At 48.5% G+C, this 57,122-nt stretch carries 59 protein-coding genes (1 of these 59 running past the window's edge); 27 read left to right on the top strand and 32 right to left on the bottom strand.

Annotated features, from left to right (window positions below; genetic code table 11):
- From fpr to tpiA, 3 genes are all read left to right on the top strand, one after another.
- Positions 1-413: the 3' portion of a ferredoxin--NADP(+) reductase gene (gene fpr / locus JK216_RS12895; protein WP_212708001.1), read on the top strand. The gene continues 334 nt to the left of window position 1, outside the view; only the last 413 of its 747 coding nucleotides appear in the window; its start codon lies beyond the left edge, outside the window; it ends in the stop codon at positions 411-413.
- 49 nt (positions 414-462) lie between these two features.
- Complete coding sequence (locus tag JK216_RS12890; protein WP_212708002.1) at positions 463-1,047, top strand: DUF1454 family protein; 585 nt, start codon at positions 463-465, stop codon at positions 1,045-1,047.
- A 120-nt stretch (positions 1,048-1,167) separates the two neighbouring features.
- Positions 1,168-1,938 carry a triose-phosphate isomerase gene (tpiA, locus tag JK216_RS12885; RefSeq protein ID WP_212711780.1) on the top strand — a complete coding sequence of 257 codons (771 nt, stop codon included), beginning with the start codon at positions 1,168-1,170 and terminating at the stop codon, positions 1,936-1,938.
- A gap of 25 nt (positions 1,939-1,963) precedes the next feature.
- Here the strand turns inward: tpiA and JK216_RS12880 are convergent, their stop codons facing one another.
- The 9 genes from JK216_RS12880 to fimA all read right to left on the bottom strand — a co-directional run bounded on the left by JK216_RS12880 (position 1,964) and on the right by fimA (position 11,741).
- Positions 1,964-2,770 carry a CDP-diacylglycerol diphosphatase gene (locus tag JK216_RS12880; protein ID WP_343877932.1) on the bottom strand — a complete coding sequence of 269 codons (807 nt, stop codon included), beginning with the start codon at positions 2,768-2,770 and terminating at the stop codon, positions 1,964-1,966.
- Between the two features lie 35 nt (positions 2,771-2,805).
- Entirely contained in the window at positions 2,806-3,795 is a 990-nt protein-coding gene (locus JK216_RS12875) for a sulfate ABC transporter substrate-binding protein (protein WP_212708003.1), read from the bottom strand.
- Between the two features lie 146 nt (positions 3,796-3,941).
- The gene (gene pfkA / locus JK216_RS12870) at positions 3,942-4,904 is read right to left on the bottom strand and encodes a 6-phosphofructokinase (protein WP_212708004.1); all 963 of its coding nucleotides are present in this window, start codon (positions 4,902-4,904) and stop codon (positions 3,942-3,944) included.
- Positions 4,905-5,102: 198 nt separating this feature from the next.
- Positions 5,103-6,005 (bottom strand): CDF family cation-efflux transporter FieF, encoded by a 903-nt coding sequence (gene fieF, locus JK216_RS12865; protein WP_212711763.1) that lies wholly within the window; start codon positions 6,003-6,005, stop codon positions 5,103-5,105.
- 138 nt (positions 6,006-6,143) lie between these two features.
- The gene (locus tag JK216_RS12860; RefSeq protein WP_212708006.1) at positions 6,144-6,677 is read right to left on the bottom strand and encodes a fimbrial protein; all 534 of its coding nucleotides are present in this window, start codon (positions 6,675-6,677) and stop codon (positions 6,144-6,146) included.
- A 9-nt stretch (positions 6,678-6,686) separates the two neighbouring features.
- The gene (locus JK216_RS12855; RefSeq protein WP_212711764.1) at positions 6,687-7,568 is read right to left on the bottom strand and encodes a fimbrial protein; all 882 of its coding nucleotides are present in this window, start codon (positions 7,566-7,568) and stop codon (positions 6,687-6,689) included.
- 15 nt (positions 7,569-7,583) lie between these two features.
- Positions 7,584-10,190 carry a fimbrial biogenesis usher protein gene (locus JK216_RS12850; RefSeq protein ID WP_212710606.1) on the bottom strand — a complete coding sequence of 869 codons (2,607 nt, stop codon included), beginning with the start codon at positions 10,188-10,190 and terminating at the stop codon, positions 7,584-7,586.
- Positions 10,191-10,224: 34 nt separating this feature from the next.
- A complete protein-coding gene (locus tag JK216_RS12845) occupies positions 10,225-10,875 on the bottom strand; it encodes a fimbria/pilus periplasmic chaperone (protein WP_249213123.1) in 651 nt (216 codons plus the stop codon).
- Positions 10,876-11,162: 287 nt separating this feature from the next.
- Positions 11,163-11,741 (bottom strand): type 1 fimbrial major subunit FimA, encoded by a 579-nt coding sequence (gene fimA, locus JK216_RS12840; RefSeq protein ID WP_212708010.1) that lies wholly within the window; start codon positions 11,739-11,741, stop codon positions 11,163-11,165.
- 429 nt (positions 11,742-12,170) lie between these two features.
- Here fimA and JK216_RS12835 point away from each other — a divergent pair, with 429 nt between their 5' ends.
- Positions 12,171-13,085 (top strand): winged helix-turn-helix domain-containing protein, encoded by a 915-nt coding sequence (locus JK216_RS12835; protein ID WP_212711765.1) that lies wholly within the window; start codon positions 12,171-12,173, stop codon positions 13,083-13,085.
- A gap of 9 nt (positions 13,086-13,094) precedes the next feature.
- Positions 13,095-13,568, top strand: a complete 474-nt coding sequence (locus JK216_RS12830) for a hypothetical protein (protein WP_212708012.1) — start codon at positions 13,095-13,097, stop codon at positions 13,566-13,568.
- A 298-nt stretch (positions 13,569-13,866) separates the two neighbouring features.
- Here JK216_RS12830 and cpxP read toward each other — a convergent pair whose 3' ends face one another.
- On the bottom strand, positions 13,867-14,325 hold the full coding sequence (gene cpxP, locus JK216_RS12825) for a cell-envelope stress modulator CpxP (RefSeq protein WP_212708013.1): 459 nt from the start codon (positions 14,323-14,325) through the stop codon (positions 13,867-13,869).
- A gap of 150 nt (positions 14,326-14,475) precedes the next feature.
- On the opposite strand from cpxP, the gene cpxR reads away from it, so the two are divergent.
- From cpxR to trmL, 3 genes are read left to right on the top strand one after another with little or no spacing between them, the layout of a single operon-like run.
- Complete coding sequence (cpxR, locus tag JK216_RS12820) at positions 14,476-15,171, top strand: envelope stress response regulator transcription factor CpxR (protein ID WP_212708014.1); 696 nt, start codon at positions 14,476-14,478, stop codon at positions 15,169-15,171.
- Positions 15,168-16,544, top strand: a complete 1,377-nt coding sequence (gene cpxA / locus JK216_RS12815) for an envelope stress sensor histidine kinase CpxA (RefSeq protein ID WP_212711766.1) — start codon at positions 15,168-15,170, stop codon at positions 16,542-16,544. The genes cpxR and cpxA overlap by 4 nt, the downstream gene beginning before the upstream one ends.
- 36 nt (positions 16,545-16,580) lie before the next feature.
- Positions 16,581-17,051 carry a tRNA (uridine(34)/cytosine(34)/5-carboxymethylaminomethyluridine(34)-2'-O)-methyltransferase TrmL gene (trmL, locus tag JK216_RS12810; protein ID WP_212710609.1) on the top strand — a complete coding sequence of 157 codons (471 nt, stop codon included), beginning with the start codon at positions 16,581-16,583 and terminating at the stop codon, positions 17,049-17,051.
- Positions 17,052-17,088: 37 nt separating this feature from the next.
- On the opposite strand, the gene cysE is transcribed toward trmL, so the two are convergent.
- The 5 genes from cysE to JK216_RS12785 all read right to left on the bottom strand — a co-directional run bounded on the left by cysE (position 17,089) and on the right by JK216_RS12785 (position 20,213).
- Complete coding sequence (gene cysE, locus JK216_RS12805) at positions 17,089-17,910, bottom strand: serine O-acetyltransferase (RefSeq protein WP_212710610.1); 822 nt, start codon at positions 17,908-17,910, stop codon at positions 17,089-17,091.
- Between the two features lie 77 nt (positions 17,911-17,987).
- On the bottom strand, positions 17,988-19,007 hold the full coding sequence (gene gpsA / locus JK216_RS12800; RefSeq protein ID WP_212708018.1) for an NAD(P)H-dependent glycerol-3-phosphate dehydrogenase: 1,020 nt from the start codon (positions 19,005-19,007) through the stop codon (positions 17,988-17,990).
- Positions 19,007-19,465, bottom strand: coding sequence for a protein-export chaperone SecB (gene secB, locus JK216_RS12795; protein WP_212708019.1), 459 nt, complete (start codon positions 19,463-19,465; stop codon positions 19,007-19,009). The genes gpsA and secB overlap by 1 nt, the downstream gene beginning before the upstream one ends.
- Before the next feature lie 42 nt (positions 19,466-19,507).
- Positions 19,508-19,762: a glutaredoxin 3 gene (gene grxC / locus JK216_RS12790; protein WP_212708020.1), complete on the bottom strand. Its 255-nt coding sequence runs from the start codon at positions 19,760-19,762 to the stop codon at positions 19,508-19,510.
- A 19-nt stretch (positions 19,763-19,781) separates the two neighbouring features.
- Entirely contained in the window at positions 19,782-20,213 is a 432-nt protein-coding gene (locus JK216_RS12785; protein WP_212708021.1) for a rhodanese-like domain-containing protein, read from the bottom strand.
- 263 nt (positions 20,214-20,476) lie between these two features.
- Here JK216_RS12785 and envC point away from each other — a divergent pair, with 263 nt between their 5' ends.
- From envC to JK216_RS12755, 6 genes are all read left to right on the top strand, one after another.
- Complete coding sequence (gene envC, locus JK216_RS12780) at positions 20,477-21,766, top strand: murein hydrolase activator EnvC (RefSeq protein WP_212711781.1); 1,290 nt, start codon at positions 20,477-20,479, stop codon at positions 21,764-21,766.
- Entirely contained in the window at positions 21,766-22,683 is a 918-nt protein-coding gene (locus JK216_RS12775) for a divergent polysaccharide deacetylase family protein (protein WP_349290165.1), read from the top strand. The genes envC and JK216_RS12775 overlap by 1 nt, the downstream gene beginning before the upstream one ends.
- A gap of 243 nt (positions 22,684-22,926) precedes the next feature.
- Positions 22,927-23,859 carry an ADP-glyceromanno-heptose 6-epimerase gene (gene rfaD, locus JK216_RS12770; RefSeq protein WP_212708023.1) on the top strand — a complete coding sequence of 311 codons (933 nt, stop codon included), beginning with the start codon at positions 22,927-22,929 and terminating at the stop codon, positions 23,857-23,859.
- Between the two features lie 14 nt (positions 23,860-23,873).
- Entirely contained in the window at positions 23,874-24,935 is a 1,062-nt protein-coding gene (gene rfaF, locus JK216_RS12765; protein WP_212708024.1) for an ADP-heptose--LPS heptosyltransferase RfaF, read from the top strand.
- A complete protein-coding gene (gene rfaC, locus JK216_RS12760; protein WP_212708025.1) occupies positions 24,923-25,900 on the top strand; it encodes a lipopolysaccharide heptosyltransferase RfaC in 978 nt (325 codons plus the stop codon). The genes rfaF and rfaC overlap by 13 nt, the downstream gene beginning before the upstream one ends.
- 67 nt (positions 25,901-25,967) lie before the next feature.
- Positions 25,968-27,089 carry a glycosyltransferase family 9 protein gene (locus JK216_RS12755; protein ID WP_212711768.1) on the top strand — a complete coding sequence of 374 codons (1,122 nt, stop codon included), beginning with the start codon at positions 25,968-25,970 and terminating at the stop codon, positions 27,087-27,089.
- Here the strand turns inward: JK216_RS12755 and JK216_RS12750 are convergent.
- Both JK216_RS12750 and JK216_RS12745 read right to left on the bottom strand, forming a co-directional pair.
- Positions 27,031-28,308, bottom strand: a complete 1,278-nt coding sequence (locus JK216_RS12750) for an O-antigen ligase family protein (RefSeq protein WP_212711769.1) — start codon at positions 28,306-28,308, stop codon at positions 27,031-27,033. The two genes, JK216_RS12755 and JK216_RS12750, sit on opposite strands and share 59 nt — an antisense overlap.
- 180 nt (positions 28,309-28,488) lie before the next feature.
- Complete coding sequence (locus JK216_RS12745; RefSeq protein WP_212711770.1) at positions 28,489-29,478, bottom strand: polysaccharide deacetylase family protein; 990 nt, start codon at positions 29,476-29,478, stop codon at positions 28,489-28,491.
- Positions 29,479-29,642: 164 nt separating this feature from the next.
- On the opposite strand from JK216_RS12745, the gene JK216_RS12740 reads away from it, so the two are divergent.
- Positions 29,643-30,728 (top strand): glycosyltransferase, encoded by a 1,086-nt coding sequence (locus tag JK216_RS12740; RefSeq protein ID WP_212708055.1) that lies wholly within the window; start codon positions 29,643-29,645, stop codon positions 30,726-30,728.
- Between the two features lie 4 nt (positions 30,729-30,732).
- On the opposite strand, the gene JK216_RS12735 is transcribed toward JK216_RS12740, so the two are convergent.
- The gene (locus JK216_RS12735; protein ID WP_212711771.1) at positions 30,733-31,845 is read right to left on the bottom strand and encodes a glycosyltransferase family 9 protein; all 1,113 of its coding nucleotides are present in this window, start codon (positions 31,843-31,845) and stop codon (positions 30,733-30,735) included.
- A 570-nt stretch (positions 31,846-32,415) separates the two neighbouring features.
- Between JK216_RS12735 and rfaQ the strand changes: the two genes are divergently transcribed.
- The 5 genes from rfaQ (at position 32,416) to coaD (ending at position 37,295) form a co-directional block, all read left to right on the top strand.
- Complete coding sequence (rfaQ, locus tag JK216_RS12730) at positions 32,416-33,489, top strand: putative lipopolysaccharide heptosyltransferase III (RefSeq protein WP_212711772.1); 1,074 nt, start codon at positions 32,416-32,418, stop codon at positions 33,487-33,489.
- Complete coding sequence (locus JK216_RS12725; RefSeq protein ID WP_212708031.1) at positions 33,486-34,619, top strand: glycosyltransferase family 4 protein; 1,134 nt, start codon at positions 33,486-33,488, stop codon at positions 34,617-34,619. The genes rfaQ and JK216_RS12725 overlap by 4 nt, the downstream gene beginning before the upstream one ends.
- Positions 34,620-34,754: 135 nt before the next feature.
- Positions 34,755-36,032, top strand: coding sequence for a lipid IV(A) 3-deoxy-D-manno-octulosonic acid transferase (waaA, locus tag JK216_RS12720; protein WP_212711773.1), 1,278 nt, complete (start codon positions 34,755-34,757; stop codon positions 36,030-36,032).
- Positions 36,032-36,811 (top strand): glycosyltransferase family 2 protein, encoded by a 780-nt coding sequence (locus tag JK216_RS12715; protein ID WP_212708033.1) that lies wholly within the window; start codon positions 36,032-36,034, stop codon positions 36,809-36,811. The genes waaA and JK216_RS12715 overlap by 1 nt, the downstream gene beginning before the upstream one ends.
- Before the next feature lies 1 nt (position 36,812).
- The gene (gene coaD / locus JK216_RS12710) at positions 36,813-37,295 is read left to right on the top strand and encodes a pantetheine-phosphate adenylyltransferase (protein WP_212708034.1); all 483 of its coding nucleotides are present in this window, start codon (positions 36,813-36,815) and stop codon (positions 37,293-37,295) included.
- 14 nt (positions 37,296-37,309) lie between these two features.
- Here coaD and mutM read toward each other — a convergent pair whose 3' ends face one another.
- From mutM to radC, 4 genes are all read right to left on the bottom strand, one after another.
- Complete coding sequence (gene mutM, locus JK216_RS12705) at positions 37,310-38,119, bottom strand: bifunctional DNA-formamidopyrimidine glycosylase/DNA-(apurinic or apyrimidinic site) lyase (protein WP_212708035.1); 810 nt, start codon at positions 38,117-38,119, stop codon at positions 37,310-37,312.
- 86 nt (positions 38,120-38,205) lie between these two features.
- Positions 38,206-38,373 (bottom strand): 50S ribosomal protein L33, encoded by a 168-nt coding sequence (rpmG, locus tag JK216_RS12700; protein ID WP_002436700.1) that lies wholly within the window; start codon positions 38,371-38,373, stop codon positions 38,206-38,208.
- A gap of 11 nt (positions 38,374-38,384) precedes the next feature.
- Complete coding sequence (rpmB, locus tag JK216_RS12695) at positions 38,385-38,621, bottom strand: 50S ribosomal protein L28 (RefSeq protein ID WP_212708036.1); 237 nt, start codon at positions 38,619-38,621, stop codon at positions 38,385-38,387.
- 258 nt (positions 38,622-38,879) lie between these two features.
- Entirely contained in the window at positions 38,880-39,536 is a 657-nt protein-coding gene (gene radC, locus JK216_RS12690; RefSeq protein ID WP_212708056.1) for a DNA repair protein RadC, read from the bottom strand.
- A 271-nt stretch (positions 39,537-39,807) separates the two neighbouring features.
- Here radC and coaBC point away from each other — a divergent pair, with 271 nt between their 5' ends.
- The 3 genes from coaBC to slmA all read left to right on the top strand — a co-directional run bounded on the left by coaBC (position 39,808) and on the right by slmA (position 42,240).
- Positions 39,808-41,028 (top strand): bifunctional phosphopantothenoylcysteine decarboxylase/phosphopantothenate--cysteine ligase CoaBC, encoded by a 1,221-nt coding sequence (coaBC, locus tag JK216_RS12685; RefSeq protein WP_212711774.1) that lies wholly within the window; start codon positions 39,808-39,810, stop codon positions 41,026-41,028.
- Positions 41,006-41,464 (top strand): dUTP diphosphatase, encoded by a 459-nt coding sequence (dut, locus tag JK216_RS12680; protein WP_212711775.1) that lies wholly within the window; start codon positions 41,006-41,008, stop codon positions 41,462-41,464. Before coaBC ends, dut begins: the two co-directional genes overlap by 23 nt.
- Positions 41,465-41,643: 179 nt before the next feature.
- A complete protein-coding gene (slmA, locus tag JK216_RS12675; protein WP_212708039.1) occupies positions 41,644-42,240 on the top strand; it encodes a nucleoid occlusion factor SlmA in 597 nt (198 codons plus the stop codon).
- A 35-nt stretch (positions 42,241-42,275) separates the two neighbouring features.
- On the opposite strand, the gene pyrE is transcribed toward slmA, so the two are convergent.
- From pyrE to JK216_RS12650, 5 genes are all read right to left on the bottom strand, one after another.
- Complete coding sequence (gene pyrE / locus JK216_RS12670) at positions 42,276-42,917, bottom strand: orotate phosphoribosyltransferase (RefSeq protein WP_212711776.1); 642 nt, start codon at positions 42,915-42,917, stop codon at positions 42,276-42,278.
- 49 nt (positions 42,918-42,966) lie between these two features.
- Positions 42,967-43,683: a ribonuclease PH gene (rph, locus tag JK216_RS12665; RefSeq protein ID WP_212708041.1), complete on the bottom strand. Its 717-nt coding sequence runs from the start codon at positions 43,681-43,683 to the stop codon at positions 42,967-42,969.
- A gap of 74 nt (positions 43,684-43,757) precedes the next feature.
- On the bottom strand, positions 43,758-44,897 hold the full coding sequence (locus JK216_RS12660; protein WP_349290164.1) for an ABC transporter permease: 1,140 nt from the start codon (positions 44,895-44,897) through the stop codon (positions 43,758-43,760).
- Entirely contained in the window at positions 44,890-45,801 is a 912-nt protein-coding gene (locus JK216_RS12655; RefSeq protein WP_212708042.1) for an ABC transporter ATP-binding protein, read from the bottom strand. Before JK216_RS12655 ends, JK216_RS12660 begins: the two co-directional genes overlap by 8 nt.
- On the bottom strand, positions 45,794-46,762 hold the full coding sequence (locus JK216_RS12650) for an efflux RND transporter periplasmic adaptor subunit (RefSeq protein ID WP_212711777.1): 969 nt from the start codon (positions 46,760-46,762) through the stop codon (positions 45,794-45,796). Before JK216_RS12650 ends, JK216_RS12655 begins: the two co-directional genes overlap by 8 nt.
- Positions 46,763-47,804: 1,042 nt before the next feature.
- Here JK216_RS12650 and JK216_RS12645 point away from each other — a divergent pair.
- Complete coding sequence (locus JK216_RS12645; protein ID WP_212711778.1) at positions 47,805-48,992, top strand: nucleoside transporter C-terminal domain-containing protein; 1,188 nt, start codon at positions 47,805-47,807, stop codon at positions 48,990-48,992.
- A gap of 37 nt (positions 48,993-49,029) precedes the next feature.
- Here the strand turns inward: JK216_RS12645 and JK216_RS12640 are convergent, their stop codons facing one another.
- A complete protein-coding gene (locus JK216_RS12640; RefSeq protein WP_212708045.1) occupies positions 49,030-49,488 on the bottom strand; it encodes a DUF3574 domain-containing protein in 459 nt (152 codons plus the stop codon).
- Positions 49,489-49,643: 155 nt separating this feature from the next.
- Between JK216_RS12640 and JK216_RS12635 the strand changes: the two genes are divergently transcribed.
- Positions 49,644-50,507, top strand: a complete 864-nt coding sequence (locus tag JK216_RS12635) for a YicC/YloC family endoribonuclease (protein WP_212708046.1) — start codon at positions 49,644-49,646, stop codon at positions 50,505-50,507.
- An 84-nt stretch (positions 50,508-50,591) separates the two neighbouring features.
- On the opposite strand, the gene polA is transcribed toward JK216_RS12635, so the two are convergent.
- From polA to JK216_RS12615, 4 genes are all read right to left on the bottom strand, one after another.
- A complete protein-coding gene (polA, locus tag JK216_RS12630) occupies positions 50,592-53,372 on the bottom strand; it encodes a DNA polymerase I (protein WP_212708047.1) in 2,781 nt (926 codons plus the stop codon).
- 360 nt (positions 53,373-53,732) lie between these two features.
- The gene (dsbA, locus tag JK216_RS12625; protein WP_212708058.1) at positions 53,733-54,359 is read right to left on the bottom strand and encodes a thiol:disulfide interchange protein DsbA; all 627 of its coding nucleotides are present in this window, start codon (positions 54,357-54,359) and stop codon (positions 53,733-53,735) included.
- 27 nt (positions 54,360-54,386) lie between these two features.
- Complete coding sequence (locus JK216_RS12620; protein WP_212711779.1) at positions 54,387-55,373, bottom strand: serine/threonine protein kinase; 987 nt, start codon at positions 55,371-55,373, stop codon at positions 54,387-54,389.
- Between the two features lie 55 nt (positions 55,374-55,428).
- The gene (locus JK216_RS12615) at positions 55,429-55,698 is read right to left on the bottom strand and encodes a DUF1040 family protein (RefSeq protein ID WP_212708049.1); all 270 of its coding nucleotides are present in this window, start codon (positions 55,696-55,698) and stop codon (positions 55,429-55,431) included.
- A gap of 73 nt (positions 55,699-55,771) precedes the next feature.
- On the opposite strand from JK216_RS12615, the gene mobA reads away from it, so the two are divergent.
- Entirely contained in the window at positions 55,772-56,344 is a 573-nt protein-coding gene (gene mobA / locus JK216_RS12610) for a molybdenum cofactor guanylyltransferase MobA (protein ID WP_212710614.1), read from the top strand.
- Positions 56,341-56,850: a molybdopterin-guanine dinucleotide biosynthesis protein MobB gene (gene mobB / locus JK216_RS12605; protein WP_212708051.1), complete on the top strand. Its 510-nt coding sequence runs from the start codon at positions 56,341-56,343 to the stop codon at positions 56,848-56,850. Before mobA ends, mobB begins: the two co-directional genes overlap by 4 nt.
- Positions 56,851-57,122: the final 272 nt, after the last annotated feature.

The raw sequence follows: 57,122 nt of genomic DNA, 5'->3' as shown, positions 1-57,122 counted from the left end.
TGTCGACAGGCACCGCGATCGGTCCTTATTTATCGATATTACAACAGGGTACAGGACTGGAGCGTTTCGATAATATCGTGCTGGTTCACGCAGCCCGCTATGCCGCAGATTTAAGTTACCTGCCGCTGATGCAGCAGTTACAACAGCAATTTAATGGGAAACTGCGTATCCAGACCATCGTCAGCCGCGAAGAAAATACTGGCAGCCTGACAGGGAGGATCCCGGCGCTGATTGAGAATGGTGAGCTGGAACAGGCAACCGGACTGACGATATCTGCTGATAACAGTCATATAATGTTATGTGGCAATCCGCAGATGGTCAGGGACACTCAACAGGTATTAAAATCGACACGTCATATGACTAAACACCTGCGCCGTAAACCGGGCCATATCACCAGTGAGCATTACTGGTAATACTGGCCAGACATCAATAAACGCTGGAAATCTATTCAGAGATAGCAGGATGAAAAACAGGATATATCGCTGGTTATACTACTGTATGTCTTTACTGGCAGGACAGGCCGTCTGTGCCACTCCGCCGCCAGTAGCACCGAAGACAGCCCCTTATGTACAACCCGGCGCTCCGGTATTTAGCGATACTATCCCGTTATTTCGCGAAAAATTTAATCTTGCTAATCCGCAGTTGCCTCTTGCCGAATACCGGACCGTCGACACGGGTCAGATACAGAATGTTGTGGTACTGGCAGCCAGCAGAATAAACCGCTCAGTGTATTCTTCTGCCGCACTCGAACCCGGTACCGGAAAAATCAAGACCTTGCAAATCACCTGGGTTCCCCACAGACAGGCGGACGAAAAAGCCTCGCGGGATCTGGCGTTACATTATATGGCGGCGCTGATCCGTTTCTTTTCCCCCCAACTTTCTGAACAAGACAGCACCAAAAAACTGGAATCATTACTCCGGGCCGCAAAAGGGAAAACCACGTATTTTGATGCCGAAGGCGCACTGCGCTATGTGGTTGCAGAACGGGAAGATAAAGGTTTAACTCTGGCAGTAGAACCTGTCAGGCTGATGCTCGATAACTCATGATTTGCTTATGTTTCATGACGAAAAACAAAGCAGTAAGTGCTTTTGAGACTTATAATGTTTCACAGACACTATTGCCTGCCGGCAGTAGTATTCAATGAATCGCGTAACGCGGAGGATATGATGCGACATCCATTAGTTATGGGCAACTGGAAGCTGAATGGTAGTAAACATATGACTGGCGAACTGATTGCTGGTCTGCGTAAAGCATTATCTGGTATTGAAGGTTGTGGTGTGGCAATTGCCCCGCCGGTGATTTATCTCGATCAGGCCAGACATGCAATCTCCGGAAGTCATATTGCTCTCGGCGCGCAAAACGTTGATATCAATCTTTCAGGCGCTTTCACCGGTGAAGTCTCTGCCGATATGCTCAAAGATATCGGTGCAAAATATATTATTATCGGCCACTCAGAGCGTCGTACCTATCATAAAGAAAGTGACGAGCTTATCGCTAAGAAATTTGCAGTATTAAAGCAGGCAGGGCTGACTCCGGTGCTTTGTATCGGTGAAACCGACGCCGAAAATGAAGCCGGTAAAACAGAAGAGGTTTGTGCCCGCCAGATAGATGCTGTGCTTAATACCCTGGGCGCTGAAGCCTTCAGAGATACGGTGATTGCCTATGAACCCGTCTGGGCAATTGGTACCGGAAAATCAGCAACCCCGGCGCAGGCGCAGGCAGTGCATAAATTTATCCGCCAGCATATCGCCAAAAAAGATGCGGCAATCGCCGGGCAAGTCATCATTCAGTACGGCGGATCGGTGAATGATAAGAATGCGGCAGAATTATTTACTCAGCCAGATATCGATGGTGCGCTGGTAGGCGGAGCATCTCTGAAAGCGGATGCTTTTGCTGCTATCGTCAATGCCGCAGCCGCCGCTAAAAAAGCAGGATAATTTCTCATTGCTGAATAACGGCGCATCATGCGCCGTTATTTTTCTTCAGTATTTCACACTGATGATCCTGTAATTCCTCGGCAGAGCCTGTATTCCCTGTCAATAATTGTTTTCTGAGAGCCAGTAATACCAGCTGACCATCGGGTAATTCTGTCAGAGCAAGACCATAATCTCCCATGTGTTCAGCCGCGCCCGGAATTTCCTGTGCGACCCGTATAAATACACTCTGTTGATCCAGTTCCTCTGGTGTCAGCGTCCGGATTAAGTAAGGATGTGACCTCAGGGTATATTGCTGCCAGTGTGATGATAAATCAGGCGTTAATCCTGCCATCTGTCGGGCAATATCCGGACGAAGGCAGGACATATGTATATGTAATTGATTTTGTGTCCGGCCCGAGGCTGAATTGATGGTCATCGCCAGATCGCTGTCTTGCACCGGTGACTGATTTTTTTCTGACAGCAGATGCCGTTCATGCCATGCAAGAGAGAAGAAATTAGCAGTTTGGCTATCAAGCAACCGGGGGCTTTCGATACCTGATATTTTTGCCACTGGCATTAACAGATACTGTAGCGGACCCACCCTGTCTTTAAATAAAACATATCCCGCGGCCAGGTCGACTTTTTCACAGGGTGCCGGACGATGATTCTTTTCCATCTCCGGCACACACTGCTGGCTGACAAACTTCCACAGAACGTCAGAATGATCATGAAGCCGCGGTGCCAGCAAGAAGACCACCAGCAGGATAATAACGCACACCACTGCCAGCCAAAGTTTTACTTTACCTGCAGATACCATAAATCCTTCCATCCCCCTGTTTAACCAGACCTTCATGTTACTTTAATCAGGGGGAAAGTCATCCGGGATAATTATGGTTTCATTATCTGATCGTAGGTGCCACCGTCGCTGAAGTGTGTTTTCTGTGCCGCCGTCCAGCCACCGAATTTATTATCAATAGTAAATAATTTAACCGGTTTAAATTCATTAGCAAATTCCTTAGCTACCGCCGGATCACGCGGGCGATAATAATTTTCCGCCGCGATCTTCTGTCCTTCCGGTGAATACAAATACTTCAGGTAATCTTCAGCGACCTGACGGGTGCCACGCTCATCCACAACTTTATCGACAACGGCGACGGTAGGTTCAGCAAGGATGGACTCACTCGGTGTGATAATTTCAAATTGCTGATCTTTGAGTTTGTTTTTTGCCAGATAAGCTTCATTTTCCCAGGCAATCAGTACATCACCGATACCACGTTCGGCAAAAGTATTGGTCGCGCCACGGGCTCCGGAATCCTGCACAGTAACGTTTTTAAATAACGCTTTGACGAAATCCTGAGCTTTTTGCGGAGAACCGTCGTTATGGTCAAGGGCATAACCCCAGGCAGCAAGATAGTTCCAGCGGGCCCCGCCGGATGTTTTAGGGTTAGGGGTGATCACGGAAACACCTGGCTTGATCAGATCATTCCAGTCATGAATATTTTTGGGGTTTCCTTTACGTACCAGGAACACGATCGTAGAGGTATAGGGGGCAGAATTATCCGGTAATTTCTTGATCCAGCCCGGATTAATCCGTCCGCTGTTAGCAATAGCATCGACATCCGACTCCAGTGCCAGCGTGACCACATCTGCCCGGATGCCGTTAATCACGGAAGTCGCCTGTTTGCCGGAACCACCATGTGACTGACGAATAATCACATTATCACCGGTTTCCTGCTTGTAATGCGCACTAAAGGCTTTGTTATATTGTTCGTAAAATTCTCTGGTCGGATCATAAGAGACATTCAGTAATTGAATATCTTTCGCCAGCGTACTGCCGGATACCATCAGCAAAGCTAATCCAACATGCCACTTTTTCATATTATGCCCCCTGTGTTATAGAGCAACAGGTTGGCATAATCATCAAAATAACTTAAAGAACTAAAAGGTCGTTTTTATATCACAAATGAATAAACGAGAGATCGGGGGAGAGCTGCCGGCAGAACTTCCTCCGGCAGGCAAAGCGGTTAATACAGCCTTTTCGCGGTATCAAGCATGTCACGACGGAACGGACGCTTCATATTTTCTATGGCATCAATAATATCGTGGTGAACCATTTTTTCGTTCTGTACACCGACACAGCGTCCGCCATATCCCTGTAATAACAGATCAATAGCATAGGTCCCCATACGGGATGCGAGTATACGGTCATAAGCACAAGGTGCTCCGCCGCGCTGAATATGTCCCAGCACTGTCGCACGGGTTTCACGGCCGGTCTCTTTTTCGATATACCGTGCCAGTTCGCTGGCATCACAGATAAGTTCAGTAATAGCGACAATCGCGTGTTTCTTACCTTTCGCAATGCCGGCTTTAATTTCCTCGACCAGCTCTTCGCGGGTATAAGGGATTTCCGGTACCACAAAAAACTCACAACCTCCGGCAATAGCTGCCGACAAGGTCAGGTCACCACAGTGCCGGCCCATCACTTCAACAATAGAAATACGCTGGTGAGAAGATGAGGTATCACGTAATCTGTCGATAGCTTCTACCACCGTTTCCAGAGCAGTATGATAACCGATAGTATAATCGGTACCGGCAACATCGTTATCAATGGTTCCCGGCAACCCTATACAGGGAAATCCCATTTCTGTCAGCCGCTTAGCGCCCATATAAGAACCATCACCGCCGATAACCACCAGCGCATCCAGTCCGCGTTTTTTCATATTTTCGATAGCAATTTGCCGGGTAGCCTCTTCACGAAACTCCGGAAAACGGGCAGACCCCAGAAAAGTACCACCGCGGTTAATCATGTCTGAAACACTGTAACGATCCAGACTGACCATCCGGTCTTCATACAGCCCGAGGTAGCCATCATAGATCCCAAAAACTTCCAGTCCCTGGCCTAATCCTGTCCGGACCACACCACGGATAGCCGCATTCATACCAGGGGAGTCTCCGCCGCTGGTTAATACACCGATTTTTTTGATCATGACAACCTCTGGATAGTTTGAAGCTAAGGGTTAATCTTTTCAGTCAACGCGGTCACTGTGTACCGGCGCCTGCAAATAAGAGCTGATCTTGCTTAATAGTATACCAAACGTAGCTGACAGGATTGATTTAGGTCACTCAATACCCGTTGTTGCGCAATCATAACTGTTACAGAAAAAATTTAACATTTGATCTGTAAACTAAAAAATAAATTTTCCCCTTTTCTCCTCTGGGACAGAAGACGAAGGGTCCTGATGGATAATGACATCCGCGGCCGGAAAACAGGCTTTCAGTGCCTCTTCCAGCTGATCGGCCCGCTGATGTGCCATCACTAATGGCAGGTCATCTTTCATCTCTAAATGCAATTGTATAAATTTCGTCGGCCCTGACTGACGGGTTCGCAGATCATGTGCGCCGCAGACCCCCTGCCACTGAGAAACGATGCTGATTATCTGCTGAATTTCCTCATCCGGCAATGCTCTGTCCAGTAAGGCCTGGACGGCTTCATAGCCCATACGTACCGCAGAAATAAGGATGTAAATACCAATCCCGAAAGCGAATAACGCATCCGCTGCCGTAAATCCATACCAGCTGAGCAGCAGTGCAATCAGGATAGCACCATTCATTAATACGTCGGACTGATAGTGAAGCATATCGGCGCGGATCGCCTGACTATGTGTTTTTCTGACGACCCGGCGCTGAAACGTCACCAGTATCAGTGTCGAAACTAAAGCAATCAGCGTGACAATCACTCCGACCAGCGGTGCCCGAAAATTTCCGGGGGTAATAAAATGCTGAATACTGGTCAGGAAAAGAAACAAGGCTGATCCACTGATAAACATACTCTGGGCTAAGGCCGCCAGGGATTCAGCTTTACCATGGCCAAAGGTATGGTCATCATCTGCCGGTTGCAGAGAATAACGGACGACCAGCAGATTCGTCAGTGAAGCCCCGATATCAACTAATGAATCTACCAGCGCAGCCAGCACACTCACAGAACCGGTATACCACCAGGCTATCGTTTTCATGATCAGTAACAGCGAGGCCAGCACGGTAGCCGCAATCGCGGCACGAGTGACCAGCCTGGCATAAGAGGTGTCCATAAGGCTTCCTGAGTTTCTTAACCATCCGCAGAGAATAGCCTAAAGCACTTATTGTGGCGATCAGCGGGCGGGTGAGCAGCAGGAAAGAGAGTTACTCAGGGCAAAGGTATCGATTGCCCTGAGTGGTCAATCACTGGATTAATTATAACTTATAGTAAAGACTGAACTGGCATTGGCCTGCCCGGCTGTAACCTGACTGGCGGTACTGATATAACGGGCATAAAAATGAAAGGTCGCATTACCGCTGGCATCCGCTGTCACAGTCCGTGACGCGTCAGATAACCCCAGACGGCTCATATCATCATTCAGGAGCTCGATGGCAACATTTTTGGCCGTGTCATTCCCTGAATCAATCGCCAGCAGATTACTGCTGCCGTCAGCAATATTTCCGGTAAAAATAATACTGATAGCGACAGCAGGGCAGCCTTCCAGCTGAATTGAGAATGGCTTTTCTGGCGAGACTTTCCCCGCGCTACCATTGAGTGTGGGTGTAGCCCAGCTACCAAGCTCAACAAAAAAGTTCTGACTTCCCGCCGAAGCGGTGCAGGTTTGTTCTGTCACATTACCCCGCAGTACCAAATCGGCACCGGTCGCGAAACAATGACCGGACAAAAAAAGAGAAAGCAATGAGCCGACGGCTATCGCCGGTAAAGATCGTCGTAATGTTTTCATCGCGACATCCTAGTTCCACGAGATATTGAGCAGAGCATGACTGCTGAAGGTGCCGGCAACTGGCTTATTACCGGTGACATTCACCGGGATCGCCTTAATCGGGATACTCGCCTGACCAGTACTGTCCAGTGTGAGTTCATATCCTCCCGATAATGCATTCGGTGTCAGTGGCTGAACGGCAGGATCATTTGCCCCGGCACTGACTAAAAAACCGACATCTTTATTGGAAGAAACCAGCATATTTCCTGAAGCAGAATCCGTGGTCATACGCAGATACGCCAGTCCTGTTGTTGCCGGCGTACAGCTGATATTCAGGGTGCGCTGCTGGACTGTGACGCCTGACGGTTTTCCGCCGGCACCGGCACTGTAAAGGGCTGCCGAGGAAATATCACCAAAATCCATCACACTGTTATTCAGGCTCAGGTCGCAACTTCCGGGCACCGGCGCCGGAGGAACATAACCTCCTGAGCAGACACCGGGAAAGCGGTCGTAGCCTTCAGATGACGATGTCTTCTGATACTGGAACAGGCAGGCTTTAATATTATCACCGAATTGTACCAGCGAACTCGTTCCGGGAACGGTAGTACCGTTCAGACCATTAATAAATGATGCGGCCCTGTCTGACGTATACGATGAAGCTGCACTCTGATCTAAAATCACAAAGTCGACCGGCAGAATGGCTTTCGTCCCCTGCATTCCAATGGCAACACCACACTTTGAAGTCTTACCATAACAGAGCAGTTCCTTAAATGTGACCACAGCAGAGGCATTATTTATAATGATGCCGTTTGGCCCCATAGACCAGGAAAAAGCATCCAGCCTGATTTCACTCATTGCTCCCTGCATCCAAAACAGAGGTAATAAAAAAATTATCCATTTATATCTGAACATAACTTTCTCCTGAATTTATTGGGCACAATTAAAATGACGGCGGATAATCCTTTTCGCCGTATCCTGAGCAGAGAGGGCATATTTAACTGTACAACTTTCATTCTTCGCTGCTCCCCATTTAATAGTTAATTTCCCCTGCTCATTCAGACCATTTAAATAAACCTGGCCGTTATCACTAATAATTCCGGAAGCATCACCTTCGGACTCAGTCACCATAGATCCGAACGGCACCGGAGAACCATTCGGCCGGACAATATTAAACAGAGCCTGATAACCGCGGGTGGCAATAAAGTCAGCCCTGACGATAGCGCCTTGTGTCGGTATAACATTCCGGACGTTATCCTGAATATCGGTATGGTCATCCAGTGAATTAGTATCCAGTGCAATACGGTTATTCCGGTAAGCCGTGGCATATGGCAGATAGGTATAGCCACGCCAGTCGGTTTTTACACCGGTCTGATTCTGTACTTTCACATTATCGGCCCCGGCAGCTTTAATCAGAACATTGGTGGTGCCTAAAGGCTGGCCGAAAGTAATTCCGTTACGGTGAACAATGACCCCGCCGGAGAGTCCGTAATTCAGGCTATGGTATGTACTACTGTAGTTATACCCCAGGTTTGATGTACCGTAGGTTCCCCGGTAACTGGCATTCAGCGCACCTGACGCACCGTTTCGTCCGCTGTGTCCCTGGCTGATACCATAACTCAGATTCCGGTCGGCCAGAGCAGTACCGCTTAACCCGGTATTCCAGACTGTGCCGCCTTCAGTACTATGGTTAGCACTGAACGTAGCGAACATACTGTCAATCGGCCGGGCTTTATACGAGTTCCCTGCACTGAACAGTGATAACGGTACCGAGAGATTGAATGACAGCATCCGTTCACTGGTGTTCATATCCCGAACCTGGTTATAAGACCAGGCGACCGTATAAGAAATACCTCTCCAGCCAGAGGTATATCCGGCCTGATAATAACGGTCTTTAGACCCTGTGTTCCAATAGGTCTGTTCCGAGCCGGTAACATACAAAGACCCATAATCACCCAGCCGCTGAGTAATATTTAACTGAAGATTCCCTTTTCGGGTATTCCTGAGGTTGTAGTACCCGGAAAGCACATTTGTTTTCCCATCCGGATTATCAATCATTGAAGAATAATCGTAACCTGACATATATTTATAGGCCGAATCACTCAGAGTATAAAAACCCCGTGTGGAATACCGGTAACCTAATAACTGGACTGTGGTCCCGAAAGTCTCCAGAGATTTGGCATATAAAAAACGCAGTGACTGACCACTTTTTTTACTGCCATCGCTCAGCGTGGTATCTGACTGGGTAAAGTCAAATGACGTCGCTCCCCATTCACCGATATTAATACCCAGACCCAGTGCATAGGATTTATAATGATTACTCATCTGGCTTCCGCCATACAGAGTATACCCGTCAGATAATCCATAGAGCAGCGTTGCCTGGCTATAGAAAGGATTATCCTGATCATTAATTCCGCTACGGAAACGGCCAATGACTACATCATATTTCGCCCGGCCTTCTCGTTGTAATACCGGAACCGTCGAATATGGCTGTACATATTTTTGTATTGACCCGTCTTTTTCTTCTACCGTGACCTCAAGGTTACCGTTGGTCATCTGCGGGTTAATATCCGTCAGCTCAAAAGGCCCCGGGGGGACATACGTCTGATAAACAATATACCCGTTCTGTCTGACAACAACCCTGGCGTTCGTCTTCGCTACTCCGCGCACTGTCGGTGCATAGCCTTGCATTGAGTCAGGGTACATGCTGTCTGATGAATAGAGCCTGATACCGCGGAATGAATTACTGTCAAAAACGTCATTCCCCGAAGTACTGTCACCAGCCACAAACTGCCCTTTGAGAGGGATTACATCCCGTTCAAGGTAAGTGTTGATATTGTTCCATTGGGAAGTACTCCCACTGGATGATGTGTTACGGCTCCATGAACCATTATTTCTCAGGCGCCATGCTCCGAGGTTAGCCCCGCTGGTCAGGCTAAGAAAATAGGAGTCCCCGTAAGAGCTGTGATCACCGCTAAAATTATAATTAAACAGCAGGGCATTGATCCCTTCATCCCATTCATCGGGAGGGATATAACCTCGTTCTGTCCCTTTAAGAAAAGCCTGAGGAACATTAACATTCAGTCTGAGTTTTTTAACATCAAACTCCGTTGATGCCGAAGGTATAACATTGGTAATAAAAAGACATTGCTTCCCTGCATTATCTTTTTTCAGTGCTTCTTCATTAAAAAGTACACCGAACTTTACTAACCATGCTTCATTCAGACAAGGCAGTAAACCTTTCTTTTCTTTTTCATTATCAGTCTTCGACTTATCCGCATAGACAAAATTAATATCGCGGGTAGCGACAAAATTATCATTCAGATAAACATCAACAGTATAGGTTCCCGGAGGTACAGAAGACCCGGAGTCAATAAATCGGGTAATATCAGCAACTGCACTGGCATCATCACCCAGGAATTGCGTATTAAAGTAAGCTTCCGCATGACTGAATAATGGTGTTGCCAGTAACATGGCTGTAATGATATTTAACCCAGGCGTTTTTATCTTCGTCTGTTTGCTTTTTATTCTTTTCATTATCAATGCTCTGGATATCAGTCATCGGATACTATTATTTTCCGGGTGTTACTGTTGTCACTGGAGACACAGCACCAAAATCACTAATTGCACTAAATCTCAGCTCACCGGTCACTCCGCCCGGAATTTTCACTACTGTTTTATCCATCGGAGAGGCCATAATGGCATCGAGTTTTTTTCCACCAAGAGAGACATTAACCATGTTAACGAAGTAAGGTGTCGGATTACTGATAATCATCTGGTTACCCTGCAGGGTATAACTTATTTTTCCCGGAGCCTGAGAAGAAGCCATAGTGAGTGTCGATGGACGAACAAACAGTTTTATCCTGGTCAGGATAGCCAGCTGTAATACATTCTTCCCGTCAACACTGTCTTTACTGACTTCAGGGATTGCTTTCACATTCAGCCAGTAAACAGATTCTCTGTCTTTCGGCAGACTATCATTAACATTTATTATTCTTATTGTATTTTCACTTTTTGTATCAATCACGAATAGTGGCGGCGTGATAATAAAATCAGATGTTTTTTTCTCATTTTTATCCTCAACCCATGACTGGACCAGATAGCGGCTTTTTTGATCGCTATTCAAAATAGCCAATGAAGTCTGCTTATCTGATTGATCATAAATCACCCGCGTGGCACCTAATGAGACCCCGCCAGCAGCCAGAGAGGCAGCGGGTAACATTGCGCTAAACAGTAGTGCACCAAAAATTCCTTTTAATATACTCCTTACCCCATGGTTTTTAACATTAATATTCATTACTTATTTCCTTTATGGGAGGTTATGAAAAATATTTAAGACACTGGTATTCCCGGGGATGTTTTAAGATCACCGGATCCCGGGAACCTACAGTGGTTAATATTATCCGGGCAGAATAGCGCGACTCTCTATTGCCCGGACAATCGTCTGACGAGACTTCAGTTATCAGCGACTAACTGCACAGTTTTACTGATATGAAGTACGGTTCAGAATTAGTTATACTGCATGGTAAATACAGCATCTGCGTTTGCCTGGCCTGGTGTTGGCGTAGCAGAAGTCGCTTTATAACGTGCAGCAAAGTTCAGGGTGTTAGTACCATCGATTAAGCTATGGCCTTTACTGAAGGTTGACCCGTCCGGTGTCATCACTGAGGAATCCTCATCCAGAATCTGAATACCGACACCCGTCGCAGTTGCATCGTTACTGCTGGAGTTGATGGCCAGTAAGGTGGCATCAGTTCCGGTAGTCTGTCCGGAGAAAGCAACACGGGCAGTTTTAGCCACTGTTGTATCACAGTCATTCAGGACAATTTTAAACGGAATAGTTGCGCTGGTATCACCGATACTCTGGAATGATGCCGTACGGTATTGTCCCAGGTTTACAATCTGATCTGCTGATTCAGTGCTGACAGCACAGGCTGCGTTCACCAGACTTCCGTTAAAGTGAACCACACCACCTTGTACTGTTGTTGTGGTATCTGCCGGAGTCGGGTCGTCTTCGGCATGAACACCTGCAGCGGCCAGAAGAGAAGCTGAAGTCAGCATTGCTAAGATAATTTTATTTAATTTCATTATATAAGTTCCTGGTGCTCTTTAATAAAAGAGAATTAATATTCATTTGCAGTCATCACAAGATAAACTGAATTAACACTAAGATAACAATTACCCTGCTGATTGCTTTATACCTGACATCAAAGCTCTATCCATTTAACCCACTAAATATTCAGACGCGCTGAATCATTAGATGATGAAACATTTTCCAATTAACTAAGTAAAATTAAACTAAGTAGTAATGCTTATCTTCTGATGTCGGAGCAAATAATAAATTAGGATTTTTTCATAATATAATCAAATCTTATCACTTTTTAATAAATGATATAAAACCAATACTAAACAATGAGTTACAATTTAAATTGAGATGTGAAATGCCATCAATTGATGGAATAGGAATTTTACGTTAGACTTAATCCTCGAAAAAAAAATTACGCAATGGCAGCACACATGAAAAAACATGCTCGTTATTATTTCATTGCTAACAAAATAATTTACGATAGTAGTCTTCACACTGTCAGCAATCCGGAAAAGACAATAAGTAATCGTCTGCTGACTTCTGCATCGGCCTGTTTAATCTGCCTGCTTCAGGAAAAAGGAAAAATTGTCAGCAGAAAAACACTGATGCACACCGGATGGGAAAAACATGGTTTCATTGTTACAACCAACACTCTGAATCAAAATGTACTGCTGATTAGAAAAGCTCTTTCTCAGATCACCGACCAACAGGTTCTGAAAACAGTGTTCAGACAGGGCATCACAATACCCGACGAATTCAGCGTAATCTCGTTTGATACCCCTGAGTCTCTGGAAGAATATATCAATAATTATTATAAGACAGGCCAGCAAGAGATAACCTCCGAGCGATTACCTGCTGATGATGATTCGGTTCAGTCTCCTCCGGAAATCAATATAACAGCAGAGACTCAGTCACCGGCCAGTGAGCCGATTGAAAGTGAATATAGTGAAGTAAATGAAAAAAGTTCAGATAAAAAAAGATCAATAAAAAGATATTTTTTGATTAACATCATTTTAATCCCTTTAATATTAATTGTGGTTTTTTTCGGGGCGATGCTGAAAATGGTGGATTACTATAAAAACTTAAGTTCTGGTGATTATCAGCCACTGGTCGACTATCGAAAAGTAGCGACAGTAAACGGCCTTTCTGTATATCTTAACAGTGATAAGTGCCCGGCGGATTATGCGTTGCCTTTCCTGGAACAGCACGCCCATGACTTCGATAACATTCCGGCAAGGAACATCTATTTTAGTTGTGAGAGAAATATAAAACGATCTTCGGTGCTGCTTTGCGATAACGATGCCAGAGATCCGACCGCTGACTGCTCTTCCTTTTACTATTTATAAGAAGGCATAATGAATACTAAAATATTGTCAATTGGCGTGGCTATCCTGTTAATCACATTATCAGGTACTTTTTATATTATAAGAACCAATAATGCCGGCGACCGTACGATTAACTGTACCGGACAGATTACAGTTTCGAAACAGAGCAGTAAGCTGACCATGAATGTACTCTTCCTGATTGATGACCGTGTGAGTACCGTTTATCTGCGTGGTATCCTGAATAAAGATGGCAAAACATATGTGCTGAACCGCAGCATCTATGCCCGTATAACCTCAAAAAACAACCACTATCGCTTTATTACGGAAAAAATTTCTAATGCCCAGGAGCTTCCGGAAAGTGCCGGGCCTCTTGCTGACGTCCTGCCCAAATACCTGCAATCGGTTAACTCACCACAGGACTTTTTCATTTACAGACTTAATCCGTCCCGATATGTCTTCACTAATGGCTATATTCCGTCGCTCTATTGCAAAAAGCTTACCTGATATAAATACCACAGACTGTACCCCACCCGTGCCCGTTTCAGGTGATACCACGATCGGTGCAGGTAGGGCTGCAGTTAATCAGGCATAACAGATAATAATGGCAGTCACAGACTATTATGCGATTATTCACTGACCATCGAATATCCGCGGCAGAGAGAGCAGACCGGACGTACAAGAAAATGAAGACAAAAAAAACCCCCTCATTACTGAGGGGGGAAGACAGGGATGGTGTCTATGGCAAGGAAAAAAGGGATACTACATACTGTTGGTACTGCTTTACGGTAATCAGCATCGCTGCTTACGGTAACTGGCTTACGCTACGTATATTGTTCATACGTAACTCAAAATTCTTCTGTAACTCTGCCTGCTGTTCCGCAGTCAGCAGGTTATACATCTGATGGCGTACTCTTGCCATCGCTACCTGCTCGTTTATCTCGGCCATCTTCTCAGCCTGCGCACGGACTGCAGGTTCATTAAAATCTCTGGCTGTTTCAAGTTTGTGCATCAGTTCAATATCAGAAACAGTAATTCCTGACCTGGCCTGCCGCGCCTGATACATCAGATCGCGCATTTGCTGACGCTGTTGTTCCGATAATTCGATACCATCAAACATATGATTTTGCGAATTGTGCGCCATACTCTCTGAGGTCACTGGTAATTGCTGTTCCATTTTATCTTTCATCATTCCGTCACATTTTGCAGTAGCCTGACCAGCAAAGACCAGTGACGAAAGTGCGACGATGATAAGATGGCGCATCCTTGACTCCGGGAGTGTTTAGCGTTTATCGATTCAACGGGAACCAGTGTAATCCCGTAGCTGCAAACATCCGTCAGGGGGTGTAAAACTACGTAAAGTGACAACCGGATAACCATGGAACACGGTATTTTTCCTGCGGAGGAAAACATAATGAATAAAATATTGCTGGTTGATGATGATCGGGAACTGACATCTTTATTGAAAGAATTGCTGGAGATGGAAGGCTTTGAGATCATCGTGGCAGATGATGGTGAACAGGCATTATCTTTACTGGATAGTTCCGTTGACCTGCTGCTGCTAGATGTCATGATGCCGAAGAAAAATGGTATCGACACACTGAAAGAGTTACGTCAGCAGCATCAGACACCGGTTATTATGCTGACAGCCCGCGGCAGTGAGCTCGACAGAGTGCTCGGCCTGGAACTGGGTGCCGATGACTACCTGCCAAAACCGTTTAATGATCGCGAACTGGTTGCCAGAATACGTGCCATTTTGCGTCGTTCTAACTGGAGCGAGCAACAACATACAGAGACAAGCTCTTCTTCACTACAGGTCGACCATCTTAAACTTAATCCCGGGCGTCAGGAAGCCAGCTTTGATAATCAAGTCCTGGACCTGACCGGTACCGAGTTTACGCTTTTGTACCTGCTGGCACAGCACCTGGGACAGGTCGTCTCCAGAGAACATCTCAGTCAGGAAGTATTGGGGAAACGACTCACTCCTTTTGACCGGGCCATTGATATGCATATCTCAAATTTGCGCCGTAAGCTGCCTGAACGGCATGATGGTCACCCCTGGTTTAAAACCCTGCGAGGCAGAGGCTACCTGATGGTTTCAGCCTCATGATAAGCAGTTTAACCACCCGCATCTTTGCTATTTTCTGGCTTACGCTGGCCTTAGTATTGATGCTGGTATTAATGGTACCAAAGCTCGACTCCCGGCAGATGACATCATTACTGGAAAGTGAACAGCGCCAGGGCGTAATGATCGAACAGCATGTGGAGGCCGAGCTGGCGCAGGACCCACCCAATGACCTGATGTGGTGGCGCAGATTATATCGGGCTATCGATAAATGGGCCCCTCCCGGCCAGCATTTACTGCTGGTAACTTCAGAGGGAAGAGTCATTGGCGCACGCCATAATGAAATGCAGATTATCCGTAACTTTATCGGACAATCTGATAATGCCGATCATCCGCAAAAGAAAACCTATGGCCGAATCGAAATGATTGGCCCGTTCGCGGTTGCTGACGGTGAAGACAACTACCAGCTGTATATGGTCCGTCCGGCCACCAGCTCACAGCTGGACTTTATTAATCTGTTATTTGACCGGCCTTTATTACTGCTGATTGTGACTATGCTGATTAGCTCTCCCTTATTATTATGGCTGGCATGGAGTCTGGCAAAACCAGCCCGTAAGCTGAAGCAAGCTGCTGATGAAGTCGCCGCAGGTAACTTAAGGCAGCATCCGGAGCTTGAGTCAGGACCACAGGAATTTCTGGCCGCCGGGGCAAGTTTTAACCAAATGGTCAGTGCGCTGGAACGGATGATGACAGCCCAGCAACGGCTACTGTCAGATATCAGTCATGAGCTGCGCACCCCCCTCACTCGCTTACAACTGGCAACGGCCTTACTGCGCAGGCGTTCGGGCGAAAGTAAAGAGCTCGGCAGAATAGAGATGGAAGCCCAGCGACTGGACGGTATGATCAATGACTTATTAGTACTGTCACGGACTCAGCATAATAACGCCCTGGTCAGTGAAGCGATGAAAGCGAACCACCTGTGGAATGGTGTGCTGGAAGATGCCAAATTTGAAGCCGAACAGATGGGAAAAAAAATGGAGGTTCCTTATCCGCCCGGTCCCTGGCCTTTATACGGTAACCCCCATGCACTGGAAAGCGCGCTGGAAAATATTATCCGTAATGCACTGCGTTATTCCCATACCCACATCATCGTCAGTTTCTCTGTAGACCGGGAAGGTATCACTATTCATGTGGATGATGATGGTCCGGGCGTGAGTCCGGAAGACCGGGAACAAATTTTCCGGCCGTTTTATCGTACTGATGAAGCGCGCGACAGGGAATCCGGCGGAACCGGACTCGGGCTGGCGATTGTTGATACGGCATTACAGCAGCATCATGGCCGGGTGAAAGCCGATGACAGCCCGCTGGGTGGCTTACGCCTGACTATCTGGCTTCCGTTATACTCTGCACGTCAATAATTTGATATTCTGCGGCTCTCGTCAGCGGGAGCCCTTATGATTAATATCGTTTTGTTTGAACCAGAAATTCCACCGAATACGGGTAATATTATTCGGCTATGTGCCAACACCGGATTCGCTTTACACCTGATTGAGCCCCTTGGGTTTACCTGGGATGATAAGCGCCTGCGGCGGGCAGGACTCGACTATCATGAGTTCACAGCAATTCGCCGCCATGCCAGCTATCAGGCATTTATCGATAGTGAACAACCTGCACGCCTGTTTGCGCTCACCACAAAAGGCACACCGGCACACAGTGCTGTTTCATGGCAGGCGGGTGATTACCTGATGTTCGGACCGGAAAGTCGTGGTCTGCCGGCAGAAATACTCGACAGCTTACCCGCCATGCAGAAAATACGTATTCCTATGGTGCCTCAGAGCCGCAGTATGAACCTGTCCAACTCAGTCGCGGTAGTCATCTATGAGGCGTGGCGCCAGCTGGATTACGCCGGAGCCTTAGTAAAATAGAACAATCACGGGGGAATCTTCTCCCCCGGTATTTTACTCAGATCCCGTCGCCAAATTCGAATCCGGCCACCGTACCATTAAAATGCTGGTCCATATCCATTGCCGGTTTCTCACTGGCCGGACGACCAACAATACGCGCAGGTACACCGGCGACAGTCGTATGCGGAGGAACGGGTTGTAACACAACCGATCCCGCGCCTATTTTCGCGCCACGGCCAACTTCAATGTTACCTAAAACTTTCGCGCCGGCACCAATCATCACACCTTCACGGATCTTCGGATGACGATCACCGCAGGTTTTACCGGTTCCCCCAAGAGTCACCGATTGCAGAATCGAAACATCATTTTCGATCACTGCAGTTTCCCCGACCACGATCCCGGTTGCATGGTCGAGCATAATCCCGCAGCCAATAGTCGCCGCCGGATGAATATCAACCCCGAATGAAACTGAAATCTCATTCTGCAGATATACCGCCAGAGAACGACGGCCTTCTCTCCACAACCAGTTACCAATACGATAGGCCTGTAAGGCATGAAAACCTTTCAGGTACAGCAGAGGAATTGAATACTTGTCCACTGCAGGATCCCGCTGACTGACCGCGGCAATATCGCGGGCAGCCGACAGGATCATCGACGGGTCTTTACGGTATGCTTCTTCAACGATTTCACGGATAGCAATTGCCGGCATAATCGGGTTGGCCAGTTTGTTGGCCAGCATATAGCTCAGCGCACTGCCGAGATCGTCATGTTTCAGTAATGTCGCGTGAAAAAAACTGGCCAGCATGGGTTCACCTTCCGCCAGACTCCTGGCTTCTGAAATAATACTTTCCCAGATTTGCGCTAACTCTTCAGACGACATGACTGCACTCCCGATAAAAAAGCGCCCCGTAAGGCGCTTATATAAGCTTAATGGCTGGCAACATAAAACACCTCTGTTCAGAGGGCTTCTTTTTCATCTTTTCTTTCACGGCCAAGCAGAGACAAGGCAGCATCCCTGGCCGGTTTTCCACAATAAAGGACCTGGAAGATTTGTTCTGTGATTGGCATTTCAACACCAGCCCTGGCCGCCAGTGCCCTCACTTCTTTCGTATTACGGTAGCCTTCGACGACTTGTCCGATACTTGCTTCAGCCGCACTGACGCTATTCCCCTTGCCCAGCAACATACCAAAGCGCCGGTTGCGGGACTGATTATCGGTACAGGTCAGCACGAGATCACCCAGTCCTGCCATTCCCATAAAAGTCGAGGGATCCGCACCCAGCGCAGCACCCAGTCGGCTCATTTCGGCAAGCCCGCGGGTTATCAGTGCGGTTCTGGCATTAGCACCGAAGCCAATACCATCAGAGATCCCGGCACCAATCGCAATGACATTTTTCACCGCGCCACCTAACTGAACTCCGGTCAGGTCATGATTGCTGTAAACCCGAAAGCTTTTTCCGCAATGCAACTTTTGCTGTAAATCCTTAGAAAACTGCGGATCAGTCGACGCCAGGGCAATCGCCGTCGGCATACCTGACGCCAGCTCTTTGGCAAATGTCGGCCCGGAAATAACCGCCAGCGGGATAGAAGGACCAAGGATTTCTCTGGCAACATCCTGCAATAAACGGCCGGTCTCCCGCTCCAGCCCTTTCGTTGCCCAGACCAGACGTGAATCAGACTCCAGACAAGGCTGTATTTGTGCCAGAACGTCACCAAATACATGGCTGGGTACCACGACCAGGATATCCTGGCTGGCGGCAATAGCCTGTGCCAGAGAGGACTCAATCACCAGATTATCGGGAAATACGACATCAGGAAGAAATTCAGTGTTACAGCGATCAGCCTGCAGCCGTTCAAGATGCTGAAGATTATGCCCCCATAAAACGACCGGATGGCCATTACGCGCCAGCGTAATGGCCAGAGCGGTGCCGTAAGAACCGGCACCGATAACACTGACAGAATTGCTGCGGTTACTCATCAGGCTTCCTGCGGAGCACTACCTTCCTGTTCCTGCAGGTAGTTCATAAATAATGCATCAAAGTTCACCGGAGCCAGGTTCAGCTGCGGGAAGGTTCCGCGGGAAACCAGACCAGAAATACACTCACGTGCATAAGGGAACAGGATATTCGGGCAGTAAGCTCCCAGACAATGGGCCATCTGAGTCCCTTCAATGCCGGAAATCGTAAAGATCCCTGCCTGCTGGACTTCGCACAGAAACGCGGTATCTTCACCCACGGTCGCTGTCACAGTGACACGTAAAACGACTTCATAAATACCGTCAGCCAGCTGTGAGGATGCTGTATCCAGATCCAGTTTCACTTCAGGTTCCCACTCTTTCTGGAAAACCTGAGGAGCATTAGGCGCTTCAAAAGAAATATCTTTTGTATAAACACGTTGGATCTGGAACGTCATTTCGCTGTTATTTTGTTCTGACATGGTACTTGGTCCTGTTAAGTTGAAATTTGTTTCACCTGAAACTCAGGCTTGCAATAAAGGGTCCAGACCGTGTTCTGCCTCAAGGGCATACAGGTCATCGCAACCACCAATATGTTTTCCGTCAATAAAAATTTGAGGTACCGTGCTGCGGCCACTGCGCTCTATCATCCCCGCACGCTTTTCGGCATCGCCATCAATAGCAATCTCATTAAACGCTGCGCCTTTTTTCTCTAACAGTGCTTTTGCACGATGGCAAAACGGGCAGGTCTGCTTAGTGTAAATATCAATTACTGGCATTGTCAGCACCTCTGATAATTTATTTACCGCGAACCAGCGGAAGATTTTCACCACTCCAGCCACTGATACCGTCTTTTAACACGGATACGTTTGCAAAACCTGCCGCGCTCAGCTGCCCGGCAGCTTCACCGGAAGACTGTCCGGTCGCACAGGTAACAATCACCGGCTGGTTTCTGAATTTTTCCAGTTCAGTCAGGTGGCCTTTCTTAATCTCTGCCGCAGCCAGGTTCACAGCACCTGAGATATGCCCGCGGCGGAAATCGTCGCGTGAGCGCACATCAACAACTACTGCATCTTGTTTGTTAATCAGATTAGTCGCTTCGCTGCGGCTAATTGTTTTAACTTTAGAAAACAGCCCCTTAAAAGTAGTAACAATCACCAGAACCAGTAAAGCGACCCAGGCCAAACACAGGACCAGGTGATTGCGTGCAAATTCCATAATATCTTGCATGGGGGGTAACAACTCCAGACCGGACAAAAATAAGATAATATAAGGATTCTGAGTATACCTGCGCAGCCAGGCATGTACAGACACTAAACACGGGAAGGCGTGATTTATGCGTCATTTTACCTGACAGATGCTGAGTTCTGGCACTCAGACCTTACCTGTTGTCTGATTATGCCATTAATGCCGGATACAAACTATAAATCCCTTCCGGGAGGCTGGAAAGCAACTATGCATCGTGAAATAATCACCGCCCTATGACGAAAAAAATGCCTGTTCCCTGTATTTTGCCAGACAACGCTTCCCCGTCACCGAAACCACGCAGGGAGCGACCGACACTGGCCTCTGGCCTGCTGTGTGCGGGCATATTGTGCTTGTCTTTTACCGCCCATGCTGCTGACGATAATAAAGCGCAACTCAAATCTATACAGCAGGACATTGCGAATAAAGAGAAGAGTGTCCGTTCGCAAAAAATTCAGCGCAGTAACTTACTGGATCAGCTGCAGAGTCAGGAAAAAATCATTGCTCAGGCCAGCAGGCAATTACGTCAGACGCAAACCACGCTTGAAGGTATTAACCGCGATATCGCGGCCCTTGCCCGATCAATCGCGCAACTGGAACAACGCCAGGCCAGGGAAGAAAGTCTTCTTGCACAACAGCTGGACGCAGCATTTCGCCAGGGACAACACAGTGGTATTGAACTGCTGCTCAGTGGTGAAGCTGGTCAGCGAAATGACCGGATACTGACCTATTTCACCTATCTGAATCAGGCACGCCAGCAGAACATTGAATCACTGAAACAGACCCGGGCAGAACTGGCGGAAAAGAAAACGATCCAGCTGCAGAAACAACAGCAGCAACAGCAATTACTGAGCCAGCAACAGGCACAAAAAACCCGTCTGGAGCAGGCAAAATCCGCCCGCCAGAAAACACTCAGTGTGCTGGAGTCTTCACTGGAAAAAGACCAGGCAGACCTGGTTGAAATGCGCCAGAACGAAAGCCGTTTACAGGAAAAAATAGCCCGTGCAGAACAGATAGCCAAAGCACGCGCCGAACAGGAAGCCCGGGAAGCTGAACAGGTCAGACAACGCCAGGCACAGGCCCGCGCCAAAGGGTCAACTTATCGTCCTACGGAAGGTGAACAAGAGCTGATGGCCCGTACCGGAGGCCTGGGCCGGCCGGCCGGACAATATCCATGGCCGGTTCAGGGAAAACTGTTACACCGGTTTGGAGAAACACTGCAGGGTGAGCTACGCTGGAAGGGGTTAGTCATCGCCGCACCTGAAGGTACCGATGTCAGAGCAATTGCCGACGGGCGGGTTATCATGGCTGACTGGTTACAGGGCTATGGCCTGGTGATTGTTATTGAACATGGTCAGGGTGATATGACTCTGTATGGTTACAACCAGAGTGCTCTGGTTAATGTGGGTGCTCAGGTTAGGGCAGGCCAGCCTATCGCTCTGGTGGGAACCAGTGGCGGACGCGGTATACCGTCACTGTATTTTGAGATCCGCCGCCAGGGGCAGGCTGTAAACCCTCTCAGCTGGTTAGGGAAATAATTGTGCTGCATCGTCTGAAGATTGTCGCGTTCATCAGTGGTCTGCTGATTTGTCAGGCCGCTTCTGCTGCTAAACTGGCTATTGTTATTGACGATTTTGGTTACCGGCCAAAAGAAGAAAATCAGGTATTACAGATGCCTGCAGCGGTTTCTGTCGCCGTATTACCGGATGCCACCCATGCCCGTGAAATGGCAATAAAAGCACATCAGACCGGCCATGAAGTGCTGATCCATTTACCCATGGCCCCTCTGAGTAAACAACCTCTGGAAAAAAACACCCTCACTCCGGAGATGAGCAGCGCTGAAATTACCCGTATCATTCAGCTGGCGGTCAGCCATGTCCCTTATGCTGTCGGTCTGAACAACCATATGGGCAGTAAAATGACGTCCAGTCTGCCCGGTATGATTAAAGTGATGCAGGTCCTGAATCACTATAACTTCTATTTCCTGGACAGTATGACCATAGGTAATAGTCAGTCGGTAAACGCCGCTCAAGGCACCAGCGTCAGGGTATTGAAACGCAAAGTCTTTCTTGATGATACACAGAATGATGCCGATATCCGTAAGCAGTTTCTTCGCGCCGTAAACCTGGCCAGGCGTAATGGTTCAGCCATTGCCATCGGCCACCCGCACCCCGCGACCGTCAGAGTCTTACAGCAGATGCTGGCGGATCTGCCTGCCGATATCACGCTGGTACGCCCCAGTCAGCTGCTTAATGACACCCCGCACTCCTCCGCCAGTCATGGGGTAAAAAAACCTGCCGTGACCAGGGAAAATACGGTAACTCATGCCGGGTTAACTGCACAATGCCGTACCCGCCACGCACCTTCCCCATTGCTGCCTTCAGCCGGTATAGCAATGATTTATACCAGTATTAAAAACAGCCAGTTTATACAGGATATAAAAAGCATATTCTGACCGGTAACGGCCATTCTTTTCTGCGGAGAACAATGGCCTGTATTCCCTCTGCGATACCTCTCTGAAAAATATTCAGTCACACAACAGGTGGCCAGCTGACTGAATATACCAAAATATGTTGCAGAACGTTTGAAGCTTGTTTCCCGAAATAACAGACTCTGCCTTTACTGAGCGTGAAATGATATGATCGCGCGATATAAACGTGGTATTCCATACTTCACGTCTTCACTTAAGGGCAGGCTTATGATTATCGTTACTGGTGGCGCCGGCATGATCGGCAGCAATATAATAAAAGCACTGAATGACCGCGGTTATACGGACATTCTGGTGGTAGATAACCTGAAAGATGGTACTAAATTTGCCAACCTGGCAGACCTGAATATCAGCGACTACATGGATAAAGAAGAGTTTCTTGTCAGTGTACTGGCAGGTGATGATTTCGGGCCGATCGAGGCCGTTTTCCATCAGGGTGCATGCTCTTCCACGACCGAATGGGATGGCAAATACATGATGGATAATAACTATCAGTATTCAAAAGAGCTGCTGCACTTCTGTCTCGAGCGCCAGATCCCCTTCCTGTATGCCTCTTCTGCAGCGACCTATGGCGGACGGAACGATAACTTTATCGAACAGCGCCAATATGAAGCCCCGCTAAATGTTTATGGTTACTCCAAAATGCTGTTTGACCATTACGTTCGCAGTATTCTGCCAGAGGCAGAATCTCCGGTGTGTGGCTTCCGTTATTTTAACGTGTACGGTCCGCGTGAAGGTCATAAAGGCAGTATGGCCAGTGTTGCCTTCCACCTGAACACACAGATCACCAACGGTGAAAACCCTAAATTATTTGATGGCAGCGAAAACTTCCAGCGTGATTTCATCTACGTACAGGATGTTGCTGCGGTTAACCTGTGGTGCTGGGAAAATAATATATCAGGGATCTATAACTGTGGTACCGGCCGTGCTGAGTCGTTCCAGGAAGTCGCTGATGCGGTACTGGCATGGCATGGCACCGGCGAAGTGGAATATATTCCGTTCCCGGAAAAACTGAAAGGCCGCTATCAGGCTTACACTCAGGCAGATCTCACCAACCTGCGTGCAACCGGCTATGACAAACCGTTTAAAACAGTCGCTGAAGGTGTGGCTGAATATATGGCATGGCTGAATAACAAAGCATAAGAGATTTTCCGGCGATGAAAATATTGGTGATTGGCCCTTCATGGGTTGGCGATATGATGATGTCACAAAGTCTTTATCGCACACTTAAAGCACAATACCCGGACGCCACGATTGACGTAATGGCTCCGGGGTGGTGCCGGCCATTATTATCCAGAATGCCCGAGGTCAATCAGGCTATCGCCATGCCGATTGGTCACGGGGCTCTGGCCTTAAAAGAACGTCGACAGATTGGCCGTTCACTGCGTGAAAGTCGTTACGATCGGGCTTACGTGTTACCGAACTCGTTTAAGTCAGCACTGGTACCTTTCTTCGCCGGAATCAAAAAACGGATTGGCTGGCGGGGTGAAATGCGTTACGGCCTGCTTAACGATGCCCGGATACTGGATAAAGCCGCCTTCCCGTTGATGGTCGAACGCTACGTAGCGCTGGCTTATGATGCGGGACAAGTCACATCGGCGGCAGCATTGCCCCGGCCATTATTGTGGCCGCAACTGAGTGTCACTGAAGCAGAAAAAACCGGGACCGCCAGCCTTTTCTCTCTGCCGGCCGATCGCCCGCTGATCGGTTTTTGCCCCGGCGCTGAGTTTGGTCCGGCAAAACGCTGGCCTCATTATCACTATGCGGCACTGGCACAAAAACTGATCGCGAAAGGCTACCGTATCCTGCTGTTCGGTTCAGAGAAAGACTACCAAACCGGCGAAGATATTCTCCAGAGCCTGGACACAGCAGATGCTGCCTGCTGCTATAACCTGGCCGGTAAAACACGGCTGGAACAGGCGGTCATCTTACTCGCCAGCTGTACTGCCGTTGTCAGTAACGACTCTGGTCTGATGCATATTGCTGCGGCGTTACACCGGCCATTAATCGCATTATATGGCCCCAGCAGTCCTGACTTTACACCGCCATTATCCAATCAGGCTCGTATTATTCGCCTGATTTCAGGCTATCATAAAATCCGAAAAGGCGAAGCAGACCTTGGTTATCATCAGAGTCTGATTGATATAAAACCTGCGCGTGTTATGGATGAACTCACCATATTACTGGCCCCCACGCAGGAGAATGAATGCAGGTCCTGATAGTTAAAACTTCCTCGATGGGAGATGTGATCCATACTCTCCCTGCTCTGACCGATGCAATGCAGGCAATTCCCGGAATACGGTTTGACTGGGTAGTTGAAGAAAATTTTGCGCAGATCCCCGGGTGGCACCCGGCAGTGGATCAGGTATTACCCGTTGCTATCCGTCGCTGGCGTAAGCACTGGTTTGGCTTGCAACAACGGGAAGAGCGTTTCCGGTTTAAGCAACAACTGCGCCAGCGCCAGTACGATATGGTGATTGATGCCCAGGGGCTGATTAAAAGTGCAGCCCTGGTTACCCGGCTGGCCCGCGGCGAAAAACACGGAGCGGACAGAAACAGTATCCGTGAACCTTTTGCCTGCTGGTGGTATGACAAGCGACATGTTATCGGCCAGCAGCAACATGCGGTTGAACGAATCCGGGATTTGTTTGCCAAAAGTCTCGGGTATGAAAAACCGGCGGGCCGTGGTGACTACGCAATCGCAGGCCATTTTATTCATCACCTTCCCGCCGATGCAGGACGCTATATGGTATTCCTGCATGCGACCACCCGGGATAATAAGCACTGGCCTGAGCAGCACTGGCGTGAACTTATTGAGCGGGTCGCGGCCAGGGGCTATTGCATAAAGCTGCCCTGGGGGACCGAAGCAGAATACCAGCGTGCCGTACGGCTGGCAGAAGGACAGCCACAGGCTGAAGTACTGCCACGGCTGTCACTGGCAGAAGTTGCGCGGGAACTGGCGGGTGCAAAAGTCATTGTCTCTGTCGATACCGGACTGAGCCATCTGGCCGCAGCACTGGACAGGCCGAACATCACTCTTTATGGCCCGACAGACCCGGGGCTGATAGGCGGTTACGGGAAAAACCAGATTGCCTTAAGACCGGAAACGGGTGACCGTATGAGTGATATTTCAGCTGCTAAGGTTGATCAGCAAATAAAACGATTAGCCGATGACTCAGACTAACTTCGCCTCTGTCACAGACATCGCCGGGTTCAGTCATTATGTACTTTATTAAGAGTAACCGATAACCATGTGGAAGAAAGTAAAGTACTGGAACCGGCAAAAAAACCATCTGCTTCGCCGGCTGAAGCTGAAGCTGGTGTGTATGATGTTTGATATGACCTGTCGCCCGACAGCGCCGGACCTGAAAGCGATTAAAAAGGTTCTGGTACTCCGTGATGACAATAAAATTGGCGATATGATTGTCTCGACCGGCCTGTTTGACCAACTGCATAGTGCAGGTCTCCGGGTGGATGTCGTGGCAGGCAATGCCAACGCATTTATTGCTGAGTCCCTGCCACAGGTTTCAGCGATATTTTTATACCCGCAGAAAATTCTGCAGATCCTGCAGACTGGCTGTCAATTACGCCGACAGAAATATGATTTAGTGATCGATTTCGGTGATTATTTATCACCGGTATATTACAGCTTTATCAGCCTGATCAATGCCCGTCATACACTTGGTTTTAATAAGCCTCAGTTCTGTCGTTATGACCAGAATGTCACTGATACGGCTATCGACCAGCACATCACCACCCGCTATAAAAAAGTATTAGCCATGCTCGGCCTGCCATCGGACACTTATCGTTATCAGTTACAGGTTCCGGATATTTCACGGCGTGAGGCAGACGCTTTTATACACTCACTGCCATCGGATGCGATCGTGGTGTTGAATCCTTTCGCCGCCAGCAAAGACCGGATGTTGTCACCGCAGCAGATCTCCGCTTTTACCCGGATGGTGAACCAAATCGCGCCTGAACTTCAGGTCATCGTCATTGGCCCGCCTGATTTACTGGCCGCCACAGAAATCCCTGTCACTGCGATAAAAAATCCCTGTGATTCTTTCTGGAGTGCGGTAGTTCTGGTTCAGCGTGCCAGACTGCTTATCTCCCCCGATACATCATGGGTGCATGTTGCCTGCGCTTACCAGACTCCGCTTATCGCTTTATATAAAAGTAAAATAATTGACGGGGGACTGATCAATAATAAAGTCTGGGCACCTGGCTTTCAGCCCTCAGTCCAGATCATCACTGATAAGAACAGTGTCGCCGACATAGAGCCACAGGCTATCGCCGGCGCACTGAAACAATATCTCAGACCTGCTGAGATTTCTGAACCTGTCCCCCGACAGCACACAGACAAGACAGTGTAATCATTAACCCGAAGAAAATCGTCTGTTCACGACTGATCAAGGGGACATCCGTCAGACCGTATCCCGCCAGGCACAGCAATGTCAGCAGTAATAGTGTATTCCTGCACTTTACTGCCTGATAAAACAGCGTCAGATAAAAAGCCCATAATACTGTCAGACCGATAATCCCTTGCTGACTCGCTGTTTCGATACTTTCATCATGTAAATGAACCATCGCATAGTCGAGAGCAGATTGATCTGTGCCATGCTGAGCGACATAAGAACTCATATACTGGTAACGCTGCTCTTTGCTCATACCCCATGGGTGGTGTTTAAATACCGCCAGTCCGACCTGCCACATTGCCAGACGGGTACCTAACGATGTTGCATCATTACCGTTACTTTGCCGGTAAACACTGAGATCGTTTTCCGTGGAATGCACCCGCTCAGAAATTTCCCCGCGGAATAAAAATACCAGGCAAGCCAACGTCAGCAAGGCTACTGACAGTACTTTTAACTTATGCCGTGAGTGTGAATTCACCAGCAGACACACCAGAAAAATAAGCGGATGCAATACAATGGCGGAACGGGTTCCTGTATGCAGGATTAACCAGTATGAACACAGAAAAATAATAAATGCCTGCAGATACCCCCGAACAGATCCCTGAGATAATACCAGAAAAGCCAGTGCCAGACTGATACAGGAGTACATATATGAGGCATCCGTTGAACGGGTATTATTGAATTCAATTCGGTCCATCCCGTGCCACACCTGGACAATACCAATCAGGGATGTCAGCAGAAATGCCAGCCAGAGCGTTGTTTTTATCAGTGACCGTTTTGCCGGGATTCGGTGACTGTTTTTCATCAGATACATCATAATCACTGCAGCGAAAAATAATCGTTTCCCTGCCTGCAAATAGGCGTTATACATATTTGCCACAGCCGCATCACCGTAAAAGATCAGAAACCAGAAAATTTTTACTAATGCCAGTAAAATCAGCATCAAAGAAATTATCCCCGGATAACGACGCAGATGTCTGATATCAACACATATGGCCACCAGTGCAATATAACCGGAAATAAAAAAACAGTTTCTGGCCAGCGCTGTATCCACCAGCGTCAAAACAACGGATGCGGCAGCCAGTAAAAAACAGATTACCGGAAAAAAATCATTGCGAAGACTTTTTTGCAGAGATAACGGAAAGCGAGAGGAAAGTGCGGTAAAAAAATTATTCATGTTGATTACGGTTACCTGCTCAGTCGGAGTAACGGGATGTCCGTGACAGATTTTCCTGACAGAGACTGTGGCTGATATTTTATACGGACAACCACAGGATAATCTTCAACAGCCTGTCAGAAAATCAGATAATTTTGTAACTAAAATGAGCACCGCAGCTAATACCGGCCCGTTATGGTTTCACCGGCGAATACTGCGAGGCGATTCAGCCTGCCGCGTTATATAAGACTGATAGTATTCGAACAGCGTCATTCCGGTCGTCCGGCTATGCAGCCAGCTGAATAATTGTTCAAGGTTAGCATAGAGGGCCTCAATATCTGCTGCGGTTTTAAAGGTCGGACTACCGCCTGGCATAAACTCGGAAGAGTGCAGCATAAACTCGACATAATCGCTACCAGCCGCCAGATTCCTCTCAACCACCCGTTTCATCGCCGGTAAATTATCACGTGAAGGTCGCAGCCAATACACCGACGGTGAACGGTGCCTGCCTCGTAATTTATCCACTCCCTGTTTCAGACGGGTAACCATCGGAGAATGTTTATAGTCTGTGCTCATCGGAACTTCCAGCAGTCCGTGGCTGCCTGGCCTGGAGATATCTTCCGGATCAATAAAATAAGCCTGCCGCGGAAAATGCGTATAATCGGTACCACCGTTACCCTGTGGCGCACCGGAATTAAATGCCCAGTTCACCCGCGGGGTCACCGAACAGTCAACACAGTAACCAAGTTTACTGAGGATCGCCGCATAGCGTTCGTCAAATGCCCAGCGGCCGGCACGATGACTACGCATTGGTGTCTGGAAAGATTCTTCCAGTAATTCGGTCATAAACCGGACTTTCGCGATTAACTGATCATCCGGATATTCGATCAGGTAAGGCTGCCACTTCCAGTCATCATCGGTCAGAGGGTATTCCGGCGGGCTGTTCCAGGCATGTAAGTGCATACCCACCTCACCCTGCTGTCGGGTAATAACGTCTCTGGCAAATTCGACATAAGCCGGATCCCTCGCCATCTCATAGTTCGTCAGCCATGTAGGTTTAAACTGATACTTTTCGCACAACGCCTGAAAACGTGGCAAAAAACGGGTGTTTTCTGTAGCGATATTGCGGTGATTTTGCCAAAGGTTGTCACCTTCAGTATCGATTGTGATAAGAAAAGCCGGTTTGGTCATAGGTTATCTCTGATGTTTACCTGAAGGTTTTTCTGTTATTTTTACATATATTCGCAAGAGCGCCGACCCGAATCGGCTATCAGCATTACACTCTCAGCCCGTTTGTTATCTCTGTACGTTTTCTTATCAGAAGGATATCTGTAGTGTCACAACGTCATATCGCGATGATTATTGATGGCCTGCCCGGCGGCGGTGCTGAAAAAGTCGTATTAACACTCGCCCGCGGATTGCTGGGGCTGGGACACCGGGTTTCCCTGCTTTCGTTACGTGAAGTATGTGATTATACACTACCTGAGGGGATTGATTATCGGGTGATTACCGACAGCTCCCGCGCCCCCTGGCGTAAGCTCACCGAACTTTCCCGTCGCGCGGCGGCACTCGATAATGCATTCCGCCAACTGACTACCAGTGCTGGTCAGGCAGACCTGGTTATCTCTCATTTACATAAAACTGACCGTATTGTACGCCGTAGTAAAGTCATTGATCCGCAAAAAACCTGGTTCTGCCTGCATGGAGTTTTCTCCAGTGCTTATCTTGGTCACCGTACCGGTTTTTCCCGCTGGTTAAAGGCAAAAAAAATTCACCGGGTTTACCAGAAACGCAATATCGTTGGTGTGTCACAGTATGTTGTCGAAGACCTCTGTCATCAATTTTCGGTAACGCCAAAAAGACAGGACGTTATCGCTAACCCTTTTGATTTTGAAGATATTTTGCGGTCTGCAGCCGCGCCAGTCCCGTTACCGGAAAAAAGTTTCCTGCTGCATGTCGGCCGTTTTCATACCGTAAAACGCCATGACCGCCTGCTAAAAGCCTACGCCTTAAGCGGTCTGCAATGGCCCCTGGTGCTACTGGGTGAAGGTTCTCCTGAACGTATGCAGCAATTAAAAAATCTGGCGCAGGAACTCGGCATCCACGACAGGGTGATATTCCGGGGATTTCAAAGTAATCCGTATTGTTGGATAAAAAACGCCCGGATGCTGATTCTGAGTTCCGACAGTGAGGGATTTGGTAATGTACTGGCAGAAGCATTGATTTGCGGAACCCAGGTCGTCAGTACCCGTTGTCCGGGCGGGCCGGCAGAAATATTAACCGGGGCATTGTCTGCAGGTCTGGCTGATCTGACAGCAGAATCATTAGCCGAAAAAATCAGACAAACAGATAATCACCCGGTGACAATAACGCCTGATGCCCTGAAAAATTATCAGCTGAATACTGTTTGTCAGCATTACCTCGGACTGATACCCGGTTAATGCTTCAGCTTTTGTCCTGTGGCTGGTGAGTCTCTTTCATCCTGACCAGCATCCCGAAAACATCCTCAACAGGTATCGCTCTCAGTGGTTCCTGTTGATCGGTCACCCGGGGATCCTCCATCGGTAAATAGATATAACGATGTAAGTGCTTATCCTGATAGGGGCCACTGCTGTGCGGAGACTCACTGACAAACAAACTCAGGGTCGGTGTTTTAAGTGCGAGCGCCAGATGTAAAGGACCGGTATCCCCGGTCACCAGGATATCCATTGAAGAGATAATCCCTAACAGCTCCGGTAAACTGGTTTTTCCTACATAACTGGTTATCGCCGTTTTAACGTCGGGGCTGGCGCAGGCGAATACTTCCTCCGCCAGAGAAACTTCAGCCGGTGACCCAATCAGGACAATCTCAGTGCCCGGGTATTGATGAACAATCCGCTCAGCCAGTCCGGCAAAATACTGCGGCGGCCAGCAGCGAATTTTTGTTGATGCTCCCAGCTGAAAACCAACGCGATATATCCCGGCATCTTTTGCCTGAGGGGTATAGTCGCAGGGCACCGCCATATCCACATTGTCGGTGTTACATCCCAGGGCTGACACCAGCTGCATTTTCCGGTTAATAATATGCCCCGGACACTGGTCAAGCCCGAATGTCAGCCAGCGGGATAGCCTGCCAATATCTTTACCGTAATTATCCCGAACCAGATACCGGCAACCACTCATCGCAGCGCTCAGGACATCATAAGGCAGGTGAGAGTGCAGCATTATCGCCATTTCCGGAGCAAATACTTTTGCGCGGCGGGCAAATTCGGTGACTGTGCTGAATTTGTTATTCCAGAACAACACATCATCGCAGAAGTCACGGTGGGTAAGTAATTGCTTATATTTCGGATGGGCGACCAGAACAATATGGGCCTGCGGATAACGCTGACGGATAGCCCTCAGTGCCGGCGAATTAAACATATAATCCCCCAGTGCGGTCGTGGAATACACCAGAATACTGTTGAATGTCCGTTGTGCCAGCTGACGTCTTTTTTCGTCAGTGCCCAGGGAATGACGATGGAAAAGACTCAGCCAGAGATCCACCAGACCAATCTTCTTCTTCTTACTCTCTCTCATGTTTAACTAGCTTGATCCTGTTAGTGTGAAGTAAGTGCATACGCTCTGATAATTCAAATAAAAGCGGTGCTTTCGCCCCTTTTATGATTATTCCCGGGATTGTTCACGCTTAGCTGACGTGATTAACGTTCGCGCATGCAGGGCCGTCATTTCTATTTGCTGAAATATTCGGGACAATAGTACCACCAGTGATGAACTGACTGACGGTATGTTTTGTGCGTGCGAAATCATTTTGATTGCCTGCCTGAGTACCGGTAGCAAAAACGACTTATAACAACCTCATATTCAGAATTTTTCAGATAACGCTGCGCCGGAAGAATATTGATGGTGAGCGGCAATATTCATGGCCGGTAACAGGATTTCATCCCAGCCGTCATATTTATTTGTTACAGTGTGGCTGAAGCAAATCCGGTTTATCGTTGTGCTGATAATAAGTCTTCATCCTGCCGGACGCTGCATACCAATGAGTGGCAAAACTCCGGGGCGGATATAGCACGGGCACCAATAGCCGTTATTTTCATCAGCCAGATAGCCTGGCCTGCGTTTTTAAATTTAACATAAGTGACAGGTATGAGTCATACGTCAGTATCAGCCTTATCCCCGAAGAGAATACTTATCATTAAATTACGCCATCACGGTGATATGTTGTTAATTACTCCGGTAATAGAATCGCTGCATAAAAATCACCCTGAGGCAGAAATAGATGTTCTGCTGTATAAAGAAACCGAGGCCATGCTGGTAAATAATCCGTTGATCTCAAATTGTTTTTTTATAGACAGACGCTGGAAAAAACAAGGCACGCTACGCCATATTGGCCATGAATGGCGGCTACTGCGTACACTCAGATCCCGGCATTATGATCTGGTGATCAATCTTGCAGACCAGTGGCGTAGTGCCCTGCTCACCCGTTTCACCGCTGCCAGACAACGCCTCGGGTTTGCTTTCCCGAAGCGCGAGGGGGTGCTGTGGCGTCATTGTCATACGCAGCTGGTCCCGATCACTGACCATCAGGAGTTACATACGGTTGAGCAAAATCTTTCACTGCTGGCACCGCTGAACCTGACACAGATCAGTACCAAAGCCACCATGCATTACCTTGCCTCAGACAGGGAATATATTCAGCAACACCTGCGACAACAACATGCCGGTGGACGATATATTGTGGTACATCCGACCTCCAGATGGTTCTTTAAATGCTGGCCGGAAGAAAAAATGGCCCGTCTTATCACTCAGCTGGCGGCGGATGGCACTACCGTCGTATTAACCTCTGGCCCTGATAATGCTGAAATGGAAATGGTCGGCCGGATACTCTCTATGAGCCGGGGAGAAAACATTATCTCTCTGGCGGGGAAAATGACACTGCCACAACTGGCTGCACTGATTGATCATGCAGCATTGTTCATCGGTGTCGATTCAGTACCCATGCATATGGCCGCCGCATTAAACACCCCCTATGTGGCTCTGTTCGGTCCGTCAAAACTGACTCTCTGGCACCCATGGGAAGGTAAAGGTGTCACACTGTGGGCCGGAGATTTTGGGCCGTTACCGGACCCTGATGAAATTAATACTGATACTTCAGAACGTTACCTGGATTTAATTCCTGTTCAGGCCGTTCTTACTCCGGCACAGGAACTGCTGAAATGAAGAAAATACGACTGGCAATTGTCCGTCAGAAATACCGGCCGGATGGCGGCGCTGAACGTTTTGTCTCACGGGCACTGGAAGCCCTGAACCATAAAGCGATGGAACTGAATGTCATCACCCGCCAATGGCAGGGCGATACACATCCCGACTGGCATATTCATATCTGTAACCCGATGAAATGGGGACGTATCAGCCGCGAACGGGGATTCGCCAGAGCAGCCCGGAAGCTGTGGCAGCAGCAGGGGTTTGATATTGTTCAAAGCCATGAGCGTATTGCAGGCTGTGATATCTATCGTGCCGGCGACGGAGTTCATAGGCGCTGGCTGTTGCAACGCTCGCGCATTCTGTCTGGCTGGAAACAGCGCCGGTTATTTACCGACAGCTATCACCGCTATGTTATGCAGGCAGAATATGAAATGTATACCTCGCCGCACCTGAAAGCCGTCATCTGCAATGCCGAAATGGTAAAACGCGAAATTATTGAAGATTTCGCCGTCCCCGCCGAAAAAATACATGTTATTTATAATGCGATCGACCATCAGAAGTTCTGCCCTGCAGAGGCATCACAGAGACAGGTACTGCGTCAGCAGCACGGTATTCCACAGGATGCCCACTGCCTGATTTTTGTCGGATCGGGATTTGAAAGGAAAGGACTGAAAGCCGCCATCGAAGCTATTTCAGGCACTGACAGTCATTTACTGGTCATTGGCCGGGATAAAACTGAGCAGCGTTATCATCAGCTGGCACAACATCTCGGATGCGGGCAACGGATCCATTTCGCGGGAATGCAGCCACAGACATTACCTTTTTACCAGCTGGCCGACGGTTTATTACTCCCGACACTGTATGATCCGTTCCCGAATGTTATTTTAGAAGCGATGGCCTGCGGGCTGCCGGTCATTACCAGCACGCATTGCGGAGGCGCGGAATTTATCCGTCACGGTGACAATGGATTCGTCACCGATGCGCTGGATATACCGGCCCTGACTGAGGCAATAAAACAATTGCCTGCCAGCGGCCCGGATTCACCGATGGGTAAGCAGGCAAGGGAAACTATCCTGCCATACACACCGGCCCACTTGTCGGAGCAGCTATTCTCTCTCTACGAACAATTACTCTCAGCTGAGTAACGTTAACCGCGGCAAAGCATTATCCGGCTTACCGTTCCCCCGGGTACAGGCTACCGGGGGTATCCGCCCTTCACGTACCTAATCCACGCCATTTATGCTACTATTTCCGCAAAATTCCAAGCCGATATTCACATAATGCTGTTGCGTGTATACCAGACACTTCTTTACCTGATTCAGCCCGTTATCTGGGTTCGATTACTTCTCCGCAGTCGTAAAGCGCCGGCGTACCGTAAACGCTGGGCGGAACGTTATGGATTTTGTGCAGGCAAAGTCAGACCGGAGGGGATCGTATTACACTCAGTTTCTGTCGGGGAAACACTGGCAGCGGTGCCGCTGGTCAGGGCATTACGTTACCGTTACCCGTCGTTACCGATTACCGTAACCACCATGACACCCACGGGCTCAGAGCGTGCCAAATCGGCATTTGGTAATGATGTTGACCATGTCTATTTACCTTATGATTTACCCGGCGCAACTCACCGCTTCCTCGATACCGTACGGCCACGCATGATGATTATCATGGAAACCGAATTATGGCCCGGGCTGATCCATATCCTGCATCAGAGAAATATTCCTTTAGTGATTGCCAATGCCCGCCTTTCTGAACGTTCATTTCGTGGTTATAAAAAACTCGGCACGTTTATGCAGCGCCTGCTGCAGAGTATCAGTCTGATCGCCGCACAAAATACCGGAGACGGTGAACGTTTCGTCGCGCTGGGGTTAAAGCGCAACCATTTAGCCGTTACCGGCAGCCTGAAGTTTGATATTTCCGTTACCCCGGAACTGGCGGCTAAAGCAGTCACTCTGCGCAGCCAGTGGGCACCCCACCGTCCGGTATGGATAGCCACCAGTACCCATGACGGGGAAGAAAGTATCATTCTGGACAGTCACCGCCAGCTACTGAATCAGTTTCCGGACCTGCTACTGATTCTGGTACCCCGCCATCCGGAGCGTTTTTCGGATGCTAAAGCACTGACACAAAAAGCCGGCTTTAGTTATATCACCCGTAGTAGCGGCCAGGTGCCTTCCGCCACAACTCAGGTTGTGATTGGCGACACCATGGGTGAACTGATGCTGCTATATGGGATCGCTGATCTGGCTTTTGTCGGCGGGAGCCTGACAGAGCGTGGCGGACATAATCCTCTGGAACCTGCCGCTCATGCCTTGCCGGTCCTGATGGGGCCCCATACCTGGAATTTTAAAGATATCTGCAGCAAGCTTGAAGAGGCACAAGGTCTGATCACCGTGACTGACAGTAAGTCACTGGCCAAAGAAGTCAGTATCCTGCTTCAGGATGATGACTATCGCCGTTACTATGGGCATCATGCGGTAGAAGTGCTGCGTCAGAACCAGGGGGCATTACAACGGCTGCTGGAGTTACTTGAACCTTATCTTCCGCCACGGACACACTGATGAGTACACGCCAGAAACTTTCGGTGGTAATGATCACCAAAAATGAAGCAGAGTTACTTCCTGACTGCCTGCAATCTGTAAACTGGGCCGATGAAATCATCGTCCTCGACTCTGGCAGTTCAGACCAGACCTGTGATATTGCCCGTCAGGCTGGCGCAAAAGTGTTCCACAGTGGCCAGTGGCCGGGCTACGGCCTGCAACGTCAGCACGCTCAGCAATATGCCTCCGGCGATATGATACTGATGATTGATGCTGATGAAAGGGTAACCCCGGCGCTCAGACAATCTATCGAGGCAATCCTGCATCAGCCGGCTGCCACTGATACTGTCTACAGTATTGCCCGCAGTAACTGGTTTCTGGGCCGTTTTATGCGCCATAGCGGCTGGTACCCGGACCGGGTGACACGCTTATATCCGGCACATTTTGTCTATAACGATAATCTGGTTCACGAATCTCTGGAGCACTCCGCCGCCAGGGTTGTTCATCTGTCAGGAGACCTGCAGCATTTAACCTGCAGAGATCTGCATCATTTCCAGCAAAAACAGCTCGCCTATGCCAATGCCTGGGCGACCCAGCGTTTCAGACAGGGGCGCCCCTGCAGTTTATTTTCTGTCTATAGTCATACGGCAGCAGCATGGCTGAAAACAGCAGTACTCAGGGCTGGCTTGCTGGATGGCAGCCAGGGATGGGTGCTGGCAATGGTGAATGCCCAGTATACGTTTAATAAATACGCCATACTCTGGGCATTGCATAAAACTACATCACCAGGGGAACAATAATATGACAACCCGGGCCATTTACCCTGGCACATTTGATCCACTGACTTTAGGGCACCTGGACATTGTTACCCGGGCAGGCCGTTTATTTGACCATGTGATACTGGCCATTGCCCGGAATAATACCAAACAACCGATGTTCAGCCTGCAGGAACGCATCGCACTGGCCCGGCAGGCCACTGCACACCTGGAGAATGTGGATGTCATGGGATTTGGCGATCTGATGGTCAATTTTGCCCGCCAGCAACAGGCAAATGTATTAATCCGTGGTGTCCGTTCGGTCTCTGACTTTGATTATGAACGGCAGCTGGCACAAATGAACAATCAGTTACTGCCGGGTCTTGAAAGTATTTTTATGATCCCGGCAGAAGCATATACCTTTGTTTCATCATCGCTGGTAAAAGAAGTTGCCCGCCATGGCGGAGATATCTCCGGATTTGTGACCGGTCCGGTGCATCAGGCGCTGCTTGAAAAATTAGCGTCCTGATCCCCTGCTACCGATTATTTCTGACATTGCGGGCACCAGTAAGTACTGCGTTGCCCGTGCCTGCCACTATTGATCGCCGTTCCGCAGTGCAGGCAAGGCGATCCGGCCCGTCCGTAGACCTGTAATTGCTGGGCGAAATAACCAGGCTTACCATCGCTTTGCAGAAAGTCGCGTAATGTAGTTCCGCCCTGTTCAATCGAACGGTGCAGCACCTGCTTGATCGAATCCACCAGCACCTGAGCTTCATCTTCAGTCAGGTCACAGGCAGGCCTGCCAGGCAGAATACCGGCACTGAATAATGCTTCGCTGGCATAAATATTACCGACACCTACCACCAGCTTGTTATCCATCAGCCATTGTTTGATAGCAATGCGCTTACGTTGTGATTTCTCCAGAAGCCAGCCAGCGGAGAAAGCCTCACTCAGCGGTTCAGGGCCGAGATGAGATAACACCCGACTGGCAGCCAAATCCGGCGCCCACAGCCAGGCACCAAAGCGTCTGGGATCGGTATACCGCAGTACTTTTCCGTTACTCATCACCAAATCAACATGATCATGTTTTTCCGGGGGGTGTTCTTCGGTAAGCACTCTCAGACTGCCCGACATCCCCAGGTGAATGATAATCCATCCCTCCGGTAATTCTATCAGCAAGTACTTAGCCCGGCGCTGTACACTCAGTACCGGTTGATCACTCAGGGATAAGATTTCCGGCGATACCGGCCAGCGTAATCGTGTATTGCGTACAACAGCATGTAATACTGTCGCGCCCACCAGGTGGGGTTCAATACCCCGGCGGCTGGTTTCTACTTCAGGTAATTCAGGCATCACAGCTCCTTATTCCGGGTTATTGCCTGGCAGGTCCTGGAAAACAAAAAACCCGGCCGGAGCCGGGTTTTTTCAGAATACTAAAATTACTTAATTTTAGCTTCTTTGTATACTACGTGCTGACGAACAACCGGGTCGAACTTTTTCAGTTCCAGTTTTTCCGGTTTAGTACGTTTGTTCTTCGTAGTGGTATAGAAGTGACCTGTACCAGCAGAAGAAACCAGCTTGATCTTCTCACGAATACCTTTAGCCATGATTTAGTTCCTTAGTACTTCTCACCGCGGGCACGCATATCTGTTAATACAGAATCGATGCCCTTTTTATCAATAACACGCATACCTTTAGCAGATACACGCAGGGTAACAAAACGCTTTTCGCTCTCAACCCAAAAACGGTGTGAGTGCAGGTTAGGCAGGAAACGGCGTTTCGTCGCGTTCATTGCGTGGGAACGGTTGTTTCCGCTCACCGGGCGCTTGCCAGTTACTTGGCAGACTCGTGACATGTCATATCTCCAAAAATCAAATCAGCTCGAGCTTTGTACTTAGGTTCTGGCCGCCTCGTCAGGCTTTTAACCCATCCAGGCGAGTTCTATGTGAACCCGCTGAGCAGGCCTAAACGCCAAACCCGAGATTCTCAAAGGTGGCGTAGTATACGCTCTGCGGGTCAAACGCTCAAGTCCCGAACAGATAAAGATCTCCCGGGATCGGCTAAAAAATGATTATTTTTACCCGGAGACGCTGCTGACAGGCTGATTTTCATACTATAACCAGCCACGCTCAGCAAAAGAGACATACTGTCCCTTGCCGATGACCAGATGATCTAACAGTCGTATGTTCAGTAACATACAGACCTTTGCTATTTGTCCGGTCACTTCTCTGTCTGCCTGGCTTGGTTCAGCCAGACCTGACGGGTGATTATGTGCCAGAATTAATGCCGCCGCATTACTTTTGAGCGCTTCCCTGGCAATTTCTCTGGGATGTACCTCCACCGAGTTTACCGAGCCGGAAAACATTTTTTGTACCGAGATCACCCGATGCTGGTTATCGAGGAAGATGACGATAAACACTTCACGCGGCTGGTGTGCCAGCTGACTGGTCAGATAGTCATAAGTAATCCCCGGATTTTCCAGCAAGTTACCGGACTCCAGCTGTGCCTGGAAAAACCGTTTTCCAAGCTCGGCAACGGCACGGATCTGCGTCATTTTTGCTTTACCGATACCAGGAATGGCCAGATAATCGTCGTTACCGGCGGTCATCAGGCCATATAAAGAGCCAAACTGCTTAAGCAGTGTTTCGGACAAGGCCATCACCCCGCGACCGGCCAGACCGGTTCGGAGAAATATTGCCAGTAGCTCAATATCGGTGAGCATTTCGGCACCGTGCCTGATTAATTTTTCTCTGGGTCGTAACTGTTCCATCATCGCTTTCTCCCTGAACAAAGCACAGTGTGACAGCCCCGGCCTCATCACACTACTGACGTAACTGTGACCTTCAGTCTCCATCACAGCCCTGCGACGCTACCCCCGTAACTTACCATCCGGTTAATGATTCTCCGCACATCTCCGGAGAATGATCATACTGAATACCCCCCGCCCCTGCAGTGACCGTTTTGCCTGACGATGATTATGATAAAATACCGACACGGGGCCTGCTTTCAGGGTGCCAGACTCAAACAATGAGGCATAAATAATGGAATTAGCGGGTAAAAAAATTCTTCTGGGCGTCAGTGGTGGTATTGCAGCTTATAAGACTCCTGAACTGGTTCGCCGTCTGCGGGATCGTGGTGCGGATGTCAGAGTCATGATGACCGATGCGGCCAGAGAATTTATCACACCACTAAGCCTGCAAGCTGTTAGCGGCCACCCTGTGTTTAGTCACCTACTGGACCCGGCAGCAGAAGCCGCCATGGGACATATTGAACTGGCGAAATGGGCCGACCTGGTGATTATTGCTCCGGCAACTGCCGATATCATTGCCCGGATCAGCCACGGAATGGCGAATGACCTGGTGACCACCGCCTGTCTGGCAACAGCATCACCCGTGGCCATAGTACCGGCAATGAATCAGCAAATGTATCGCTCACCCATAACACAGGAAAATATCCGTAAACTTGAAACCTGTGGCATGGTTGTGTGGGGACCCGACAGCGGCAGCCAGGCCTGTGGTGATATAGGCCCGGGAAGAATGCTTGACCCGGCAGACATCGTTAGCCATGCTATCCGTCAGACGATATCTGTCACAGACCTGCAACATCTGAAAATTATGATCACGGCAGGCCCGACACGGGAACCACTGGATCCGGTGCGTTATCTCACCAATCACAGCTCAGGTAAAATGGGTTTTGCGATTGCAGAAGCAGCAATCAGCCGTGGTGCCTCTGTTACCCTGGTGGCAGGGCCGGTATCATTACCCACCCCGGCAGGGGTTAAACGCATTGACGTCAGCACCGCACTTGAAATGCAACAGGCGGTAATGTCTGCTGTCTGTGAGCAGCATATTTTTATCAGCAGTGCAGCGGTTGCAGATTACCGTGCAACCACTATCGCCAGTGAGAAAATAAAAAAACAGGGCTCTGCGGATGATTCACTGACTCTTCAGTTAGTCAAAAATCCGGATATTGTCGCCGGCGTTGCGGCGCTGACAGAAAAACGCCCCTATGTCGTCGGATTTGCCGCCGAAACCCGTAATGTGGAAGAATACGCCCGGCAGAAAAGAAAACGAAAACAGCTGGATTTAATTTGCGCAAATGATGTATCGCAAGCCGGACAAGGCTTTAACAGCGATAATAATGCGCTTCACCTTTTCTGGCAGGAAGGAGATAAAGTGTTACCACTTAGTGCGAAACCACTCCTTGGCCAGCAATTATTAGACGAGATAGTCCGCCTTTATGATGAAAAAAATCGACATTAAAATCCTTGACCCGCGGGTCGGAAAAGAGTTTCCGTTACCGGCATACGCTACGGCTGGATCAGCCGGGCTGGACTTACGTGCCTGTATTGATGAACCGATGGTTATTGCTGCGGGTGAAACCCGTCTTATCCCAACCGGCCTGGCCATTTATATTGCCGATCCGCAACTGGCTGCGGTTATTTTACCGCGCTCAGGCCTGGGCCATAAACATGGCATCGTTCTGGGTAACCTTGTCGGGCTGATTGATTCTGATTACCAGGGACCACTGATGGTATCCGTCTGGAACCGCAGCGAACAATCTTTTACCATTCAGCCCGGGGACCGCATGGCACAGTTAGTTTTTGTTCCTGTGGTTCAGGCTGAATTTAATCTGGTCGAGGAATTCACCACCACAGAGCGTGGTGAAGGCGGCTTTGGCCATTCCGGCCGCCAGTAATCAGTCAGCATCAATTTCTGTATCTTTCATCTTCCGGCCTTTCGCGATATGACGATAAGGCCGGCACTTTTGTGCTCATACGGTTAACGGCCGGGATAATGCCGCCTAACCTTGCTCCGCTGCCGGTGTCAGTGGATCTGTACAGCATTTTAGGGTGATTTTCAGGGGTCTTTAAGGTCATGGCAGAAAAAAAGAACGCGAAACGGAATCGTCGTGAAGAAATTTTGCAGGCATTAGCACAAATGCTCGAATCAGGTGATGGCAGTCAGCGTATCACTACCGCCAAACTGGCCGCGAATGTCGGGGTATCGGAAGCAGCACTGTATCGCCATTTCCCCAGCAAAACTAAAATGTTTGACAGTCTGATTGAGTTTATTGAAGACAGTCTGATTACCCGTATCAATCTTATTCTGAATGACGAAAAAGAGACACAGGCACGGTTAAGACTGATCGTACAACTGATTCTGGGATTTGGTGAGCGTAATCCGGGCCTGACACGTATTCTGACCGGGCATGCGCTGATGTTTGAACAAGACCGTTTGCAGGACCGTATCAACCAGTTGTTTGAAAGAATTGAAGTACAACTCCGGCTGGTTATGCGTGAGAAAAAGCTGCGTGAGGGTGAAGGGTTCAGGACCGATGAAACCTTACTGGCCGGACAGATTCTGGCATTTTGTGAAGGTCTTCTTTCTCGCTATGTCCGTTCTGAATTCCGTTTCCGGCCAACAGCTGATTTCGAGGTTCGCTGGCCCTTACTGGCACTGCAACTGCAGTAAAAAAGCGGGCTGATGCCCGCTATGCTGTATGACTGTCAGATACCATATTGCTTCTGATACGCCCGGACGAAAGCCAGGTGGTTTGCCATTTCCGGCTTCTCTTCCAGATAACTGATCAAATCTTTCAGAGTAATAATAGAAATTACCCGGCACTGATAATCGCGTTCAACTTCCTGAATCGCGGATATCTCACCCTGACCACGTTCCTGCCGGTCCAGAGAAATTAAGACTCCGGCCAGTGTCGCCTGGTTCGCTGCGATAATCTCCATGGATTCGCGGATAGCGGTGCCGGCAGTGATCACGTCATCCACCAGCATAATACGTCCCTGTAACGGGCTGCCAACCAGCAGCCCGCCTTCGCCGTGATCTTTCGCTTCTTTACGGTTAAAGCAGTAAGGTACATCCCTGTCATGATGGTCTGCCAGTGCTACGGCCGTCGTAGTGGCGATCGGGATCCCTTTATAAGCAGGACCAAACACCAGGTCAAAATCAATCTCTGAATCAGTCAGAGCCTGAGCATAAAAGCGGCCAAGGAGAGCCAAATCGCGTCCGGTATTAAACAGACCTGCATTAAAAAAATAAGGGCTCTTACGGCCGGATTTCAGCGTAAATTCGCCAAACTTCAGAACCTGTTTATTTAATGCAAATTCAATAAACTGACGCTGCCAGGGTTTCATCTTTTTTTATTCCTCACATAAAAAAGCGACCCTTAGGTCGCCTGGTAAATCAATTAGCTAACGCAGTCTTCTGCGCATCAATCAGAGTATCAATACCACCGCGCGCCAGGGCCAGCAGGCTCAGTAACTCTTCATGGCTGAACGGTTCACCTTCTGCCGTCCCCTGCACTTCTATCATTCTGCCGTCTTCCATCATGACAACATTCATATCCGTATCCGCAGCAGAGTCTTCTGTATATTCCAGATCACAGACCGCTTCACCATTCACAATACCGACAGAAATGGCAGCAACCATTCCCTTCATCGGACTGCTTTTCAGTTTTCCTGCCGCGACCAGTGAATTCAGAGCGTCCGCCAGCGCAACACAGGCGCCGGTAATAGATGCGGTACGGGTACCGCCGTCTGCCTGTATCACATCACAATCGAGGGTAATGGTGTATTCACCTAATGCCTGAAGATCAACCGCGGCACGTAATGAACGGGCAATCAGTCGCTGTATTTCCAGGGTGCGGCCACCCTGTTTACCTTTCGCCGCCTCTCTGGCCATACGGCTATGGGTAGAGCGTGGCAACATACCATATTCTGCAGTGACCCATCCCTGGCCTTTGCCTTTCAGAAAACGCGGTACGCTTTCTTCGATAGTGGCAGTACAAAGTACTTTAGTTTCACCAAATTCAACCAGAACAGACCCTTCAGCGTGTCTGGTATAATGGCGTGTCAGGGTTACTGGGCGCACCTGTTGCGCGCTACGGCCTGCTGGACGCATGATCTTTCTCCGGGCTGCTATTAACTGGCTGCGCATTATACGGATTTCACTACCGAATGCCTATTTTCCGCTGATCAGTCCAGCGTTTTACGATAACTCTTTACGCCAATAAAAATAACCAGTGCCCCGAGAACGGCCAGAGGAATCAGCTCCGGTAACAGTTCAGATACCCCGTACCCTTTTAACATGACGGCTTTAATTAAACGAATAAAATAGGTCAGGGGTAAACAGGACCCGATCATCTGAGCCCATACGGGCATACTGATAAACGGGCTGATAAATCCGGAGAGCATGACTGAAGGGATAAAGTAAAAAGAAGAGATTTGCAGTGCCTGAAGCTGACTTTTAGCGATACTGGAAATGGTAATGCCGATACACAGGCAGAGGAAGATATAGATAATTAACACCATGAAAAGTAAATAAAAACTCCCCACCAGCGGGATACTGAACAGATATACAGCAAACATCAGAATCATTAACGACTGAAAAATCCCGATCAGGACATACGGGGTAATTTTTCCGAGGAATACCTCAAGGCCCGTCACCGGAGAGATTAATAAATTTTCCATCGCACCGCTTTCGCGCTCGCGGGTTATTGCCAGGGCGGTCATCAGGATCAGAGTGGTGCTCAGAATGGAACCGATAATCCCCGGGATGGTGTTATATCTGGTAATCCCTTCCGGATTAAACATCCGGTGAACAACTAATTCAAAACTTCCCTCTTCAGTCACCGGACGCAGAGTCTCAGGAAGGTCACGATCAAACATAGATTCAGACACCTGCTCAAGGGCACTCAGCGCATTACCTATGGTCAGCGGATCTATCGCATCGCCCTGCACCAGTAACTGTGGTTTCTCTCCGCGCAGAATTTTTTGGGTGAAACCTTCAGGAATAGTGACCATAAACAGTACCTCTCCCCGCACAAATGCATCACGGGCAGCCTCCGCGGATGCATAACGCTGAAAAGAAAAGTAATCTGTATTCTGCACACTGCTGACAAATACCTGACTCAACTGTCCGCGATCATAATTCAGTAATGCTGATGGGATCCGGTGTGGGTCCATATTAACTGCATACCCCAGAATAATAAGCTGAAGTAACGGAGTCAGAAAAATCATCGCCAGACTGATCCTGTCACGGCGCAACTCATGTAACTCTTTGATTACCATCGCCATCCAGCGTATAAAAGAGAATCGTATCAGTCTGTTATTCATTATCAGATTTCATCAGGTGTGAAAATGCATCTTCAAGGGTGGTCTCCGCAGGGGTAATCGTATAATGGTCAGGGACCTGTTCAGTGAGAACACGCCGCAACTCCCTTGGGTTCCCTGCCGTCACATTCAGTGTATTTCCGAATATCACGGTCTGCTCAATTTCCGGACAGCTGCGTAGTCTGGCTTCCAGGGTACTGAGCCCCGGGCCGGAAATACCGACGGTGATCAGATTCTGTGCAGTAATAATGGATTGTGCGGTTCCGCTGGCTAATAACTTGCCGTAAGACAGGTAAGCCAGTCGGTGGCAGCGTTCTGCTTCGTCCATATAGTGAGTACTGACCAGAACAGATATTCCCTGATCAGATAGTTGATGCAAGGTATGCCAGAAATCCCTGCGGGCTTTGGGGTCGACCCCGGCAGTGGGTTCATCCAGAAACAACACATCAGGCTGATGGATCAGACAAGCCGCCAGTGCCAGCCGCTGTTTCCAGCCTCCAGATAACCGTTTTGCCTGCTGATGCTGTCGTGATAATAACCCCATCTCTGACAGAGTACGCTCAGTACACTCTCTGACAGGCGTTATATTGTGCAGCCTGGCAATAAATAAAAGATTTTCCCGAATCGTCAGCTCTCCCCACATCGAGAAATGCTGGGTCATATAACCGATTCTTTTTTTTATTTCGTCACGCTCAGTAAAAATATTATGTCCCAGACAATGACCCGTCCCTGAATCCGGAGTGATCAGACCACACATCATGCGGATGGAGGTAGTCTTACCGCTGCCATTGGGGCCCAGAAAGCCATAGATTTCACCTTTCGCAACCCGCAAAGAGAAATCTTTAACCGCATGATGCTGACCGAAATGCTTATTCAGCCCGGCGACATTAATACACCAGTTACTCATCGGGGAGGATCTCCACCTGAAATGGCTGTCCCACTTTTATCTGACCGCCATTATCTCCGCCCTCAGGTACCGCCTCAGCCATATAGAGTAAGGTTTCCCTGCGGGAAGTACTGTAAATTACCGGCGGGGTATATTCAGCACGCGGACTGATATAACGTAACCGGCCGCTGAATGCTCCGGAACAGCCATCACAACGCAAACTGACTTTCATCCCGGTATGTATCTGACCCAGTTGTTTTTCAGGAATATAAAAGCGTATTTTAATATTTCCGGCAGGCAGCAGGCTGATCACCGGCCGCCCGGCGGTGGCCCGCTCCCCGGGCAGGTACAGTGTGTCATAGACGACGCCGCTCTGTGGCGCAGTCAGAGTGCTTTGCCCGATATCCCAGCGGGCTTTATCTCTTTTCAGCTTTGCGGATTCCACCCTCAGTTGCTGATTAGTAATTTGCGCCTGCCTCGCCGGCAACTGCCTTGCTTCCAGCTGATATTCTGACTCCCTGACACTGGCCTCCTTCTGGCGATAATCATCATTAGCTTTCTGCCATTCTTCGGCAGAGATCATCTGAGAGGCATACAGCTTCTGATAGCGCCTCAACTGACTCTGAGCACGGTTTCTGGCGGACACTGCCCGTTCCAGTTGCGCCCGGACAACATTCAGTTCCGCGGGCCTTGCTCCCGAGGTTAAATCTGTCAGCAGCGCTTCTTCTGCCAGATAATTCTGCTCAGCAATACGCAGCGTATTTTCGGCAGTATAGGTTTCCATTTTAACTAACGGCTGGCCCTCACTGACCCTCTGCCCCTTTTTCACGCACAGTTTTTCAATTTTCTCGGTCGAAAAGTAAGAGAGGTAAATAAAATCACCATAAGAGTAACCGGAAAAATTTAATGTTTCCGGCACACGGCAACCAATAAGATTAAACACAACAATAGTAATAAAAAGAGGGCGGACACGCTTATTCATGATACTTAATCTCAAATTATTAACCTGCCTTTGATCTGTTTTATCTGCAGAGAGTCCACGGCAGAAAATATCCTGTTTTGTTCTTCAGGTAATGTGCTGAGTAGCGCGGTTTCAGCAGATGAAAATCACAACCATTCAGCCCGGCGACAGTGTTAACAATTCTGTATTCCATAACGCCGGATAATTCAGACCTTCCGGACATGTACCACCTTGCCGGAAAACAGAGCAGTCGCTGATTCTCCGGCAGGAGAATCAAATCAGATAACCGGCACCAGATCACCGCAATCAGGTCGCAGATAAATAAATTCTTCCCCTGCAGATGTCCCGAAAAAACCCTGTAAGTCAAGGTAATAACGGCCGGGCTATCAAAAACCACAGCGGAGTCAGGAATTATAATCAGCGAGCCAGATAGTGAAATATTCTTAGCTCCGGAGAAGGCACGGACAACACTGCTGACGTTACATTTTCCCGAAATACATTTGATGATGATTTTTTTTAATGAAGAGTCTCCCCTTGCCGGAAAAAACTGTCTCTGAATATCATCTGGGCCGTCCATTGCATCTCCAAAACCGGTACATTCCGGGAAACAGGATTATCTGATAAAAACCGGACAAGTCTCTCCGTCACTTATCCGCGTCAGTATTTAGCACTATATTTTAAAAAAATAAAAGAGGAATAAACATTACATAATTAATTTATAAAAAATCACCATCGATGTCATTGTAATTTTCTTTTATTTGATATGACTATAGGAACTTTTTGTATCTTAATAAATACATCATTCTTACGCCTGCAGAACTCAATAAATATAAATAACATTTTACTCTCTGACGACACCGGTTTTATCACACAGCTTTTTGCCAATTTATTTATAAGCATTTTATTTTTTATTCTAAGGATTATACGATTTATTCCTCTGCCATAAATTTGTACAATAATCCCCCTGCGAAGCAGGATTGTGCATTTAATCACTCAGCACCGGGTGTAAAACGCCGTCAGTTATGGCTAAATACAAACATCTTTTTTCTTCGGGTTATATGCCATGTCTTTTGTACTGCATTTTATTTTAGCTGTTGCAGTAATTTTCTTACTTGCACTGTTAGTCAGCCATGATCGCCGGAAAATACGTATCCGTTATATTATCCAGTTGTTAGTGATTGAAGGGTTTATCGGCTGGTTCTTCCTGAACTCTACCGCAGGGCTGGAAGTGATCCGCGGGATTAGTGAACTTTTTAATACTTTGCTCTCGTATGCCGGTCAGGGGACCGATTTTGTGTTCGGAGGTATGAATAAACAGGGGCTGGCATTTGTTTTCCTCGAAGTCTTATGCCCGATAGTATTTATCTCTGCCCTGATAGGTATTCTTCAGCACTGGAAAATACTGCCATTACTGATCCGTGTCTTCGGCACCTTACTGGCAAAAATTAGCGGGATGGGTAAACTCGAATCATTTAACGCCGTCAGCAGCCTGGTGCTCGGCCAGTCAGAAAACTTCATCGCCTATAAAGGGATCCTCGGGGATTTATCACCACGCCGGTTATACACCATGGCTGCCATGGCGATGTCGACAGTCTCTCTGTCAATTGTCGGGGCTTATATGTCTATGGTGGAACCCCGCTATGTCGTGGCCGCATTATTACTGAATATGTTCAGCAGCTTTGTCATTCTTTCGTTAATCAATCCGACTGCCGGTGACGAACAACACCAGCAAGTATCACTGGAAAAATTGCACGAACAGCAGACTTTTTTCGAAATGCTCGGCGAGTATATTCTGGCCGGTTTCAAAGTCGCGATGATTATCGTCGCCATGCTGATAGGATTTATTGCACTGATTGCCGCGGTGAATGCCATATTCACGAGCCTTTTCGGCTATAGTTTTCAGCAACTGCTGGGCTATCTTTTTTATCCGTTTGCCTGGCTGATCGGTATTCCTGCCAGCGAAGCTCTGCAGGCCGGCAGTATCATGGCAACCAAGCTGGTTTCCAGTGAGTTTGTGGCAATGATTAATCTGCAAAAAATTGCGGCTGGATTTTCTCCACGCGGGCTGGGGATCCTATCCGTTTTCCTGGTGTCATTCTCTAACTTTGCCTCTATCGGAATAGTCGCTGGTACGATTAAAGGCCTGAATGAAAAACAGGGGAATATCGTCTCACGGTTTGGCTGGAAACTGGTTTACGGTTCGACACTGGTCAGCCTGCTTTCAGCGACATTTGCAGGACTGTTCCTGTAACCGGGGTGATGGCGAAGGTATAACCTTCGCCATCAATTCAGAAGTCAGCACAGACCTTATTATCAATCCGCATTACTGATTCCTGTTGAAAACGCTGTTTGTAGATTTGGCGTAATTGTTCAATATTCTGATCACTGGTTTTATCCGCTGTATGGATAAGCATCAGTGCTTTACTATTTTCCCGGGCCAGATGTCCGTCATCTCCCAACCACTGGCCTTTCGCGTCATAGACGGATAAACCATCTTTAAAACGCGGAGTAACATCTTTATCAATAAACAGCTGCCATTCACGGGCAGTAATATTAGCCCCATGTGGCCGGCTGAGACCAAACCATAATGTCGTCTGTACCTGCAAATTACCCTTCACACAAGGATTCTGAGCCGCTGCCGGCATTACCGTCGGCGGTAACGGCGCAGACTGTTCAACGACGGAATGTTGCTGACATCCGGCCAGAAGCCCCGCCAGCATTAATGGATAAATTATCTTTTTTTTCATGCTCTTTTTTCCGCTACATAATGGTCAGCAGTCATCTTAAAGGCTTTCATAAAAAACCGGTATGCTTATTGTCGGACGGAATATACGCTTATCCCTGTCCACCCCGTGGCACCGCCGTTATAATCGCCGTATCACTTATAAAATGAGTACCCGATATGATCCGCAGTATGACAGCCTATGCCCGCCACGATATAAAAGGTGACTGGGGCAGCGCCTCCTGGGAGCTGCGCTCGGTAAACCAGCGTTATCTTGAGACCTATATGCGTCTGCCTGAGCAATTTCGCAGCCTGGAACCAATGATCCGCGAACGTATCCGCCATCGCCTGACGCGTGGAAAAATAGAATGCACCTTACGTTTTGAAGCCAGCCAGGATGCTCAGTCGGAACTGATTCTGAATGAATCCCTGGCAAAACAGCTGATTCAGTCCGCAAACTGGGTAAAATTGCAGACAGATGAAGGCAGCATAAACCCGGTGGATATTTTGCGCTGGCCGGGAGTGATGGCTGCCGCAGAGCAGGATCTGGACAGTATCAACCAGCAACTGATGGCTTCCCTTGAACTGGCACTGGATGACTTTATTACCGCCCGTGAAACTGAAGGCCGCGCGTTACAGACAATGATTGAACATCGCCTGGAAGGTGTTTCCCGGCAGGTGGCCAGCGTTCGTCAGCATATGCCGGAAGTTTTACAATGGCAGCGTGAACGCCTGATCAGCAGGCTGGAAGACGCAGAGGTACAGCTGGACAGTAACCGGCTGGAACAGGAACTGGTCATGATGGCACAACGAATTGATGTGGCAGAAGAACTCGACCGGCTGGAGGCTCACGTTAAAGAAACCTACAATATTCTGAAGAAAAAAGAAGCCGTCGGCCGCCGTCTCGACTTTATGATGCAGGAATTTAACCGCGAATCGAATACCCTCGGCTCAAAGTCAATTAATGCCGATATCACCGCTTCCGCCATTGAACTGAAGGTACTGATAGAACAAATGCGCGAGCAGATTCAGAATATCGAGTAAAACTGTCCACGGACGCACATACCTGACTACTGGTTATAATCAATCAGCCCTGACAGGGGCTGATTGATCTTTTAGCCACGGATATCAGTGCGCCTGTTCCCAGTTATCACCGATACCAATTTCTACCTGTAATGGCACGTCCAGTGTCAGGCTGCTTTCCATAATATCCCTGATAGTGGCGCTGGCAGTTTCAAGTAATGAATCATCCACTTCAAACACCAGTTCATCGTGCACCTGCATAATCATCTTAATTTTTTGCGGGTCCTGACTACTGAGCCACTGATCGACGCCTATCATTGCCCGTTTGATAATATCTGCCGCCGTTCCCTGCATCGGGGCATTAATGGCTGCCCGTTCTGCTGCCTTACGGCGGATAGCATTCCCTGAGTTGATATCCGGAAGATATAAACGCCTCCCCTCCAGCGTTTCTACATAACCCTTTTCTGCAGCAGACTGACGGGTTGACTCCATATAGCGTAAGACGCCGGGATAGCGTTCAAAATACAAATCCATATATTTCTTTGCGTCACCCGGAGCAATATTCAATTGCCGGGACAGACCGAAAGAACTCATACCATAAATCAGACCGAAATTGATGGCTTTTGCACTGCGACGTTGTTCCGGGCTGACGTTATCTGCGGACGAACCAAAAACTTCCGCTGCCGTCGCTTTATGGATATCTTCACCCTGCGCAAAGGCATTCAGTAAGCCGGCATCCTGAGACAGATGCGCCATAATACGTAATTCGATCTGTGAATAGTCTGCCGCCAGAATCCGCTTTCCTGCAGGCGCAATAAAGGCATGACGGATCCGCCGCCCTTCTTCATTACGCACCGGGATGTTTTGCAGGTTAGGGTCAGTCGATGACAAACGGCCGGTTGCTGTCACAGCCTGATGATAAGACGTATGCACGCGTCCGGTTCGCGGATTAATCATCAGCGGCAGCTTATCGGTATAAGTTGTCTTCAGTTTAGATAAGCCACGGTGCTCAAGTATGATTTTCGGTAACGGATGATCCAGTGCCAGCTCAGCCAGGACTTCTTCGCTGGTGGATGGTGCTCCACCCGGTGTTTTCTTCGTCGGTTTGATACCCTGCTTTTCAAATAAAATGGTCTGGAGCTGCTTCGGAGAAGAGAGATTAAATGCTTCCCCGGCGAGTTCGTGTGCTTTTTGCTCCAGTTCATTCAGCCGGATAGTCAGCTGCTGAGAATGAGCAGCCAGCATGGCAGGGTCAATTAAAACGCCGTTGCGCTCAACACGGGAAAGCACCGGCACCAGCGGAATCTCAATGTCACGAAAAACGTTCAGTGGCCCGGCTTCTTTTTCCAGCAATGGCCAGAATTTCAGATGCAATTGAAGAGTGACATCGGCATCTTCGGCCGCATACGGGCTGGCCTGCTCAAGGGCTATCTGGTTAAAAGTCAGTTGTTTCTTACCTTTCCCCGCAATATCTTCAAAGGTAATGGTTTTATGATTCAGCCAGCGTTGCGCCAGGCTATCCATATCATGTTTACCGGCGACACTGTTAAGCATATAAGATTCCAGCATCGTGTCGAAACGGATCCCGCGCAGTTCAATACCATAGTTTTGCAGAACACCACGGTCGTACTTCAGGTTTTGTCCGACTTTACTGCGGCTTTCGTCTTCCAGTAATCCTTTCAGAGACTGCAGAACCGCCTGTCTGTCGAGTTGTTGCGGGGCATCAAGATAGTCATGACCAACCGGTAAATAGGCCGCTTCTCCGGGAGCAACCGCAAAAGAGAGACCAACAATAGTTGCTGACAGGGTGTCCAGTGAATCAGTTTCCAGATCAAAGGCAAAAACCTCACTGGCAGTCAGTTTTTCCAGCCATAGTTCAAAAGTCTGCTGATCAAGAATAGTGACATAGTTATCGGCAGACAACACTGATTCAGCAGGGATATCGGGGTTTTTAACCGCCGGTGCCGCTGCTTTCTTCGCCGGTTTTTTATCATCTAACCAACGGTCCTGCTCAATATCCGTCATCCAGCGTTTAAATTCATAATGCGTGAATAAGGAGAGTAACGTACTGTTATCCGGTGGATTAACCTGCAGCTGGTCGTATTGCTGGTCCAGTTCAACATCCGTTTTAATGGTCGCCAATTGATAAGACAGGAAAGCCAGCTGTTTATTTTTAGCGAGTTTATCCGCCATGGTTTTAGCACCACGGAAGGATAACGTCGCCACTTTATCCAGATTATCGTAAATAGTGGCCATGCTCCCCAGCCCTTGCAGCAATGCCTGAGCTGTTTTTTCGCCCACACCGGGAACGCCGGGAATATTGTCAGATGAATCACCCATCAGCGCCAGATAATCAATAATCAGATCCGGCGGAATACCATATTTATCCGCAACGTCTTCAGGACCGAGAATAGCGTTGTTCATGGTGTTAATCAGAGTGATATTCGGCGTTACCAGCTGAGCCATATCTTTATCACCGGTACTGATCAAAACCGGACGGCCTTGTTTGTCAGCCTCTCTGGCCAGAGTACCAATGACGTCGTCAGCTTCAACGCCGGAGATCACCAGGACCGGCCAGCCCATTGCTTTAACCATCTGGTGCAAGGGTTCTATTTGTGCACGCAAATCATCAGGCATTGGCGGGCGATGAGATTTATAGTCTTCGAACAGCTCATCACGAAACGTTTTACCTTTGGCATCAAATACCACTGCAGCATGACTCGGTTTGTACTGAAGTAACAGGCTTTTCAGCATGTTCAGAACGCCATACATCGCCCCTGTCGGTTCACCGGCACTGTTTGTCAGTGGGGGAAATGCGTGATACGCACGGTAGAGATAAGAGGATCCATCTACCAGAATCAGGGGGTTTTCTGCAATTTGTGCCATAAGCTGTTATTTCTTCTGTTGCTGTTGGTAATAACTAAGGATGCCACATCACTGACAGAATGTTGAATGGAAGCGCACTCCGGCACTAAAAAAAGCCAGCGCGGGGCAGAGATCTGAATGATCTCCCTGTGGATAAGTTTGTGTGTAAATTTATGGTCAGATCTTAAAATTTAACAACACGCTGTTGCAGTGCCATCTAACTCATTATTAATAAATAAAATATTCAGTGTTATTAAAGATCAAAACTGTTGGTGTGTTTTTTATCTTTTGTGGATATTCGTTATCAGGATCACTTTTCGTCACGAGCAATGACCATAAAAAAAGCGCCGCAATAACGGCGCTTTATCACACTAGCAATGGTTATTTAGCAACCAGATATTTAACCACATTGACATAGTCAGCCACGAAATTATTCATTGAGCTGGTATCAAGTCCGGCATTATTCACCTGATATTTACCATTAACAAAAACTGAAGGCACTCCAGTGATATTAAAATCTGCGGCAGCTTTTTGCTGCTGACTGACCAGTGCTTTCACCGCAAAGCTGTTCCATGCAGCATCATATTCTTCAGAAGAGATCCCTGCCGCTTTAATAAACGCCGCTTTCAGAGATGCCGGATCAGTAATTGTCTGAGATTTCTGAATGCCGTCAAAGATAGGGTCAACGACTTTACCTTCCACGCCTAACGCCATAGCAACTGCCCATGCCTGGGTAACAACCGGAGCAAAATCGCCACCCAGGAAATCAACGTGGTAACGGGTCAGTTTAACATCTTTTGGCAGGCCCTGTTCCAGTGCCTGGTTAATCCGGTAAGTGCGTTCAAAATCGTAGCAATGAGGGCAAAAGAATGAGAAAAATTCAACTACTTTCGGGGCACCCGGAACGGCTTTATCCAGGGTGGTATACTGTTGTCCGTCAGAGAAGGTTGCTGCAGAAACACTGAATGCCAGCATAATGCCAGCAAATGCGAGCCAGATCTTTTTCATCATTTAAACTACTCCAGGTAATATCAATTAAAATTGAGGAGCTAAGGGCTGAAAAGGCTGATGCAGCATTTTTTCCTGTTGGGAAAAAATAGCAACCTGCCGACGCCAAAAATCCTCATCCGTTATCCAGGAAAAGGCTACCGGAAACGCAGGGTCCTGCCAGCGTTTCAGAATCCAGGACAGATAATAAACCATGCGCATGGCACGTAAAGGTTCAATCAGTATCAATTCGTTAACATCAAAATCACTAAACTCTGAATAGGCCTCCAGCAGAATATCCCACTGAATGCGCTGTTCCTGAGCATCACCGTTAACCAGCATCCAGAGATCCTGTACAGCGGGGCCATTGCGCGCATCGTCCAGATCAACAAATAATGGCCCGTCACGCCAGAGGATGTTTCCGGGATGACAATCGCCGTGTAACCGCAGAGGTTTCCAGTCGCTATGCCAGTATTGCTGTAAGGCCACGCCCAGTTTATCGACTGCCGACAGTAAATCATCTTTTACCGCCGATGGAATTAAAGGCGTTGCCGCCAGTATTTCTCGTGGTCCGGTAAAATATTCATCCAGCCCGATAACCGGCCGGTGATGAAACAGAGCCTTTGTGCTGCTTTGGTGAAAACGACCCAAGCAACGCCCTGCAGCTTCAAGCTGATCATAGTTATCAGTTTCGTATTGTCTGCCCCCCACGCTCGGAAAAACAGCAAACCAGAAACCATGTGACTGATGCAGCGTACTCCCCTGTAAGGTGAGCGGAGCTGCGACCGGAACATCATCATCTGCCAGCTCAATAGCAAACTGGTGCTCTTCCAGCAGTTGCTGTTCAGACCAGCGCTGAGGACGATAAAATTTAGCCACATAACGACGCTTATCTTCGTCACTGAACTGCCAGACCCGGTTTTCGTAACTATTCAGCGCCGTAAGCCCGGAGTCAACACGAATACCGGTATCCCATAGCACATCCAGTATTTTCTCCGGATCGAGAGTTTTGAAATTAAAAGCCGCTTCGCTCATAGATAGCCATATCGTTGTTTTCAGTCCGGGCCAAGGATAACACCATCCGCCGATATTAGTCTTTAATTACCCCGCGGGCGCGCAGAATCGCTGTTTTAAAATCATCTTCATAATCTTTCTTCAGCCCCGGGATCGCTGACTGTTTATCCGACTCCCGCAATTTCAAATGGTAGATCAGCACATCATCCGGCAGCGATGCCAGCTCACCGCTGTAGCCTGATGCCTGTGCCAGTTGCTGTAAAAATTGCAGCAGATTAAGATCAGGAGCTTGTTTCCAGGCTGGTAACAATAACTCCAGCACTTCGGTCAGACGTTTATCATTCATCCGTTATTCCCCGGTATGGTTATAATTGTCCCTTAAATTAACAGGGTTATGACCACAATAAAAGCGAGGTTATATGAAGGATATCACAGGCATTATTCTTGCCGGAGGTGCCGCAAGGCGTATGGCAGGGAAAGATAAAGGTCTGGTGACTTTCAGAGAACAGCCGCTTTTTTTGCATGTCGCAGAGCGATTTTCCCCTCAGGTCAGCAGCCTTATGATCAGTGCTAATCGTCATCGGGAAATCTATCAGCAATACGGTTACCCGTGTATCCACGATAGCCTTGAAGGTTTTCAGGGACCTCTGGCCGGGATGCTCAGCGGACTGGAAGCGGCTGAAAGTGACTGGGTTGCCTTTACTCCTTGCGATTCTCCCTTTATTCCCCGTAATTTTGTCGATCAACTCTGGCAGAGCAAACGCGAGGCAGGAGCATGCTGGATCCGTTCATCTCAGCGTGATCATCCGGTATTTTGCCTGCTGCATCGTCAGTTAATCCCGGCATTACAGGACTATTTAGCCTGTGGCGAACGCCGGGTATTGATGTTTTTAAGCCAGTATGGCCATCCGGTGCCGATGGATACGGCTGAATCCGCCTTTATTAATATCAACACCGTTCAGGAACTCAGTGAATACGAGGCACAACCATGACAGTACCGATACTGGGAATCGTAGCAGCCAGCGGGACGGGTAAAACCACCTTATTAAAACAGCTTATTCCTGTTTTAAAACAGCAAGGTATTAATCCGGGGCTGATTAAGCATACCCATCACCAGATGGATATTGATATCCCCGGTAAAGACAGCTATGAACTGCGTAAAGCAGGCGCTGACCAGGTAATTGTTGCCAGCCGGCAGCGCTGGGCACTGATCCATGAAACTCCTGATAACCGGCAACCGGATTTACAGTTACTGGCATCACGTATGTCACAGCAGACGCTGGATATAATCCTGGTCGAAGGATTTAAACAGGAATCCGTGCCTAAAATTATGCTATACCGACACGGATGCGGGAAATATCCGTTTTTAGCCGATGATGATCAGATTATTGCTATCGCCAGTGATCTGCAGCTGGCAGGAACTGACGTCCCCTGTCTGAATATTAATAATCCGGCAGAAATCGCCGGTTTCATCAGACAATGGTTATCTGGTAAGTAATGCCCATTACCGTCTTTTTCTGACGGGACATAACCGGTGAGCGGGTTGAATATTCGTCAGAACAGGGATTCAGGTATGTTAACCTGCTGACAGTGAATAATATCGGGGATACTACGGATCTGGCGGTGAAGGCAACACCGGTTTTACGGCCCTGAAATGCAAAAAGGCCATCCGTCAGGATGGCCTTTTTGTCTTATTGGATGCCTGGCAGTTCCCTACTCTCGCATGGGGAGACCCCACACTACCATCGGCGCTACGGCGTTTCACTTCTG

This window comes from Tatumella sp. JGM94 (assembly GCF_018257595.1).
Taxonomy (GTDB): Bacteria; Pseudomonadota; Gammaproteobacteria; order Enterobacterales; family Enterobacteriaceae; genus Tatumella; species Tatumella punctata.
The sequence above is the reverse complement of the archived record's forward strand: the minus strand, read 5'-3'. Positions and strand labels throughout refer to the sequence as shown.

What these genes read in the sequence shown, in the direction of transcription:
- JK216_RS12890 (WP_212708002.1), top strand. Translation starts at nt 463, where the DNA reads ATGAAAAACAGGATATATCGCTGGTTATACTACTGTATGTCTTTACTG.
- tpiA (WP_212711780.1), top strand. Translation starts at nt 1,168, where the DNA reads ATGCGACATCCATTAGTTATGGGCAACTGGAAGCTGAATGGTAGTAAA.
- JK216_RS12880 (WP_343877932.1), bottom strand. Translation starts at nt 2,770, where the DNA reads ATGAAGGTCTGGTTAAACAGGGGGATGGAAGGATTTATGGTATCTGCA.
- JK216_RS12875 (WP_212708003.1), bottom strand. Translation starts at nt 3,795, where the DNA reads ATGAAAAAGTGGCATGTTGGATTAGCTTTGCTGATGGTATCCGGCAGT.
- pfkA (WP_212708004.1), bottom strand. Translation starts at nt 4,904, where the DNA reads ATGATCAAAAAAATCGGTGTATTAACCAGCGGCGGAGACTCCCCTGGT.
- fieF (WP_212711763.1), bottom strand. Translation starts at nt 6,005, where the DNA reads ATGGACACCTCTTATGCCAGGCTGGTCACTCGTGCCGCGATTGCGGCT.
- JK216_RS12860 (WP_212708006.1), bottom strand. Translation starts at nt 6,677, where the DNA reads ATGAAAACATTACGACGATCTTTACCGGCGATAGCCGTCGGCTCATTG.
- JK216_RS12855 (WP_212711764.1), bottom strand. Translation starts at nt 7,568, where the DNA reads ATGTTCAGATATAAATGGATAATTTTTTTATTACCTCTGTTTTGGATG.
- JK216_RS12850 (WP_212710606.1), bottom strand. Translation starts at nt 10,190, where the DNA reads ATGAAAAGAATAAAAAGCAAACAGACGAAGATAAAAACGCCTGGGTTA.
- JK216_RS12845 (WP_249213123.1), bottom strand. Translation starts at nt 10,875, where the DNA reads ATGTTACCCGCTGCCTCTCTGGCTGCTGGCGGGGTCTCATTAGGTGCC.
- fimA (WP_212708010.1), bottom strand. Translation starts at nt 11,741, where the DNA reads ATGAAATTAAATAAAATTATCTTAGCAATGCTGACTTCAGCTTCTCTT.
- JK216_RS12835 (WP_212711765.1), top strand. Translation starts at nt 12,171, where the DNA reads ATGAAAAAACATGCTCGTTATTATTTCATTGCTAACAAAATAATTTAC.
- JK216_RS12830 (WP_212708012.1), top strand. Translation starts at nt 13,095, where the DNA reads ATGAATACTAAAATATTGTCAATTGGCGTGGCTATCCTGTTAATCACA.
- cpxP (WP_212708013.1), bottom strand. Translation starts at nt 14,325, where the DNA reads ATGCGCCATCTTATCATCGTCGCACTTTCGTCACTGGTCTTTGCTGGT.
- cpxR (WP_212708014.1), top strand. Translation starts at nt 14,476, where the DNA reads ATGAATAAAATATTGCTGGTTGATGATGATCGGGAACTGACATCTTTA.
- cpxA (WP_212711766.1), top strand. Translation starts at nt 15,168, where the DNA reads ATGATAAGCAGTTTAACCACCCGCATCTTTGCTATTTTCTGGCTTACG.
- trmL (WP_212710609.1), top strand. Translation starts at nt 16,581, where the DNA reads ATGATTAATATCGTTTTGTTTGAACCAGAAATTCCACCGAATACGGGT.
- cysE (WP_212710610.1), bottom strand. Translation starts at nt 17,910, where the DNA reads ATGTCGTCTGAAGAGTTAGCGCAAATCTGGGAAAGTATTATTTCAGAA.
- gpsA (WP_212708018.1), bottom strand. Translation starts at nt 19,007, where the DNA reads ATGAGTAACCGCAGCAATTCTGTCAGTGTTATCGGTGCCGGTTCTTAC.
- secB (WP_212708019.1), bottom strand. Translation starts at nt 19,465, where the DNA reads ATGTCAGAACAAAATAACAGCGAAATGACGTTCCAGATCCAACGTGTT.
- grxC (WP_212708020.1), bottom strand. Translation starts at nt 19,762, where the DNA reads ATGCCAGTAATTGATATTTACACTAAGCAGACCTGCCCGTTTTGCCAT.
- JK216_RS12785 (WP_212708021.1), bottom strand. Translation starts at nt 20,213, where the DNA reads ATGCAAGATATTATGGAATTTGCACGCAATCACCTGGTCCTGTGTTTG.
- envC (WP_212711781.1), top strand. Translation starts at nt 20,477, where the DNA reads ATGCCTGTTCCCTGTATTTTGCCAGACAACGCTTCCCCGTCACCGAAA.
- rfaD (WP_212708023.1), top strand. Translation starts at nt 22,927, where the DNA reads ATGATTATCGTTACTGGTGGCGCCGGCATGATCGGCAGCAATATAATA.
- rfaF (WP_212708024.1), top strand. Translation starts at nt 23,874, where the DNA reads ATGAAAATATTGGTGATTGGCCCTTCATGGGTTGGCGATATGATGATG.
- rfaC (WP_212708025.1), top strand. Translation starts at nt 24,923, where the DNA reads ATGCAGGTCCTGATAGTTAAAACTTCCTCGATGGGAGATGTGATCCAT.
- JK216_RS12755 (WP_212711768.1), top strand. Translation starts at nt 25,968, where the DNA reads ATGTGGAAGAAAGTAAAGTACTGGAACCGGCAAAAAAACCATCTGCTT.
- JK216_RS12750 (WP_212711769.1), bottom strand. Translation starts at nt 28,308, where the DNA reads ATGAATAATTTTTTTACCGCACTTTCCTCTCGCTTTCCGTTATCTCTG.
- JK216_RS12745 (WP_212711770.1), bottom strand. Translation starts at nt 29,478, where the DNA reads ATGACCAAACCGGCTTTTCTTATCACAATCGATACTGAAGGTGACAAC.
- JK216_RS12740 (WP_212708055.1), top strand. Translation starts at nt 29,643, where the DNA reads ATGATTATTGATGGCCTGCCCGGCGGCGGTGCTGAAAAAGTCGTATTA.
- JK216_RS12735 (WP_212711771.1), bottom strand. Translation starts at nt 31,845, where the DNA reads ATGAGAGAGAGTAAGAAGAAGAAGATTGGTCTGGTGGATCTCTGGCTG.
- rfaQ (WP_212711772.1), top strand. Translation starts at nt 32,416, where the DNA reads ATGAGTCATACGTCAGTATCAGCCTTATCCCCGAAGAGAATACTTATC.
- JK216_RS12725 (WP_212708031.1), top strand. Translation starts at nt 33,486, where the DNA reads ATGAAGAAAATACGACTGGCAATTGTCCGTCAGAAATACCGGCCGGAT.
- waaA (WP_212711773.1), top strand. Translation starts at nt 34,755, where the DNA reads ATGCTGTTGCGTGTATACCAGACACTTCTTTACCTGATTCAGCCCGTT.
- JK216_RS12715 (WP_212708033.1), top strand. Translation starts at nt 36,032, where the DNA reads ATGAGTACACGCCAGAAACTTTCGGTGGTAATGATCACCAAAAATGAA.
- coaD (WP_212708034.1), top strand. Translation starts at nt 36,813, where the DNA reads ATGACAACCCGGGCCATTTACCCTGGCACATTTGATCCACTGACTTTA.
- mutM (WP_212708035.1), bottom strand. Translation starts at nt 38,119, where the DNA reads ATGCCTGAATTACCTGAAGTAGAAACCAGCCGCCGGGGTATTGAACCC.
- rpmG (WP_002436700.1), bottom strand. Translation starts at nt 38,373, where the DNA reads ATGGCTAAAGGTATTCGTGAGAAGATCAAGCTGGTTTCTTCTGCTGGT.
- rpmB (WP_212708036.1), bottom strand. Translation starts at nt 38,621, where the DNA reads ATGTCACGAGTCTGCCAAGTAACTGGCAAGCGCCCGGTGAGCGGAAAC.
- radC (WP_212708056.1), bottom strand. Translation starts at nt 39,536, where the DNA reads ATGGAACAGTTACGACCCAGAGAAAAATTAATCAGGCACGGTGCCGAA.
- coaBC (WP_212711774.1), top strand. Translation starts at nt 39,808, where the DNA reads ATGGAATTAGCGGGTAAAAAAATTCTTCTGGGCGTCAGTGGTGGTATT.
- dut (WP_212711775.1), top strand. Translation starts at nt 41,006, where the DNA reads ATGATGAAAAAAATCGACATTAAAATCCTTGACCCGCGGGTCGGAAAA.
- slmA (WP_212708039.1), top strand. Translation starts at nt 41,644, where the DNA reads ATGGCAGAAAAAAAGAACGCGAAACGGAATCGTCGTGAAGAAATTTTG.
- pyrE (WP_212711776.1), bottom strand. Translation starts at nt 42,917, where the DNA reads ATGAAACCCTGGCAGCGTCAGTTTATTGAATTTGCATTAAATAAACAG.
- rph (WP_212708041.1), bottom strand. Translation starts at nt 43,683, where the DNA reads ATGCGTCCAGCAGGCCGTAGCGCGCAACAGGTGCGCCCAGTAACCCTG.
- JK216_RS12660 (WP_349290164.1), bottom strand. Translation starts at nt 44,897, where the DNA reads ATGAATAACAGACTGATACGATTCTCTTTTATACGCTGGATGGCGATG.
- JK216_RS12655 (WP_212708042.1), bottom strand. Translation starts at nt 45,801, where the DNA reads ATGAGTAACTGGTGTATTAATGTCGCCGGGCTGAATAAGCATTTCGGT.
- JK216_RS12650 (WP_212711777.1), bottom strand. Translation starts at nt 46,762, where the DNA reads ATGAATAAGCGTGTCCGCCCTCTTTTTATTACTATTGTTGTGTTTAAT.
- JK216_RS12645 (WP_212711778.1), top strand. Translation starts at nt 47,805, where the DNA reads ATGTCTTTTGTACTGCATTTTATTTTAGCTGTTGCAGTAATTTTCTTA.
- JK216_RS12640 (WP_212708045.1), bottom strand. Translation starts at nt 49,488, where the DNA reads ATGAAAAAAAAGATAATTTATCCATTAATGCTGGCGGGGCTTCTGGCC.
- JK216_RS12635 (WP_212708046.1), top strand. Translation starts at nt 49,644, where the DNA reads ATGATCCGCAGTATGACAGCCTATGCCCGCCACGATATAAAAGGTGAC.
- polA (WP_212708047.1), bottom strand. Translation starts at nt 53,372, where the DNA reads ATGGCACAAATTGCAGAAAACCCCCTGATTCTGGTAGATGGATCCTCT.
- dsbA (WP_212708058.1), bottom strand. Translation starts at nt 54,359, where the DNA reads ATGAAAAAGATCTGGCTCGCATTTGCTGGCATTATGCTGGCATTCAGT.
- JK216_RS12620 (WP_212711779.1), bottom strand. Translation starts at nt 55,373, where the DNA reads ATGAGCGAAGCGGCTTTTAATTTCAAAACTCTCGATCCGGAGAAAATA.
- JK216_RS12615 (WP_212708049.1), bottom strand. Translation starts at nt 55,698, where the DNA reads ATGAATGATAAACGTCTGACCGAAGTGCTGGAGTTATTGTTACCAGCC.
- mobA (WP_212710614.1), top strand. Translation starts at nt 55,772, where the DNA reads ATGAAGGATATCACAGGCATTATTCTTGCCGGAGGTGCCGCAAGGCGT.
- mobB (WP_212708051.1), top strand. Translation starts at nt 56,341, where the DNA reads ATGACAGTACCGATACTGGGAATCGTAGCAGCCAGCGGGACGGGTAAA.